The organism is Streptomyces sp. NPDC002788 (assembly GCF_053592115.1).
The window spans coordinates 111,272-154,680 of record NZ_JBSFVB010000019.1; the positions used below are offsets into that span (position 1 = coordinate 111,272).

At 70.9% G+C, this 43,409-nt stretch carries 45 protein-coding genes and 2 pseudogenes (1 of these 47 cut by a window edge); 16 read left to right on the top strand and 31 right to left on the bottom strand.

The window, feature by feature from the left end; all coding sequences use genetic code 11:
• From araD to ACWD1U_RS30355, 4 genes are all read right to left on the bottom strand, one after another.
• Positions 1 to 908 carry the 5' portion of an L-arabinonate dehydratase gene (gene araD, locus ACWD1U_RS30340; RefSeq protein ID WP_451112317.1) on the bottom strand. The gene continues 823 nt to the left of window position 1, outside the view, so the window shows 908 of its 1,731 coding nt (coding positions 1–908); it begins with the start codon at positions 906 to 908; the stop codon falls past the left edge of the window.
• Entirely contained in the window at positions 905 to 1,816 is a 912-nt protein-coding gene (locus ACWD1U_RS30345) for a dihydrodipicolinate synthase family protein (RefSeq protein ID WP_451112319.1), read from the bottom strand. Before ACWD1U_RS30345 ends, araD begins: the two co-directional genes overlap by 4 nt.
• Positions 1,813 to 2,472, bottom strand: a complete 660-nt coding sequence (locus ACWD1U_RS30350) for a GntR family transcriptional regulator (RefSeq protein WP_451112321.1) — start codon at positions 2,470 to 2,472, stop codon at positions 1,813 to 1,815. The genes ACWD1U_RS30345 and ACWD1U_RS30350 overlap by 4 nt, the downstream gene beginning before the upstream one ends.
• Positions 2,473 to 2,621: 149 nt before the next feature.
• Entirely contained in the window at positions 2,622 to 3,230 is a 609-nt protein-coding gene (locus ACWD1U_RS30355) for a TIGR03086 family metal-binding protein (protein WP_451112323.1), read from the bottom strand.
• Positions 3,231 to 3,393: 163 nt separating this feature from the next.
• On the opposite strand from ACWD1U_RS30355, the gene ACWD1U_RS30360 reads away from it, so the two are divergent.
• Together ACWD1U_RS30360 and ACWD1U_RS30365 are read left to right on the top strand one after the other, a co-directional pair.
• Positions 3,394 to 3,849: an SRPBCC family protein gene (locus ACWD1U_RS30360; protein ID WP_451112324.1), complete on the top strand. Its 456-nt coding sequence runs from the start codon at positions 3,394 to 3,396 to the stop codon at positions 3,847 to 3,849.
• Between the two features lie 76 nt (positions 3,850 to 3,925).
• Entirely contained in the window at positions 3,926 to 5,140 is a 1,215-nt protein-coding gene (locus tag ACWD1U_RS30365) for an MFS transporter (protein ID WP_451112325.1), read from the top strand.
• Between the two features lie 16 nt (positions 5,141 to 5,156).
• Here ACWD1U_RS30365 and ACWD1U_RS30370 read toward each other — a convergent pair whose 3' ends face one another.
• Positions 5,157 to 6,323 (bottom strand): hypothetical protein, encoded by a 1,167-nt coding sequence (locus ACWD1U_RS30370; protein ID WP_451112327.1) that lies wholly within the window; start codon positions 6,321 to 6,323, stop codon positions 5,157 to 5,159.
• Positions 6,320 to 7,261 carry a 5-dehydro-4-deoxyglucarate dehydratase gene (locus ACWD1U_RS30375; RefSeq protein ID WP_451112329.1) on the bottom strand — a complete coding sequence of 314 codons (942 nt, stop codon included), beginning with the start codon at positions 7,259 to 7,261 and terminating at the stop codon, positions 6,320 to 6,322. The genes ACWD1U_RS30370 and ACWD1U_RS30375 overlap by 4 nt, the downstream gene beginning before the upstream one ends.
• A gap of 223 nt (positions 7,262 to 7,484) precedes the next feature.
• Between ACWD1U_RS30375 and ACWD1U_RS30380 the strand changes: the two genes are divergently transcribed.
• Together ACWD1U_RS30380 and ACWD1U_RS30385 are read left to right on the top strand one after the other, a co-directional pair.
• Positions 7,485 to 8,294 (top strand): NAD-dependent epimerase/dehydratase family protein, encoded by an 810-nt coding sequence (locus ACWD1U_RS30380; protein WP_451112330.1) that lies wholly within the window; start codon positions 7,485 to 7,487, stop codon positions 8,292 to 8,294.
• Between the two features lie 302 nt (positions 8,295 to 8,596).
• Complete coding sequence (locus ACWD1U_RS30385; protein ID WP_451112332.1) at positions 8,597 to 9,799, top strand: TerD family protein; 1,203 nt, start codon at positions 8,597 to 8,599, stop codon at positions 9,797 to 9,799.
• A gap of 153 nt (positions 9,800 to 9,952) precedes the next feature.
• Here the strand turns inward: ACWD1U_RS30385 and ACWD1U_RS30390 are convergent, their stop codons facing one another.
• The 4 genes from ACWD1U_RS30390 to ACWD1U_RS30405 form a co-directional block, all read right to left on the bottom strand.
• On the bottom strand, positions 9,953 to 10,990 hold the full coding sequence (locus ACWD1U_RS30390) for a LacI family DNA-binding transcriptional regulator (RefSeq protein WP_451112334.1): 1,038 nt from the start codon (positions 10,988 to 10,990) through the stop codon (positions 9,953 to 9,955).
• Positions 10,991 to 11,046: 56 nt separating this feature from the next.
• Positions 11,047 to 11,451: a VOC family protein gene (locus tag ACWD1U_RS30395; RefSeq protein ID WP_451112335.1), complete on the bottom strand. Its 405-nt coding sequence runs from the start codon at positions 11,449 to 11,451 to the stop codon at positions 11,047 to 11,049.
• Between the two features lie 223 nt (positions 11,452 to 11,674).
• On the bottom strand, positions 11,675 to 13,117 hold the full coding sequence (locus ACWD1U_RS30400) for an alkaline phosphatase PhoX (RefSeq protein ID WP_451112337.1): 1,443 nt from the start codon (positions 13,115 to 13,117) through the stop codon (positions 11,675 to 11,677).
• A 176-nt stretch (positions 13,118 to 13,293) separates the two neighbouring features.
• Entirely contained in the window at positions 13,294 to 14,715 is a 1,422-nt protein-coding gene (locus tag ACWD1U_RS30405) for a hypothetical protein (RefSeq protein ID WP_451112339.1), read from the bottom strand.
• Positions 14,716 to 15,026: 311 nt separating this feature from the next.
• On the opposite strand from ACWD1U_RS30405, the gene ACWD1U_RS30410 reads away from it, so the two are divergent.
• Positions 15,027 to 16,856 carry an endonuclease/exonuclease/phosphatase family protein gene (locus ACWD1U_RS30410; protein WP_451112341.1) on the top strand — a complete coding sequence of 610 codons (1,830 nt, stop codon included), beginning with the start codon at positions 15,027 to 15,029 and terminating at the stop codon, positions 16,854 to 16,856.
• A 54-nt stretch (positions 16,857 to 16,910) separates the two neighbouring features.
• Here ACWD1U_RS30410 and ACWD1U_RS30415 read toward each other — a convergent pair whose 3' ends face one another.
• The 3 genes from ACWD1U_RS30415 to ACWD1U_RS30425 form a co-directional block, all read right to left on the bottom strand.
• Positions 16,911 to 17,201, bottom strand: coding sequence for an antibiotic biosynthesis monooxygenase (locus ACWD1U_RS30415; protein WP_451112343.1), 291 nt, complete (start codon positions 17,199 to 17,201; stop codon positions 16,911 to 16,913).
• 148 nt (positions 17,202 to 17,349) lie between these two features.
• Positions 17,350 to 17,715, bottom strand: coding sequence for a DUF3618 domain-containing protein (locus ACWD1U_RS30420; RefSeq protein WP_451112345.1), 366 nt, complete (start codon positions 17,713 to 17,715; stop codon positions 17,350 to 17,352).
• The gene (locus ACWD1U_RS30425; RefSeq protein ID WP_451112347.1) at positions 17,712 to 18,131 is read right to left on the bottom strand and encodes a phage holin family protein; all 420 of its coding nucleotides are present in this window, start codon (positions 18,129 to 18,131) and stop codon (positions 17,712 to 17,714) included. Before ACWD1U_RS30425 ends, ACWD1U_RS30420 begins: the two co-directional genes overlap by 4 nt.
• 430 nt (positions 18,132 to 18,561) lie before the next feature.
• On the opposite strand from ACWD1U_RS30425, the gene dapA reads away from it, so the two are divergent.
• On the top strand, positions 18,562 to 19,446 hold the full coding sequence (gene dapA / locus ACWD1U_RS30430) for a 4-hydroxy-tetrahydrodipicolinate synthase (protein ID WP_451112348.1): 885 nt from the start codon (positions 18,562 to 18,564) through the stop codon (positions 19,444 to 19,446).
• Here dapA and ACWD1U_RS30435 read toward each other — a convergent pair whose 3' ends face one another.
• The 6 genes and pseudogenes from ACWD1U_RS30435 to ACWD1U_RS30460 form a co-directional block, all read right to left on the bottom strand.
• Positions 19,447 to 19,779: a hypothetical protein gene (locus ACWD1U_RS30435; protein WP_451112389.1), complete on the bottom strand. Its 333-nt coding sequence runs from the start codon at positions 19,777 to 19,779 to the stop codon at positions 19,447 to 19,449. It lies immediately after the preceding gene.
• Positions 19,759 to 20,140 (bottom strand): annotated as a pseudogene (locus ACWD1U_RS30440) (SigE family RNA polymerase sigma factor); the annotation flags it as partial. The pseudogene ACWD1U_RS30440 and the gene ACWD1U_RS30435, both read right to left, overlap by 21 nt.
• A gap of 164 nt (positions 20,141 to 20,304) precedes the next feature.
• Positions 20,305 to 20,535: a hypothetical protein gene (locus tag ACWD1U_RS30445; protein WP_451112350.1), complete on the bottom strand. Its 231-nt coding sequence runs from the start codon at positions 20,533 to 20,535 to the stop codon at positions 20,305 to 20,307.
• A gap of 108 nt (positions 20,536 to 20,643) precedes the next feature.
• Positions 20,644 to 21,633: a 2,3,4,5-tetrahydropyridine-2,6-dicarboxylate N-succinyltransferase gene (gene dapD, locus ACWD1U_RS30450; RefSeq protein ID WP_451112352.1), complete on the bottom strand. Its 990-nt coding sequence runs from the start codon at positions 21,631 to 21,633 to the stop codon at positions 20,644 to 20,646.
• A gap of 120 nt (positions 21,634 to 21,753) precedes the next feature.
• The gene (locus ACWD1U_RS30455; RefSeq protein WP_451112354.1) at positions 21,754 to 22,302 is read right to left on the bottom strand and encodes a TetR/AcrR family transcriptional regulator; all 549 of its coding nucleotides are present in this window, start codon (positions 22,300 to 22,302) and stop codon (positions 21,754 to 21,756) included.
• Positions 22,302 to 22,622 (bottom strand): DMT family transporter, encoded by a 321-nt coding sequence (locus tag ACWD1U_RS30460; RefSeq protein ID WP_451112356.1) that lies wholly within the window; start codon positions 22,620 to 22,622, stop codon positions 22,302 to 22,304. Before ACWD1U_RS30460 ends, ACWD1U_RS30455 begins: the two co-directional genes overlap by 1 nt.
• A gap of 179 nt (positions 22,623 to 22,801) precedes the next feature.
• Between ACWD1U_RS30460 and ACWD1U_RS30465 the strand changes: the two genes are divergently transcribed.
• Positions 22,802 to 23,632, top strand: a complete 831-nt coding sequence (locus ACWD1U_RS30465) for an AbfB domain-containing protein (protein ID WP_451112358.1) — start codon at positions 22,802 to 22,804, stop codon at positions 23,630 to 23,632.
• 187 nt (positions 23,633 to 23,819) lie between these two features.
• On the opposite strand, the gene ACWD1U_RS30470 is transcribed toward ACWD1U_RS30465, so the two are convergent.
• Genes ACWD1U_RS30470 through ACWD1U_RS30505 form a run of 8 tightly spaced genes read right to left on the bottom strand, consistent with a single transcriptional unit; the run spans position 23,820 to position 30,390 of the window.
• On the bottom strand, positions 23,820 to 24,152 hold the full coding sequence (locus ACWD1U_RS30470) for a metal-sulfur cluster assembly factor (RefSeq protein WP_053670670.1): 333 nt from the start codon (positions 24,150 to 24,152) through the stop codon (positions 23,820 to 23,822).
• Positions 24,149 to 24,619, bottom strand: a complete 471-nt coding sequence (gene sufU / locus ACWD1U_RS30475; protein WP_451112360.1) for a Fe-S cluster assembly sulfur transfer protein SufU — start codon at positions 24,617 to 24,619, stop codon at positions 24,149 to 24,151. Before sufU ends, ACWD1U_RS30470 begins: the two co-directional genes overlap by 4 nt.
• 18 nt (positions 24,620 to 24,637) lie before the next feature.
• On the bottom strand, positions 24,638 to 25,894 hold the full coding sequence (locus ACWD1U_RS30480) for a cysteine desulfurase (protein ID WP_451112362.1): 1,257 nt from the start codon (positions 25,892 to 25,894) through the stop codon (positions 24,638 to 24,640).
• On the bottom strand, positions 25,891 to 26,655 hold the full coding sequence (gene sufC, locus ACWD1U_RS30485) for a Fe-S cluster assembly ATPase SufC (RefSeq protein WP_451112364.1): 765 nt from the start codon (positions 26,653 to 26,655) through the stop codon (positions 25,891 to 25,893). Before sufC ends, ACWD1U_RS30480 begins: the two co-directional genes overlap by 4 nt.
• Before the next feature lie 7 nt (positions 26,656 to 26,662).
• On the bottom strand, positions 26,663 to 26,980 hold the full coding sequence (locus ACWD1U_RS30490; protein WP_451112366.1) for a non-heme iron oxygenase ferredoxin subunit: 318 nt from the start codon (positions 26,978 to 26,980) through the stop codon (positions 26,663 to 26,665).
• A complete protein-coding gene (gene sufD, locus ACWD1U_RS30495) occupies positions 26,977 to 28,161 on the bottom strand; it encodes a Fe-S cluster assembly protein SufD (protein WP_451112368.1) in 1,185 nt (394 codons plus the stop codon). The genes ACWD1U_RS30490 and sufD overlap by 4 nt, the downstream gene beginning before the upstream one ends.
• A 58-nt stretch (positions 28,162 to 28,219) precedes the next feature.
• Entirely contained in the window at positions 28,220 to 29,641 is a 1,422-nt protein-coding gene (gene sufB / locus ACWD1U_RS30500) for a Fe-S cluster assembly protein SufB (protein WP_451112369.1), read from the bottom strand.
• Positions 29,638 to 30,390 carry a helix-turn-helix transcriptional regulator gene (locus tag ACWD1U_RS30505; protein ID WP_451112371.1) on the bottom strand — a complete coding sequence of 251 codons (753 nt, stop codon included), beginning with the start codon at positions 30,388 to 30,390 and terminating at the stop codon, positions 29,638 to 29,640. The genes sufB and ACWD1U_RS30505 overlap by 4 nt, the downstream gene beginning before the upstream one ends.
• Positions 30,391 to 30,643: 253 nt before the next feature.
• Here ACWD1U_RS30505 and ACWD1U_RS30510 point away from each other — a divergent pair, with 253 nt between their 5' ends.
• From ACWD1U_RS30510 to ACWD1U_RS30530, 5 genes are read left to right on the top strand one after another with little or no spacing between them, the layout of a single operon-like run.
• A complete protein-coding gene (locus ACWD1U_RS30510) occupies positions 30,644 to 30,997 on the top strand; it encodes a response regulator (protein ID WP_451112386.1) in 354 nt (117 codons plus the stop codon).
• Positions 30,997 to 31,371 (top strand): response regulator transcription factor, encoded by a 375-nt coding sequence (locus ACWD1U_RS30515; protein ID WP_451112372.1) that lies wholly within the window; start codon positions 30,997 to 30,999, stop codon positions 31,369 to 31,371. Before ACWD1U_RS30510 ends, ACWD1U_RS30515 begins: the two co-directional genes overlap by 1 nt.
• Positions 31,368 to 32,468 carry a HEAT repeat domain-containing protein gene (locus tag ACWD1U_RS30520; RefSeq protein WP_451112373.1) on the top strand — a complete coding sequence of 367 codons (1,101 nt, stop codon included), beginning with the start codon at positions 31,368 to 31,370 and terminating at the stop codon, positions 32,466 to 32,468. The genes ACWD1U_RS30515 and ACWD1U_RS30520 overlap by 4 nt, the downstream gene beginning before the upstream one ends.
• Positions 32,465 to 33,982: a glycosyltransferase family 2 protein gene (locus tag ACWD1U_RS30525; RefSeq protein WP_451112375.1), complete on the top strand. Its 1,518-nt coding sequence runs from the start codon at positions 32,465 to 32,467 to the stop codon at positions 33,980 to 33,982. Before ACWD1U_RS30520 ends, ACWD1U_RS30525 begins: the two co-directional genes overlap by 4 nt.
• Before the next feature lie 29 nt (positions 33,983 to 34,011).
• Positions 34,012 to 36,072 (top strand): ATP-binding protein, encoded by a 2,061-nt coding sequence (locus ACWD1U_RS30530; protein ID WP_451112376.1) that lies wholly within the window; start codon positions 34,012 to 34,014, stop codon positions 36,070 to 36,072.
• Positions 36,073 to 36,094: 22 nt separating this feature from the next.
• On the opposite strand, the gene ACWD1U_RS30535 is transcribed toward ACWD1U_RS30530, so the two are convergent.
• A complete protein-coding gene (locus ACWD1U_RS30535; protein ID WP_451112378.1) occupies positions 36,095 to 36,982 on the bottom strand; it encodes a glycoside hydrolase family 16 protein in 888 nt (295 codons plus the stop codon).
• Positions 36,983 to 37,367: 385 nt separating this feature from the next.
• On the opposite strand from ACWD1U_RS30535, the gene ACWD1U_RS30540 reads away from it, so the two are divergent.
• From ACWD1U_RS30540 to ACWD1U_RS30550, 3 genes are all read left to right on the top strand, one after another.
• On the top strand, positions 37,368 to 38,291 hold the full coding sequence (locus tag ACWD1U_RS30540; protein ID WP_451112379.1) for an ABC transporter ATP-binding protein: 924 nt from the start codon (positions 37,368 to 37,370) through the stop codon (positions 38,289 to 38,291).
• A gap of 14 nt (positions 38,292 to 38,305) precedes the next feature.
• Entirely contained in the window at positions 38,306 to 39,061 is a 756-nt protein-coding gene (locus ACWD1U_RS30545; protein WP_451112388.1) for an ABC transporter permease, read from the top strand.
• A gap of 68 nt (positions 39,062 to 39,129) precedes the next feature.
• Positions 39,130 to 40,137 (top strand): COX15/CtaA family protein, encoded by a 1,008-nt coding sequence (locus tag ACWD1U_RS30550; RefSeq protein ID WP_451112381.1) that lies wholly within the window; start codon positions 39,130 to 39,132, stop codon positions 40,135 to 40,137.
• On the opposite strand, the gene ACWD1U_RS30555 is transcribed toward ACWD1U_RS30550, so the two are convergent.
• The 3 genes from ACWD1U_RS30555 to ACWD1U_RS30565 all read right to left on the bottom strand — a co-directional run bounded on the left by ACWD1U_RS30555 (position 40,134) and on the right by ACWD1U_RS30565 (position 42,723).
• Entirely contained in the window at positions 40,134 to 41,240 is a 1,107-nt protein-coding gene (locus ACWD1U_RS30555; RefSeq protein WP_451112382.1) for an amidohydrolase family protein, read from the bottom strand. The genes ACWD1U_RS30550 and ACWD1U_RS30555 overlap by 4 nt on opposite strands.
• 174 nt (positions 41,241 to 41,414) lie before the next feature.
• Entirely contained in the window at positions 41,415 to 41,747 is a 333-nt protein-coding gene (locus ACWD1U_RS30560) for a hypothetical protein (protein WP_451112384.1), read from the bottom strand.
• Between the two features lie 58 nt (positions 41,748 to 41,805).
• Positions 41,806 to 42,723 carry a heme o synthase gene (locus ACWD1U_RS30565; RefSeq protein WP_451112385.1) on the bottom strand — a complete coding sequence of 306 codons (918 nt, stop codon included), beginning with the start codon at positions 42,721 to 42,723 and terminating at the stop codon, positions 41,806 to 41,808.
• 384 nt (positions 42,724 to 43,107) lie between these two features.
• Between ACWD1U_RS30565 and ACWD1U_RS30570 the strand changes: the two are divergent.
• Positions 43,108 to 43,409 (top strand): annotated as a pseudogene (locus ACWD1U_RS30570) (transketolase); the annotation flags it as partial.

A 43,409-nucleotide genomic window follows, 5' to 3' on the forward strand; every position in this document is an offset into this window, starting at 1 on the left:
CGGGCGGTGCGGTCGAAGTCGTCGAGGGTGAGCCGGACGCCCGCGCGGCCCGCCATGGCGATCAGGTGGATCACGGCGTTGGTGGAGCCCCCGAGGCCGAGCACGGTCGTCACGGCGTCGTGGAAGGCCTCGGCGGTGAGGATGTCGCTCAGCTTGCGGTCCTTGTGGACCAGTTCGACGATCGTCATGCCCGCCCTGGCGGCCATCCGGTCGTGCCCGGAGTCGACGGCCGGGATGCTGGAGGCGCCCGGGACGGTGACGCCGAGCGCCTCGGCGGCGGCGGTCAGGGTGGAGGCCGTGCCCATCGTCATGCAGTGGCCGGGCGAGCGGGCGAGGCCGCTCTCCAGCTCCTGCATCTCGCAGTCGCCGATGACCCCGGCGCGCTTGTCGTCCCAGTACTTCCACATGTCGGTGCCGGAACCGAGGACCTCGTTGCGCCAGTGGCCCGGCAGCATGGGCCCGGCCGGCACGAACACCGCCGGCAGGTCCACGGAGGCCGCCCCCATGAGCAGGGCGGGCGTCGACTTGTCGCAGCCGCCCATCAGCACGGCCCCGTCGACCGGGTACGACCGCAGCAGTTCCTCGGTCTCCATGGCGAGCATGTTGCGGTAGAGCATGGGGGTCGGCTTCTGGAAGGTCTCGCTCAGGGTCGACACCGGGAACTCCAGCGGGAAACCGCCTGCCTGCCAGACACCGCGTTTGACCGCCTGGGCGCGATCCCTGAGATGCACGTGACAGGGGTTGATGTCCGACCAGGTGTTGAGGATCGCGATGACGGGCTTGCCCAGGTGCTCCTCGGGCAGGTAACCGAGCTGGCGGGTGCGGGCGCGGTGGCTGAAGGTACGCAGTCCTTCGGTGCCGTACCACTGATGGCTCCGCAGCTGCTCGGGGCGCTTGGGGTCGGTCATATCGACCACCCGGCGGCGATGGCGGCGACTTCGGCGCGTTCGCTTTCCGGCAGCGGTCTGCTCGGCGGGCGGACCTCGCGGCGGCACAGCCCGAGGGAGGCCAGGGCCTCCTTGACGACGGTGACGTTGTTGGCGGAGCCGCTGTCGGCGCGCAGCTCCTCGAAGCGGCGGATCTGCTCCCAGACCTTCATGGCGGCCGGGTAGTCGCCGGAGCGCAGCGCCTCGATCATGTTCAGGGAGACGGCCGGGGCGACGTTCACCAGTCCGGAGGTGAAGCCGGTGGCGCCGGCGGAGAAGTAGGAGGGGGCGTACGGCTCGGCGAGCCCGGCCACCCACACGAACCGCTCCAGCCCCGCGTCCCGGGCGAACGCGGCGAACCTGGCCGCGTCCGGGACGGCGTACTTCACGCCGATGACGTTCGGGCAGGCGTCGGCGAGTTCGGCGAGCCGGGCACCGGTGAGCTGCGCGTTGCGGATGTACGGGACGACGCCCAGCTCGGGCACGGCCTCGGCGACGGCGCGGTGGTAGTCGACCCAGCCGGCCTGGGAGACGTACGGGTGGACGGGCTGGTGGACCATCACCATCTGGGCGCCGAGCTCACGGGCGTGCCGGGCGGAGGCGACGGCGGTGGGGATGTCGTGCCCGACCCCGACCAGGACGACGGCGCGCTCCCCGGCCTCGTCGATCGTCAACTCGGTGACCAGGCGGCGCTCGTCGGGGGTCAGGGCGTAGAACTCGCCGGTGTTGCCGTTCGGTGTGAGGGTCCTGATGCCGCCGTCGAGCAGACGGCGCAGCAGGGCCCGGTGGGTGTCCTGCGCGACGGTGCCGTCCTCGGCGAACGGGGTCACCGGGATCGCCACCACGTCGGCCAGGGCCGCCCGTTGGGTCTCGAACGCCACGCTGCTCATTTCTGACCTTCCTGTTCCAGTCCTGCCTGGGGGAAAGCGCGCTGCACGAAGGACGCGATGTGGGCGTGCAGGGCGAGCGCCGCGCCATCGGCGTCACCTTCGAGTGCGAGACGCAGGATCTCCCGGTGCTCGCCGGCCTCCCGCTCCCAGGAGGGGGAGGCGGCCCAGGCGACAGCGGAGACCAGGGCGGCCTGGTCGCGGACCTCGTCGAGCATCCGGCCGAGCAGCGGGTTGCCGCACGGCAGGTACAAGGAGCGGTGGAACTCGCGGTTGGCGAGGGAGCGTTCGGCGGTGTCGGTGGCGGCGTCGGCCCGGGTCAGCGCGTCGCGGGCGGCCTCCAGGGAGGCCCCGCGGCGCACGGCCCGCTTCAGCGCCTCGGGTTCCAGCAGCAGCCGGACGTCGTAGACCTCGCGCGCCATGTCCGCGTCCACCATGCGCACCGTGACGCCCTTGTACTGGCTCATCATGACCAGCCCGGTCCCGGCGAGCGTCTTGAGCGCCTCGCGCACCGGGGTCTTCGACACCCCGAACTGCGCGGCGAGCTCGGTCTCGACCAGCGCCTGTCCCGGCGTCAACTGCCCGGTGAGGATGCGGTGTTTGATCCCCTCCAGCACGTACTGCGTGCGGGAGGGGATCGGCGTGGGCACAGAGGTCATGCGCGCCTCTCGGATCTCGCGTCTCGGTGGATCGCGTATCGGATCTCACATATCGCGTCTCATATATGACGTACGAAGTACGACGCGATGACGGTAGGAGGGCGCGTTCGCTTCGTCAATGCTTCCGGCAAAGAAACTGCAATCGCTTTCTATGGCTGGGGCGCCCACTCCGGGTCCCGCCCGCTGAGCCCCACCGCCCGGGCCAGCAGGGATGCCTCCGGCCCGACCGTGACGACGGGCCCGAAGACGGCGCCGCGGTGGGGGTCGTCGACGGACGCCGCGAGGAAGTCGTGGCAGACCCGGAGCGCGGCCGGGTCGGGGTCGTACCGCTGACCGGTGGCCCGGGCCAGGTCCCAGCCGTGGACGACCAGTTCGTCGGTGGCGACGAGACCCGCGATCTCCCCGGGCAGGTCCACACCTCCGGCCCGTGTCATGCCGGTCCACGCGGCCGGGTCGCGCCAGGCCTCGGCCAGTTCGGCGAGAACCTTGGGCAGCTCCTCGCGCCAGCCGGGACCGATGTCCGGGAGCGCGGACTGCGGGTTGGTGTCGGTGGTGGCGCCCGGGTCCTTGCGGCCGGCGTCGCGGAAGGCGACGGCCAGTCCGATCAGGTGACCCAGCAGGTGACGCACCGCGTACTCCGGGCAGGGCGTCGGGTCCGCCAGTCGCTCGTCGGTGACGCCCTCGGCCAGGCGCGCCAGGACCGCGGTCTGGGGTCCGAGGTCCAGGGTCGCGGTCGGGATCGGTGTCGAGTCGGTCATCGGCTGCTCCTCGTGGTTCCGTACCTGGGATGCAGACCGGCTCCGCCGCCGGAACTCATCGCGGCGGGCGCCACCCGCCCCTCCCGAATCGTTGTGTACGGCCGGCCAACTTAAAATGCACATAGCGGTTGTTACAGACGCCTTCTGTGGCAGGTGGTGCGCGATGACACGCGACGGCGAGCTGAGACTGCATCTGCGGTGCGAGCTGGAAGATCTGTGCCCGGTCGTCTTCCGGAAGCTGACCGACCCCCGGGAGCTGGCCCGCTGGTGGGGCCCGGACGGGTTCAGCACCCCAAGCGTGGAGATCGACCTCCGCCCGGGTGGCGCCTACCGGATAGCGATGCAGCCCCCGGAAGGCGAGCTGTTCCATCTGGTGGGCGAATACATCGAGGTCGATCCTCCAGTGGGCCTGTCGTACACCTTCCGCTGGGAGGATCCGGACCCCGACGACCGGGAGACGGTGGTGACGCTGTCGCTGCACGACACCGACGTCAGACGGTCCGAGCTCACCCTCGACCAGGGCGACTTCGCCACCGAGCGGCGGCGGGCCCTCCACGAGGAGGGCTGGCTCCAGGGCCTGGGCAAACTCGGGGAGATGCTCGCCTCACAGCCGCATTGACCGCCACCCGCTCCGCTCGGAAACAGGGCACCCTCCCGATGCCTCGGCACGGCCCTTAGGCCCACAGTGGCCAGGCATGACGAACGAAACGACCTGGCCCCTCGTGCGCGTCCTGCGCGACCGTGACGCCGGGCTCTGTCTCGCGGGCGTGGTGGTCTCCGGCTTCGGCACCTCGGCCCTGTGGCTGGTGTCCGGCGTGTGGGTCAAGGACCTCACCGGCTCCGACGGCCTGGCCGCGCTGTGCATGCTCGCCATGTGGCTGCCGGCCCTGGCCGGGCCGCTACTGGGCACGCTCGCCGACCGGGGCCGCCGCAAGCCGCTGCTGATCGGCGTCAACCTGCTGCTGGGCGCTCTCCTGCTCACCCTCGTGGGCGTCGACGCGCCGTGCGACCTGTGGCTGCTCTACGCGGTGCTGTTCGTGTACGGCGCGGCGGGCGTCGTCGCCGACGCGGCCGAGTCGGCGCTCGTGGCGACCGCCGTAGACCGGTCCCTGCTCGGCGACTTCAACGGCCTGCGGATGACGGCCACCGAGGGCATGAAACTCCTGGCCCCGCCGGCGGGCGCGGGTCTCTACGCGGCGTACGGCGGCGCGAGTGTCGCCCTCCTGGACGCGGCGACGTTCGTACTGGCCACAGGCCTGTACGCGGCGCTGCGGGGGCGGGAGGTCAAGCCTGCCCCGGAACGGGACGGCCGCCGGCGGCGGACCGCCGAGGGCGTCCGCCACCTGTGGGCGCACCCGATGCTGCGCCCCCTGGTCCTGGCGGGCGGCGCCACGATGCTGTGCGCGGGCCTGAACGGGGCGATGGTGTACGCCGTCGTGGACGGGCTCGGGCGCCCCCCGGCGTATGCCGGTGTGCTGTACGCCGCGCAGGGCGCCGGTTCGGTCGCGGTCGGACTGGTCTCCGGCCCCGCCCTGCGCCACCTCGGGGCACGGCGTTTGGCGGCCTCAGGCATCGCGATGCTGGCGCTCGCGGTGGCCCTGCGGGCGGTGCCGTCCGACCCGCTGGCGCTGGTGTGCAGCGCGGCGATCGGCGCGGGGCTGCCCGCCGTGCTGATCGCCACCCTGACGTCCGTGCAGCGCGAGACGCCGGGGGTGCTGCTGGGCCGGGTCACGGCCACCGCCCACACCCTGGTGTACACACCGAACGTGGTCGGGCTGGCCGCCGGGGCGGCCCTGGTGGAACTGGTGGGTCACCGGCTGGTGCTGGTGGCCCTGGGCATTGCCCTGCTGGTGACGGCTGCGCCGCTGTTCCCTCCTCCGGCCGGGGCCGAAGCCGTCACCCACCGGTGACGGCCGCCCCGCCGTCTCAGAGCCCGGCGAGGGCGCAGCGGACCGCCTCCAGGTCGCCGTCGGACGCCAACCCGGCGTGATACAGCCGCAGTTCGGTCGCGCCGAGTCCTCGTGCCTCGGCGGCGTCGGCGGCGAGGGCGCCGGGGCTGCCGCCCATGCCGGAGACGACGGTGAAGTTGGCGGCGAGGACGGCGCCTTCCCGGCCCTGAGCCGCGAAGGGCGTCAGCGTGCCGGTGCCGCCCGCGCACGGCACGACCACTCCGTCGGCGACGGACAGGATGTGCGCCGGGTCGACGCCGGGGTTGGCGCCGACGTGGTACGACACCGGGTCCGCGTGCAGCAGCACCTGGAAGCCCTCGGGCGCCGCCGCCCGGACCGCCGCGACGGCATCCTCCTGGAGCGTGCGGGCGGTTTCGTCGCGGTACGCGCGCGTGGTGTTCGCGAGCTTCTCCCCGAGGAGCTTCTCGATGCCTGTCCAGCCTCCGCCGTCCGGGGGCGCCCCCCGCCACACCGGCTCCAGCGCGGCCCGTACGGCGGCCGCCAGCTCGTCGGCGTCCAGGCCGTGCCGTGCGTAGCCGTCCCGGCAGGACGGGCAGAAGCACAGGGCCATCAGGTACTGCCCGGCGTCCCCGAGGCCGACGCCGCCGGTCTTGTCGTGGGCGTGCAGATGCTGCAGGCCGTACCAGCCGAGGGACTCCAGCTCGGTGCCGCGTGCCCCGGGCCGGACGGCCGCCTCGGCCGCCAGGTCGGTCAGGTACGCGCGGGTGGCGGGCTGCGCGATGCAGGGCGCCCAGGGGTAGCGGTCGCCGTAGGCGTTGACGACCGAGGTGTCCGGGTGCTGGGCGCCGAGGCGCGAGTTGTGGGCGAGGACGACCCAGGTGTGCACCTCGAGGCCGGCGTCTGCGAGCGCGGCTGCGGCCTCCCCGAAGGCGTCTCCGGGGGCCCAGGCGCCGGCCGCGAAGGGGCGCAGTTCCCGTCCGTCCCAGCGGTCGTCCGCCGGGTACAGCACGGCGGCGTGCTCGGCGGTGACGATGCGGTGGCGCGGGTGGCGGGGCGTCAGGGCGCGGGTGGAGTGGTAGGCGGCGGCCAGCGTCACCTGCTGCACGCCGAGCGCGGCGATCCGAGCGGGCGCCTCCGGGTCCCCGTTGACGTCCCAGGGGTAGACGAATGCCGACGCCTTCACTTGGCCTCCTCCAGCAGCGCGTATCCGCGTTCGATCACTTCGGCGAGCTGCTTGACATGATCCTCGGTCGGCTCGTGCAGCGGAGGCCGTACCTCCCCCACGTCCAGTCCGCGCAGCCGTACGCCCGCCTTGACGAGCGCGACGGCGTAGCCGCGGCCCTGGGCGCGGAGTTCGACGAAGGGCCGGTAGAAGCCGTCCAGCAGCCTCTCGACCAGGCGGTCGTCGCCGTTCCGCAGCGCCTGGTGGAAGGCGAGGGCGATCTCGGGCGCGAAGCAGAACACGGCGGACGAGTAGAGCGTCACGCCGAGGGCGCGGTAGGCGAGCTGGGTCTGCTCGGCGGTCGGCAGGCCGTTGAAGTACAGGAAGTCGCCCGGGGTCTCGGAGCGGACCGCGCTGACGACGCGCTGCATGAGGTCGAGGTCCCCCAGCCCGTCCTTGAGACCGATGATCCCGTCGGTACGGGCCAGTTCGACGACGGTCTCCGGGGTGAACACGGCGTTGTCCCGCTGGTAGACGATGAGCGGCAGCCCGGTCGCGGCGGCCACCTCGCGGTAGTGCCGCAGCAGCCCCTCCTGCCCGGCGACGACGAGGTAAGGCGGCATGGCGAGCAGCCCGTCCGCCCCGGCGGCCTCGGCCAGCCGCGCGTAGCGCACGGCGAGCGCGGTGCCGTACCCGGCGCCCGCGACGACCGGCACGCGCCTCTCGGCCGCCTCGACGGCGCCCCGTACGCACGCCTCGAACTCCTCCGGCGTGAGCGCGTGGAACTCGCCGGTGCCGCAGCAGGCGAACACGGCGGCGGCTCCGGCCTCCACCCCGCGACGCACATGCGTGCGGTAGGTGTCGAGGTCCACGGAGCCGTCGGGGCGGTAGGCGGTGACCGGGAAGAACAGCGGCCCGCTGGGGCTGTTGAGCCGAGCGGCGAGAGGGGCTGACGTCACGAACTCTCCCGGTTCCATATCCATGATTGGCGTCTATATTTCTGAACAACTCCACGCTAAGGTGCCTCCTCGGCGCCGGTCAAGCGCGCGAACCCGCGTCGCACCAGTGGATTCACCTCCTCCGCGCCCTACTTGACGGGCTCCGCCCCGGCTCCCTAGCGTGTCCACGCATATGAATGCCGTGCGCTCATGTGCACGATCGGCGATTCAAGGAGACCCGAGGATGCCATCTCCCCGCACCGTCCTGCTCACCGGCGCCGCCGGTGGCCTCGGCACCCTGATGCGGGAGCTGCTCCCGGCCTACGGCTACGACCTGCGCCTGCTGGACATGCGCCCGATCGAGGGCGCACCCGACGCGATCACCGCGGACCTCGCCGACCAGGATGCCGTGCGCGAGGCGGTCCGGGGCGTCGACGCGATCATCCACCTCGCGGGCATCTCCCTGGAAGCCCCCTTCGAGAAGATCCTCAAGGCGAACATCGAGGGCACCTACCACCTGTACGAGGCCGCCCGCGAGGAAGGCGTCGGCAGGATCGTCTTCGCCTCCTCCAACCACGCGGTCGGCTACACCCCGCGCCCCCAGGGCGACGACCCGCTCATCCCGATCGACACCCCGCGCCGCCCGGACACCTTCTACGGCCTGTCCAAGTGCTTCGGCGAGGACCTGGCCCAGTTCTACTGGGACAAGCACGGCCTGGAGACGGTCTCGGTGCGCATCGGCTCCTGCTTCCCCGAGCCGACCAGCGTGCGGATGCTGTCGGTGTGGATGAGCCCCGCCGACGGAGCCCGTCTCCTCCACGCGGCCCTGACCGCCGAGCGCGTCGGCCACACCGTCGTCCACGGCTCCTCCGCCAACACCCGGCTGTGGTGGGACCTCGGCACCGCCCGGGCACTGGGCTACGAGCCGCAGGACGACTCCGAGCCGTGGGCCGAGAAGCTCATCGCCGAGCAGGGCGAACTGGAACCGGACAACGAGGCGCACGCCTACCTCGGCGGCCACTTCGTGACGGACCCGCCGATCTGGCCGTACTGAGCGGAACGAGTCGCCCTGGCGAAGACAAGTCGCCTCTGGCCGAAACGAGTCCTCGCGAACGGCGGGCGGCACCGAGAGCCACCGCGGCCGCCCCGCCACCACCCTGAACGGCCCCCCGGCCGGTTCCTCGCCGAGGCCGACACCTCGGCCCCGCAGTCGGTCATGGCCCGCTGGACCGGCAACCACGAGCGGGGCAACCGGACGCTCCGCCCGCGACCACCCCCGCTGTCGCCGCCGACACGATTGGGTGCAGGGTAAGGGAACGGCAAAACCGCCTCGCTCGTTCACGGGGCATGACCGCTATGACCCCTGGCTCGAACATCCCCCTGTCCGCCGCCCGCGTGACGGTGGACGTCGCCGCTCCGGTGCGGCTCGACGTATCGGGCCTGCTGCTCACCGCCGACGGCAAGGTGCGCTCCGACGACGACTTCATCTTCTACAACCAGCCGTCGGGCCCGGGCGTGACGTACCGCTCGGGCGGCGGCTCCGCGCCCGACGCGATCACGGTCGACACGGCCGCCCTCCCCCCGGGCATCGAGAAGATCGCCGTGACGGCGAGCCCTGACGCCGCGGGCCAGACCTTCCAGGGCGTCGAACCGACGGCCACGATCCGCAACGCCGACGACAACTCCGTCCTCGCCACGTTCACGCCCCCGCAGCTCGGCAGCGAGACGGCCCTGGTGATCGTGGAGATCTACCAGCGCAACGGCCAGTGGAAGGCCCGCGCCGTCGGGCAGGGCTACGCCAACGGCCTCGCGGGCATCGCCACGGACTTCGGGGTCACGGTGGAGGAACCGGCCGCCGCCGCCCCGGCCCAGCCGCTGACCCCGCCGCCGGCCCCGGCGCAGCCGCCGGCCCCGCCCGTTGCCACGCCCGCGGCACCCCCGGCCGCCCCGGCCACGCCGCCCCCGCCCGCGCCCGGCTCCGGGAAGATCAACCTCGACAAGGGCCGCGTCAGCCTCCAGAAGAACCAGACCGTCTCCCTGATCAAGGGCGGCCGCCCGCTGCTCTCCCAGGTCAAGATGGGCCTCGGCTGGGAGCCTGCGTACCGCGGCAAGGACATCGACCTGGACGCCTCGGTCATCGCCTACGGGCCGCAGCGCAACCACATCGACAGCTGCTACTTCGGCAAGCTGCAGATCGTGGGCGGCGCGATCCGGCACTCCGGTGACAACCTCACGGGCGAGGGCGGCGGCGACGACGAGGTCATCACGGTCGACCTCGGCCGCCTCCCCCAGGAGGTCACCGGCCTTGTCTTCACGGTCAACTCCTTCTCCGGCCAGAAGTTCACGGAGGTCGCCAAGGCCTACTGCCGCCTCCTGGACGGCGCGACCGGCGAGGAACTGGTCCGCTTCGACCTCACCGGCGCCGAAGCCCAGACCGGCGTGCTGATGGCCAAGCTGATCCGCCAGTTCTCCGGCGAGTGGGACATGACGGCCATGGGCGACTTCGTGAAGTCCCGCACGGTGCGGGGGATGGTGAAGCCGGCGGCCCAGGCGCTGTAACGCACCCACAGCCGACGTCCCGGGACGCCCCCGGCCAGGGGGCGTCCGGCGCCCGGCCCTCGTCTGCGCTCGTCGGCCCAGATGGGCCGGAGTCGAGTGGAGGCGCCCGAGAACCGGTGTCGGGGGAACGGCACGGCTGATCTTCGGAACAGGTCAGGCGGAGTCGCGGACCACCAGTTCCGGCGTCACCCACGCCTCCGCGCCCCGCAGCGGCTCCTCCCCCGCGCGCAGCCGGGCCACCTGCTCCACGGCAAGCCGCCCCAGCTGCCGCTTGTCGATGTGCAGGGTGGTCAGCGCGGGTTCCACCAGCTCGCCCAGGGAGAGGCCGTCGAAGCCGAGCACGGCCAGGTCGTCCGGGACGCTCCGGCCACGGCGGCGGGCGGTGCGCATGGCCCCGACCGCGATGAGGTCGTTGAAGCCGAAGACAGCGGTGATCTCGGGCCGCGTGTCCAGCAGCCGTGCCATGCCGGCCTCGCCGCCCGCCACGCTGTGCTCGGGGCAGATGACGACCCAGTCGTCGTCGACCGGCAGGCCGAGCCGCCGCACCTGCTCCAGGAAGGCCTGTCTGCGCGGACCGGGGCCGTGGGCCCCGTCCAGCATGCCGATCCTGCGGTGCCCGGCGCGGAACAAATGGTCCATGCCCCGCTCGACCCCGGTCGCGGCGTCGATGCCCACGGCCGCGAACCGGGTCTGCCGCGGGCCGCGTTCCAGCAGCACCAGCGGTACGCCCCCGATGTGCCGGGTGAGGAGGTCGTCCGGGTCCTTGAAGTAGCCGACGACGGCGTCCGCCTGATGGGACAGCACGTCGAGCGCCTGGCGTTCGCGGGCCTCGTCGATCCGGGAGTCCCACACCACGACCTGCCAGCCGCGCTGCTCGGCCGCCTCCAGCACCCCTGCGGCCACCTCCGGGAAGAAAGGGTTGCGCAGGTCGGGTATGACCAGGCCCGCCGTCACCGCGCCCTTCTGGACGAGTCCGCGCGCGAACCGGCTCGGCCGGTAGTCCAGGAGCCGCGCCGCCTCCAGGACCCGCTCCTTGGTGCCCGGGTCGATCTCACCCTTGTCGTTGACCGCCCGGGAGACCGTCTGGCGTGACACCCCGGCCAGGCGTGCGACGTCGTGGATCGTGGCCCGGCGCCGTGTACCGTCGGGTCGCTCGGCTCCCGGCTCCGCGCGCTGATCGTCCGTCCACACGCCCAGCACTGTATCCGGCGCCCTGCGCGGCCCGGCAGGGGCTGCGGGCGGGCCCGTCAGTCGCCGAGCTCGGTGAACAGTGTCAGCTGGAGCGCGCCAGGGGCTTCGAGCCGGGAGTTCAGGGAGTTCCAGGGGGTACGGGTCGGCTCGGCGACGACCTCGGCTCCGGCGGCGGCCAGCTTCGCCGTGGTGGCGGCGGAGTCGTCCACCTGGAAGGCGACCCGGACGTGCCCGGCCACCCGCCGCCCCACCTCGACCTCGTCGATGAAGGCGGCGTGGTTCGGGTCGGCCAGCTCCAGGGTGGCCTGCCCGGCCTCGAGGATCGTGACCCGTCCGTCCTCCGAGGCGAAGGCGCCCCGCTCGGGCAGACCGAGCACGTCCCGGTAGAAGTGCAGCGCGGCGTCGTAGTCGTCCGCCGTCACGACCAGGCGGAGTTCCCGGACGGCTGGTTGGTCGGACATGGCGACTCCTCGTGATCGGATCACCGCTCACAACGCGCCGACCGGCCTGCTGATTCCCGGAGCGGGCGGGATCGCACCCGGCGGAGAGGCCGTGGCCCGCGCTCGCCTCGCGGTGCGGGCCACGGTCTCTCAGGCCGCCCAGGGCCAGTCGGCGTCCCGGGCTGGTGCGTGACGTCGTGATCTCACGGTAGGAGGCGCAGCGCGGGAACCGCGAGCGAATCGACTACCGCTTCTGGCGCTTCCAGGGGCCGGTGATGGCGAGCAGAATTCCGGGCGTCTGGATGCTGGCGAAGAGGGTCCGGCCGTCGGGCGAGAAGGTGACACCGGCGAACTCGCTGTACTCCGGCTCCTCCTCGGTACCGATGTTCAGCTCGTTGCGCGCGATCGGGTACGTACGCCCGCTGTCGGTGGCCCCGAACAGGTGCTGCACGCCTTCCCCGTCCTCGGCGATGACGAGACCGCCGTACGGGGAGACGGTGATGTTGTCGGGTCCGTCGAACGCGCCGTCCGCGGACGGGTCGGGGTTCACCCCGAGCAGCACCTTCAAGGTCAGGGTGCGGCGCTTGGGGTCGTAGAACCAGACCTGGCCGTCGTGCTGTACGGGGCTCTCCTCACGGGCGTACGAGGAGACGATGTAGGCGCCGCCGTCGCCCCACCACATGCCCTCCAGCTTGCGGGCGCGGGTGACCTCGCTGTCGCTGAACTGCTTGCGCACGGGGGTGGTGCGGGCGTCGCGGTCGGGTACGTCCACCCAGTCGACACCGTAGACGGTGCCGATCCTGGTGGCACGGGACAGGTCGTCGACGAACCGGCCTCCGGAGTCGTAGCACTTGGGCGCCTGGAGGAGGCCGGCGTCGTCCGCCAGCGTGCGGAACCTGCCGGGGCCGTATTCGAAGCCCTTCGGCGGGGTCCAGCGGAAGAGGAGGCCGTTGGGGGCGGCGGCGTCCTCGGTGAGGTAGGCGTGGCCGCGCCTGGGGTCGATGACGACGGCCTCGTGGTCGTAGCGGCCGAAGAACTTCAGCGGCTTGGGGGCGCGGTTGGCGCGCCGGTCGCAGGGGTCGACCTCGAAGACGTAGCCGTGGTCCTTGGTCATGCCGTTGACACCGGCCTTGTCGGAGTTCTCCTCACAGGTGAGCCAGGTGCCCCACGGGGTGCGGCCGCCGGCGCAGTTGGTGGAGGTGCCGGCGATGCCCACCCATTCGGCGACGCGTCCGTCGGGACGCACCTCGACGACCGTGCAGCCGCCGGCGGCGGCCGGGTCGTAGACGAGGCCCTCGGTGAGCGGCACCGGGTACTTCCACTTGGTGCGCGGCCCCTTCAGCTCGTGGTTGTTGACGAGCAGGGTGGTGCCGCGGGGGCCGTCGAAGGTGGCGGTGCCGTCGTGGTTGGACGGCGTGAACTCCCCGGACTCCAGCTTGGTCTTCCCGCTGTAGGTGATGATCCGGTACGTGAAGCCGGCGGGCAGGGCGAGGATGCCCTTGGGGTCGGGGACGAGCGGTCCGTAGCCGACTCCGTGCCGGGCGTCCGCCGCGCCCTCCGCACTGTCGGTGTCGTAGGACGCGAGGGCGTTCGGCGCGGTGGCGAGGGCCCCGACGCTGCCCGCCAGCGCGACACCGGCACCGGTGATCGCGGAGTTTCTGGCGAAGTCCCTGCGGGTGAGCGACATGGTGTCTCCTGTGACGGTGAGAATGCCGTGGAGGGTGGCGGACCTCGTTCGGCGACACCGTGCCGCTCATCCATGAACGCCGGTTGAACAACACTCGAAGGGGCGCGGGTCTGATTCCCGCGGGCTCCGCCGCCAGGCGTGACCAGCCACAACGGGCCCGCACCCGCGAGACGAGCTCAGCCCCCCTGCTGCGACCGCGCTTTGAAGGCCGCCTTCCGAGCCTCCTTGGCGACCTTCTTGTCCGGATGCAACCGCCCCATCGCCTCCAGCACATCAGCCGTAGCGGGATGGTCGACCCGCCACACGGCCGCGAAGAACCCGCCGTGCTGCTGCGCGAGCCCCTCCACCAGCGCCCGCAGCTCCTCGGAGTTCCCCTCCGCGGCCAGTTGCGCGGCGACCGTGTCGATGGTCAGCCAATAGACCATCGTCTCCGAAGGGGCGGGCACGTCCGCCGCACCATGCTCGGTGAGCCAGACCCGGGCGAGACCGCCCAACTCGGCGTCGTCGAGCACCTCCCGCAGGGCCGGCCCGGCCGAAGCCCCCACCAGCGACAGGGCCTGCTGGCACCGCAGCCGCCGCAGCGGCGCCCCCGCGTCCGAACCCCGGGCCGCCGCCAGCAACTCCCGTGCCGCGGCGAGCGATTCCCGGCGCTCCAGCCACTGCTCGGTCTCGGCCTGCGCCGCCCCCGGCGGAAACGCGGCCGTGCCGTCGAGCAGCGCGTCGGCACCCTTGTCCGCGAGGTCCCCGACGGCCGGCGCATCGAATCCGGCCTCCAGCAGCCGGACGCGCATGCCGTACACCCCGAGCGGGGTGAGGCGGACCATGCCGTACCGGGAGACGTCGGTGTCGTCGACGGGCGCCGCCGGCTCCTCGTCGGCGTCGTTCATGAGCGCCTCGTCGACGGGCTGGTACTCGACGAACCCCACCGGCTCCAGCATCCGGAACTGGCCGTCCAGCCGCATCATCGCGTCGGACACCTGCTCCAGGACGTCGTTGGTGGGCTCGCCCATGTCGCTGGGCACGATCACCGAGGCGGCCAGCGCCGGAAGCGGCACCGGGGCGCCGCCCGGGGTGTCCTCGCCGGCGGTCAGCAGGTAGAGGTTGCCGAGCACGCCGTCGAGGAACTCGGCCTCGGCCTCCGGGTCCCAGTCGAGGGCGGAGAGGTCGACCTCGCCGTCCTCGTCGACGAGCCCGTCCAGATCGGGCACGCTCGCGTCGGCGAGCGCGGTGTCCAGGGCGGCGAGCCACACGGCGAGCACGTCCTGCGGGGATCCGCCGGTGAGCAGCGCGAGCTCCTCACCCACCGTGACGGTGCCCTCCTCCTCGTCGACGATCTCGACGAGACCGGCGTCCACGGCGACCCGCCAGGCCTCACTGGCGTCGGCGGCGGCGTCGTCCCCGCTCAGTCCGAGCGCCTCGACCGCGGCGGGCAGTTGCTCGTCGACGAGCCCGCCTCCCGCGTCGACGCGGGTGTCCGGCCCGGCCCAGCGGGCGAGCCGGGCGGCCCGGGACAGCAACGGCGTGGACAGCGCGTCCCGCGCCAGCTCCGCTTCGGTGTGCAGCCGCACGGGCGGCAGGGGGGAGGAGCTGTCTGACATCGGCTGATTCTCCTAGCGCGCCTCAGGTGACTCAGCCGCTCAGCCTAGACGGATTTCCACCCATGCCGCCCACTTCATCTCCCCGTCGACCGCCGTACACGGCCGAAACCTTGACAAGTGACATGGCCACGCTGGAGATTGACGCGCGTAGAAGTCGGCGGACACCTGTTCACCGGGCCTGCCCCACCACGCGCCCCGTCCATCGCCCTCTACGCACGTCACACCGCGCCGCCCCACAGGCCGCGGCAGCAAGCCGTCCACTCGTTCCGCCCTCGTCCCGGCGCCCTGTCACGTCCCCGGAGGGAATCCCGTTGCCGAGCAAGTCGTCCGCGCGCCTCGCCGCGCTCACCGTCGCCGCCGCGTGTTCCGCGGCATCCACGATCGTCCTCACGACCCCCGCGCACGCGGAATCGGTGCGTATTCACGACATCCAGGGCAGCACCCGGATCTCCCCGTACGCCGGCAAGCAGGTCACGGACGTGGCCGGAATCGTCACCGGCGTCCGCACCTACGGCTCGTCCCGCGGCTTCTGGATCCAGGACCCGAACCCGGACACCGACCCGGCGACCAGTGAGGGCGTCTTCGTCTTCACCGGTTCCACCCCGAAGGGCGTCGCCGTCGGTGACTCCGTCACGGTCAGCGGCACGGTCTCGGAGTACGTCCCCGGCGGCACGACCTCCGGCAACCAGTCCCTGACGGAGATCACCAAACCGACGACCACGGTCGTCTCCGGCGGCAACGAGCTCCCCGCCGCCACGGCCGTCACCGCGAGGTCCGTCCCCGCCGCCTACGCGCCGGCCGGCGACACCGCCGCCGGGGGCTCGATCAACCCCCTCCCCCTCAAGCCCGCCGAGTACGCCCTGGACTATTACGAGGCGCTGGAGGGCATGACCGTCCGGGTCGCCGACGCCCGCGTGGTCGGCGCCACCGACCCGTACACCGAGCTGTGGGTGACGGTGAAGCCGCACGAGAACCGCAACCGCCGCGGCGGCACGGTCTACGGCTCCTACGACGCCCAGAACACGGGCCGCCTCCAGATCCAGTCCCTCGGAGCCGCGGCCGACTTCCCGAAGGCGAACGTGGGCGACACCCTCCAGGGCGCCACCGCAGGCCCCCTGGACTACAACCAGTTCGGCGGCTACACCCTGGTCGCGAGTGAACTCGGCACGCTGAAGAGCGCGGGTGTGCAGCGCGAGACGACCCGCAAGCAGCGTTCCGGCGAGCTCGCGGTCGCCACGTACAACGTCGAGAACCTGGACCCGACCGACGACACCTTCGCCGCCCACGCCTCCGCGATCGTGAACAACCTGAAGTCGCCGGACATCGTGTCCCTGGAGGAGATCCAGGACAACAACGGCGCCAAGAACGACGGCACGGTCGCCGCCGACCGGACCATGACCCAGCTGATCGACGCGATCGTCGCGGCCGGCGGCCCGAAGTACGACTGGCGCTCGATCGACCCGGCCGACAACACCGACGGCGGTCAGCCCGGCGGCAACATCCGCCAGGTGTTCCTGTTCAACCCGGAGCGGGTCTCCTTCGCGGACCGCGCGGGCGGCGACGCCACGACGGCGACCGGCGTGACGAAGATCCGCGGCAAGGCGCACCTGACGCTCAGCCCCGGCCGCATCGCCCCGGCCGACGAGGCCTGGAGGAACAGCCGCAAGCCGCTGGCCGGCGAGTTCGTCTTCCGCGGCCGCACGGTCTTCGTGATCGCCAACCACTTCAACTCCAAGGGCGGCGACCAGGGCCTGACCTCCCAGTACCAGCCGCCGTCGCGTAGCTCCGAGACCCAGCGCCACCAGCAGGCCACCCTGGTGAACGCCTTCGTCAAGGACATCCTCGACACCCAGAAGAACGCGGACGTCATCACGCTCGGCGACATCAACGACTTCGAGTTCTCCCGGACCGCGCAGCTCCTCGAGGGCCGCGGCGAACTCTGGTCGGCGATCAAGTCGCTGCCCGGAAGCGAGCGTTACTCGTACGTCTACCAGGGCAACAGTCAGGTCCTCGACCAGATCCTGATCAGCCCGTCGATCCGCCGCGGCTGCGACTTCGAGTACGACAGCGTGCACATCAACGCGGAGTTCAACGACCAGATCAGCGACCACGACCCGCAGGTCCTGCGCTTCCGCCCGTAACCCCGGCCCGGGGCCGGCCGAACGACGCGTTCGGCCGGCCTCACGGTCCCTCTCTCACCCGGGCACCAGCCCCAGGGCGTGCACGTACCGGCTGCCGGTGGCCCTCGCGACTCCCGGACACGTCCGCACCCGCTCCCAGGCATCGGTCGACGGCGCGGCCAGCGCCCGGTCGTAGGCCTCGGCGCTCTCCCACTCGGCGTAGTTCAGCACGTGCCGGCCGTCCGTACTCACATGGAAGTGAGCGGACACCAGACCGGCATGCCCCTCCGGGTCGTCCTCCAGAGCCTTCAGCACGAGATCGACCCACTCCTCCCGGCGCTGCCCGCCCTCGAAGTCGATCCGCACGGTGACGATCAGCCCGGGCGCCCGTCAGGCGCCCATCCGCGGCGCCCCGGCGGCACGACCGGGCGCGGCCGAGGCAGCCCGGACGCCGGCCACGACGCGCCCGCGCCCCCGGCCCGCGGAAGGGGGCGGGGGCGCGGCACCCGGCCCTTCAGCGGTGCCCGTGGACATGCCTCCATCGCAGCACCCCGACGGCCACCACGCCCGCGGCCGCCCCGGCCACCAGCACCGGACCCGGATGCCGCACCCCGGCCTGCACCAGCGTCCGCACCGGCCCGGGCCCCGCGTGCGCGGCCCGATCCTGCACCGCGTGTCCGGCTTGCGCCGCGCTGCTCCGCAACTGCACCGTCATCGCCCCGGCCTTGTCCCGAAGATCAGCGGCCCGAGCGAGCGCACGCCCCTTCACATCGGCCTTCCCGGCCAACTCCTGCACCGTGTTGCCGAGTTCGCCACGCGTCTGCTCGATCTGCCGCCGCAGCTCGTCGGGCCCCTTGGCCCCACCCGTCGGCTTCGTCATCGATGCGCCCTTTCCCTGATCTCCTCCACGTCCGCCTTGACACTGCCGAGCGCCTCCTCGGGCGTGGGCGGCGCGGCCCGCCGCAGCTGTCCCCGGCCGACCACGGCCAGCACAGCCGCGATCACGAACAGCACCCCGGTGACGATCAGCGCCGCCGCCCACACCGGCAGCACCAGCGAGAGCGCGGCGGCTCCCGTACCGGCCAGCGCGAGGAACCCGGCATACGCGACGGCGCCCGCCGCACCGAGCAGCCCACCGCCACGCCCCGCCCGCCGCCCCTTCTCGGCCAGCTCTTCCTTCGCGAGCGCCACTTCCTGCCGCGCGAGCCGGGAGAGCTGCTCGGCGGCCTGTCCGACGAGCTCACCCACGGAGTGGCGCTCGTCGTGCACGGTCCGATGGTTCATGGTCCCGGTCACGGTGTTCCCCTCCTCTCGAAGTAGGAACCCCCGAGTACCCGGCCGGCCCGTCGGCTACCCCTACAGCCCGGCCCCGTCCCCCCGCTCACCGAGTCGGGCCGGCCACGCCCGGAACCAGTCGCACCGTGTCTGCAACGGCGGTGCCTCAGACACGAGTTCGGGCCCCAGGCCCCTCCGGCGACTCCGGCCCCGCCGACGCCTTACCACCCGTGGCCGCGACCCGCACCCCCTCCCCGCCAACTGAGCGAACGCGGCGAACGAAAACGACACCCGGCCCCGCGCGACGCCCCACAGGGCGCGAGCGCCCGCCACCCGACCCGCCCCATCGGACGGAAGACACCAGTTCCACCGCACCTCAAAGCAATGCTTAACGGCACCCGGTAGAAAAATTAAGTGGAGCTACGCGATCGGGCTGCCGAACACTACTCTCATGACGACTCCCTTCGGCCGCACCCTCTGCGCGATGATCACCCCCTTCACCGACTCCGGAGCCCTGGACCTCGACGGCGCCCAGCACCTCGCCGCCCACCTGGTCGACAACGGCTGCGACGGCCTCGTCCTCTCCGGCACCACAGGCGAGTCCCCCACCACCACGGACGCCGAGAAGTCGGCGCTGATCACCGCCGTCCGCGAGGCCGTGGCCGACAGGGCGTCGATCGTCGCGGGCATCGGCACCCCCGACACCCGCCACACCACCGAACTGGCGAGAGAGGCGGAAAAGGCGGGCGCGGACGGCCTGTTGGTGGTCTCTCCGTATTACAGCCGCCCCCCGCAGGACGCGATCGAAGCCCACTTCCGCGAGATCGCGGACACCACCGGACTCCCGCTCATGCTCTACGACATCCCGGCTCGCACCGGTGCCCGCATCGAGCCGGAAACGCTCCTGCGCCTCGCCGGACACCCCCGGATCGCCGCGGTCAAGGACTGCTCCTACGACTTCCTGGGCGCCCAGAAGGTACTGGCCCGCACGGACCTGGCCTACTACGCGGGCTGCGACGAACACAACCTCGCGCTGTACGCCGTAGGCGGCACGGGGTACGTCAGCACGGTCGCCAACGTGATCCCGCACCGCCTGCGAGCCGTTCTGGACGCGTTCGACGCGGGCGACACCACGCGGGCGGCCCGCCTCCAGCAGCGGGCCACCCCCCTCATCGAGGCGATCATGTCGGCGGGCCTGCCGGGCACCGTCACGACCAAGGCGCTCCTGAACGCCCTGGCCCTCCCCGCAGGCCCGGTCCGCGCCCCGCTCCGGGCCGCCGATCCCGCGACGACCGACACTCTTTCGTCGCTCCACGCGGAGCTCGCCGGGACGTGATCACCGCTCCGCGAACACCGGTTCCCACCGTCCCTTCGTGTTGTCCTTGGGCGAGCGGTAATCACTGAGCGGGGTCGTCTTCTTGCCGCCGATCGTCACGAGCACCAGCCGCTGGTGGTACTCGTTCCCGTCCGGCCCGATGTCCCACGCGACCAGCGAGTTCCCGTCCGCCCAGGCGAGCAGCTGCTGCCGCACCTCGCGCTTGTCTCCGGTGCGCGCGTCGAGGACCGAGGAGGACCTCTTCCACTTCCGGCCCGCGAACCCACCGGCGACGAGCTGCCCGTCAGGCGACACCCCCGCGTCGACGTACCACTCCCGGTACCTGCGCAGCACGAATACGGTGCGCTGCCGGGCGGTCAGCCGGGTCAGCGCGCCGCGCATCAGCAGGCGCAGTTCGGCTGCGGCCGGAGGCGTCCGGGGCGGTGACCGTCTCCGGCGGCTCGGCGACGCTCAGCTCGCGCCTCGGCCACTTCAGCCGCCAGCGGCTGACCTGCTGCCGGTAGAGAACCTGGCGGACGTACGCCTCGGGTTCCTCGATGCGGTGCCAGCGGCCCGCCGCCTTGATCAGCGCGTTCTGGAGCAGGTCCTCGCCCGCGTGCCGGTCGCCGCCGCTGAGCAGGATGGCGGTCCTCAGCAGCGCGGACGACCGGTTCGCCACGAACTCCCGGAGACTCTCCTGTGCTTCGGCATCCATCGTCACCTTCGCTCTCCCCGGAGCGGACCCTGTGCCCGGCCCCCGTACTCCCTGTGACGCGTACGGGAGCCTCCCGCCATGCCACCCGCCGGGAACGAAAACGGGACGGCCCGTGCCGCAGGCGTCTGCGACACGGGCCGTCCCGTCGATGTGCCGTCTCCGGTTCAGTTCCAGGCGTACCCGTCACCGAACAGCAGCGTGTGCTCCAGCACGTCCTCCGCCGGATCGTCGATCTGGCCGACGTTGACGTTGAGCAGACCGACCCGGTGGCCGTTGTGCGAGCCCGTGTTGGTCTCGTCGGCGTGCGCGGCCCCCGCCGGCAGCCAGCACACCGCCAGCGCCGTGACCGCCCCCGCCAGGCAGCGCGCCACGGCCCGCCCCTGCTCGTTCCTCATGCCTCGGTTCCTCGTTTCGTCGGTTCGGCGTCTGATCGGACACTGCGTCCACCCGTTCATCTGCCGAAACCACCGCGAGGTCACGCCGGGTCATCCGTACGGGGATCGTCAGTTGTGGCTGTGGAGGATCTCGTTCAGTCCGCCCCAGACCGCGTTGTTCGGCCGGGCCTCGACGGTGCCGGTGACCGAGTTGCGGCGGAAGAGGATGTTGGAGGCGCCCGAGAGCTCGCGGGCCTTGACGATCTGGCCGTCGGGCATGGTGACGCGGGTGCCGGCAGTGACGTAGAGGCCGGCCTCGACGACGCACTCGTCGCCGAGGGCGATGCCCACGCCCGCCTCGGCGCCGATCAGGCAGCGCTCGCCGATGGAGATGATGACGTTGCCGCCGCCGGACAGGGTGCCCATCGTGGAGGCGCCGCCGCCGATGTCCGAGCCGTCGCCGATGACGACACCGGCGGAGATGCGGCCCTCGACCATCGACGTGCCAAGCGTGCCGGCGTTGAAGTTGACGAAGCCCTCGTGCATGACGGTGGTGCCCTCGGCGAGGTGAGCGCCGAGGCGGACCCGGTCGGCGTCGGCGATCCGGACGCCCTTGGGGGCCACGTAGTCCGTCATGCGCGGGAACTTGTCGACGGAGGTCACCTGCAGGTGCAGGCCCTCGGCGCGGGCGTTGAGCCGGACCTTCTCCAGGTCGTCGACGGCGACCGGGCCGAGCGAGGTCCAGGCGACGTTGGCGAGGAAGCCGAAGATGCCGTCCAGGCTCTGGCCGTGCGGCTTGACCAGGCGGTGCGAGAGCAGGTGCAGGCGCAGGTAGGCGTCGTGGGCGTCGATCGGCTTCTCGTCTAGCGAGGCGATGACCGTGCGGACCGCGACCACCTCGACGCCCCGGCGGGCGTCCGGGCCGACCGCCGCGGTGGCGCCACCGCCGAGCAGCTCCGCGGCACGCTCGGCGGACAGCCGCTCGGTGCCGGACGGGCCGGGCTCGTCGAGGAGCTCGGGCGCGGGGAACCAGGTGTCGAGAACGGTGCCGTCGGCGGCGATCGTGGCGAGGCCGGCGGCCACGGCGCCGGTGGTGCGAGGAGCAGTCGTGTCGGTCATGAGGGCAACCTAACCGGCGGACGGCGGTCCAGGCGAACCGGTGCGGGGGCGTCTCACGTGACGGGCGGTATCCCTCCTCGAAGGCGCCCCTCGGCAGCGCGGACACCCCGCCCGTCGGCGTCACCCACCGGCCCCCGCGACGACTCGCCCCAGCACCTGCCGGGCATAGGCCTCGTCGTACGGCACCCCGGTCAGCAGCACCTGGAGGCAGATGCCGTCGACGACCGCCACCAGCGCCCGGGCGGTCACGGGGTCCGTCCGTCGGGACAGCTGCTCGGCGACGCCCTCGGCCCACTCGGCGGCGACGGGCCGCAGCGCGGGCCGGCGCAGGGCGGCAAGGTACAGCTCGTACTCGAGCTCCACCCCCGTACGGTCACCGGCGAGCCACTGGCCGATCCACCCGGCGAGTTCGGCGGCCAGATCGGTCCCGGGACCATCCGGACCGCCACAGGAGGCGATCACCTTGGCGAAGCCCTCGTTGGTCTGCCGCAGTGCGGCGACCAGCAGCTCGTCGAGGGTCTTGAAGTGGTACGTCGTGGAGCCGAGCGGGACGTCGGCCTCGGCGGCGGCAGTGCGGTGGCTCAGTCCGGCGATGCCCCTCGAGCCGACGACCCGGATCGCCGCGTCGATGATCCGCTGCCGCCGCTCGGGGTCGTGGCGCCGGGGCATCAGTGCGCACCTCCCAGGTTCAGCACCACGACTCCGACGATGATCAGCGCGATCCCGACGGCCTTGGCGACGGTCATCCCCTCCCCGAGGAAGACGATGCCGATCGTGGCGATGGCCGCCGTGCCGGCTCCGGCCCAGATGGCGTAGGCCGTGCCGACGGAGACGGTTTTCAGCGTCTGCGCGAGCAACCCGAAGGAGAGGAGATAGCCGGCGAGCGTGAGCAGCGAGGGCGTGAGCCTGCTGAACCCGTCGCTGTACTTCATGGCGGTGGTCGCGCCCACTTCGGCGGCTATGGCGCCGGCCAGCAGCAGATATCCCATGCGTACGACCGTACACAACATCTGTACGACCGTACACAAAGAGGCCTCGGATATCGGTGAGAAACCGCTCTCGCAAAACGAGTCCCAGGGGTCCCACGCGTCCACTACGGTGTCCACCGATCACACACCGGGCCACCACAACTGCGCCGCCGTCAAGGGTGCCCGCGGAGGAAAAGCGCATGGCAGAAGACAAGTCCCGGCCCCCGCAGGACCGCCCGTGGGAGAGCGGCTGGGCCCCGGACACCACCCGGGCACCGGGAACGCGACGGCTCTGGCTGGCGGGCGCCCTCGCCCTGGCCACGGTCACCGCGTGCGTCACGGCCATCACCGTGAGGGAGAACGAACCGCGCGAGACGACGCCCGAGGCGGCGGAGCCGACCACACTCGGCAGCTCGGCCCCGGGTGGCCTGATCTCGTTCGCGACCCCCTCCAAGAGCGGCTCGAAATCGCCGGGCGCGGACCGCGGCCACCCGTCCCCCACGCCGACCACGAGCGCACCCACCAGCGCCGCCCCCACGCCGGAGCCGCAGAAGAAGGCACCGAAGTCACCGGCGCCCGACACCTCTTCGAAGACCCCGAAGCCCCCGTACGCCGGCGGCACCTCCATACGCTCGGTCAACTACCCCGACCGCCACTGGCACGTGCGCGACGGCTACGTCCGCCTGGACCGGATCGGCTCCGGATCCGAACAACGGGAGGACGCCACCTTCAAGCGCGTCGCGGGTCTCGCCGACCCCTCCTGCTACTCATTCGCCACCGCGGACGGCCGCTACCTCCGCCACCGCAGCTTCGTCCTGGTCAAGGACGGCGATGACGGCTCCGCCCTCTTCCGCAAGGACGCCACCTTCTGCCCCCGCCCGTCCCACGCGGGCTCGATCATGCTGGAGTCGGTCAACTACCCCGGCCGCTTCCTGCGCCACCGCGACTTCCGGCTCCGCCTCGACCCGTACCAGCGCAGCGACCTGTACCACGCGGACTCGGCGTTCTGGCTGGAGCCGGGTCTGAGCTGACGCCTCGGGGCACGCATGGCGAAGGACTCCGGTGTTTCCCCTGGCGCAAGAAGCGGCCAGCGACCCCTTTCGGACGCTCGTCCGTGCACTGCGCCACTGAACGACCGAGGCCCCCGGTGCCCTGTTCCTGCGGATCTCGAAATCCACTCAAGGGTCTCCGGGGGCCTCGACGGGGCCGGTCGGCTGCTCAGACGTTGAAGCCCAGCGCCCGAAGCTGCTCCCGCCCGTCGTCCGTGATCTTGTCCGGGCCCCACGGCGGCATCCAGACCCAGTTGATGCGCAGTTCGCTCACGAGGCCGTCCGTGGCCGACTTGGCCTGGTCCTCGATGACGTCCGTCAGCGGGCAGGCCGCCGAGGTCAGGGTCATGTCGAGCGTCGCGATGTTCGCTTCGTCGATGTGGATGCCGTAGATCAGGCCGAGGTTGACGACGTCGATGCCCAGTTCGGGGTCGACGACGTCGTACAGCGCCTCACGGACCTCTTCCTCCGAGGCCGGCTTCATCTCAACGGTCTCGCTCATGCCGTCGTCTCCTTCTCGGCGTCGGCTCCGCCCAGCACCTGGGCCGTCGCGTCCTTCCAGGCCATCCAGCTCAACAGGGCGCACTTGACCCGGGCCGGGTACTTGGACACCCCGGCGAACGCGACCGCGTCCTCCAGGATGTCCTCCATCGCGTCGTCGGGTTCGATCCTGCCCTTGGACTGCATCAGCTCCAGGAAGGTCTCCTGGATCTTCTGCGCGTCGGACAGGTCCTTGCCGACCAGCAGTTCGTTCAGCACGGACGCCGAGGCCTGGCTGATGGAACAGCCCTGGCCCTCGTACGAGACGTCCTCGATCGTCGTGCCGTCGTACTTCACGCGCAGCGTGATCTCGTCACCGCACGTCGGGTTGACGTGGTGCACCTCGGCGTCGCCATCCCGCAAGCCCCGCCCGTGCGGGTTCTTGTAGTGGTCCAGGATGACTTCCTGGTACATGGAGTCCAGCTTCACGGTCTCAGCTCACGCCCTTCAGCCGAAGAAGTTCCGAACGTGCTCCAGGCCGTCGACCAGCGCGTCGATCTCGGCCGGCGTGGAGTACAGATAGAACGACGCTCGCGTGGTCGCAGGAATTCCGTAGCGCAGGCAGACCGGACGGGCGCAGTGGTGGCCGACCCGGACCGCGATGCCCTGCTCGTCGAGGACCTGGCCCACGTCGTGCGGGTGGATGTCGCCCAGGGTGAAGGAGATCGCCGCGCCCCGCTCCTCGGCCGTGGTCGGGCCGATGATGCGCAGGTCGGGGACCTCCAGCAGCCGCTTCACGGCGTACTCGGTGAGCGCGTGCTCGTGGGCGAGGATCTTGTCCATGCCGATCGAGCTGAGGTAGTCGATCGCCGCGCCGAGACCGACCGCCTGGGCGATCGGGGGTGTGCCCGCCTCGAACTTGTGGGGCGCCGGGGCGTACGTCGACGAGTGCATCGACACGGTCTCGATCATCTCGCCGCCGCCGAGGAACGGAGGCAGGTCCTCCAGCAGCTCCTGGCGTCCCCAGAGGATGCCGATGCCGGTCGGGCCGCACATCTTGTGGCCGGTGAAGGCCACGAAGTCGGCCTGCAGGGCCTGCACGTCCAGCGGCATGTGCGGCGCGGCCTGGGAGGCGTCGACGCACACCAGGGCGCCGACTTCCTGGGCGCGGCGCACGATCGCCTCGACCGGGTTCTGGGTGCCGAGGATGTTGGAGACCAGCACGAAGGAGACGATCTTCGTCTTCTCGGTGATGACCTCGTCGATGTTCGACAGGTCCAGGCGGCCGTCGTCGGTGAGGCCGAACCACTTCAGCTTCGCGCCCGTGCGCTGCGCGAGCAGCTGCCACGGCACGATGTTGGAGTGGTGCTCCATCTCCGTGATGACGATCTCGGTCTCGGAGTCCACGCGGTAGGGCTCGTCGGCCCAGCCCAGCATGTTCGCCACGAGGTTGAGCGACTCCGAGGCGTTCTTGGTGAAGATCACCTCGTCACGCGAGGGCGCGTTGATGAACTCCGCGACCTTGTCGCGCGCGCCCTCGTACAGCGCCGTGGCCTCCTCGGCGAGCACATGCACACCGCGGTGGACGTTGGCGTTGTAGCGCTCGTAGTACTCACTGAGTGCGTCCAGCACCTGGCGCGGCTTCTGGCTGGTCGCCGCGTTGTCCAGGTACACGAGCTTCCGACCGTCGTGGACCTGCCGGTCCAGGATCGGGAAGTCCTTGCGGATCGCCTCGGTGTCGAGGAGGCCCGGCAGTTGTGTCACGCGGATACGCCACCCTTCGTGTAAGCCTCGTAGCCCTCGTTCTCCAGCTTGTCGGCGAGCTCGGCGCCGCCGGACTCGACGATGCGGCCGGCGGAGAACACGTGGACGAAGTCGGGCTTGATGTAGCGCAGGATGCGCGTGTAGTGCGTGATCAGCAGGGTGCCGACCTCGCCGGTCTCGCGGACGCGGTTGACGCCCTCGGAGACGACGCGCAGGGCGTCGACGTCCAGGCCGGAGTCGGTCTCGTCGAGAACCGCGATCTTCGGCTTGAGCAGCTCCAGCTGGAGGATCTCGTGGCGCTTCTTCTCACCGCCGGAGAAGCCCTCGTTGACGTTGCGCTCGGCGAAGGCGGGGTCCATGTTGAGGCGCTGCATGGCCTCCTTGACCTCCTTCACCCAGGTGCGCAGTTTGGGGGCCTCGCCGCGGATGGCGGTCGCGGAGGTGCGCAGGAAGTTCGACACGGAGACACCCGGGACCTCGACCGGGTACTGCATCGCCAGGAACAGGCCGGCGCGGGCGCGCTCGTCGACGGACATCTCCAGGACGTCCTCGCCGTCGAGGGTGACGGTGCCGCCGGTGATCGTGTACTTCGGGTGTCCCGCGAGGGAGTAGGCGAGGGTCGACTTGCCCGAGCCGTTGGGGCCCATGATGGCGTGCGTCTCGCCCTGCTTCACGGTGAGGTCGACACCCTTGAGGATTTCCTTCGTGCCGTTCTCGACCTCGACGGTGACGTGCAGGTCTCGGATTTCAAGCGTTGCCATGGGTGCCTCAGGACTCCTGGGTGAGGGAGACGAGCACGTCGTCCCCTTCGATCTTTACGGGGTATACGGGGACGGGGCGCGTCGCGGGAAGGGCGTCGGGCTTGCCGGAGCGGAGGTCGAAGCGCGAGCCGTGCAGCCAGCACTCGATGTGACAGTCGTCGACCTCGCCCTCCGACAGGGAGACGTTCGCGTGCGAGCAGATGTCGTGGATCGCGAACACCTCGTCCTCGGTCTGCACGATGGACACGGGCGTGCCGTCGAGTTCCACCCGCTTCGGGGTGTCCTCCTCCAGCTCGCCGAGACCACAGGCGCGTACGAAGGTCATCCGACCGCCGCCTCCAGCTCCTCCTCGATCTTGGCGATCAGGCGCTCCTCGATGTCCGGGAGGCCGATCTGCTGGACCAGCTCGGCGAAGAAGCCGCGGACCACCAGACGGCGGGCCTCGTGCTCCGGGATGCCGCGGGCCATGAGGTAGAAGAGCTGCTCGTCGTCGAAACGGCCGGTCGCCGAGGCGTGGCCGGCGCCGACGATCTCGCCGGTCTCGATCTCGAGGTTCGGTACGGAGTCCACGCGTGCCCCGTCCGTGAGAACCAGGTTGCGGTTCATCTCGTACGTGTCCGTGCCCTCGGCGGCGGCCTCGATGAGCACGTCGCCGATCCACACCGCGTGCGCGCCATCCCCCTGGAGCGCGCCCTTGTAGACGGCGTTCGACTTGCAGTGCGGGACGTTGTGGTCGACCAGGAGGCGGTGCTCCTGGTGCTGGCCCTGGTCGGTGAAGTACAGGCCGAACAGCTCGGCCTCGCCGCCGGGGCCGGCGTAGCTGACGCGCGGGTGCAGCCGGACGAGGTCGCCGCCGAAGGTGACGACGACCGACTTGAAGGAGGCGTCGCGACCGACGAGCGCGTTGTGCTGGGCGACGTGGACGGCCTCGTCGTCCCAGTCCTGGACACAGACGACGGTCAGCTTGGCGCCGTCGCCCAGGAGGTAGTCCACGTTGGCGGCGAGCACCGCGTCACCGGTGTGGTCGATGACCACGACGGCCTCGGCGAAGGCGCCCAGCTCGATCACCTGGTGGCCGAAGGCGGTGCCGCCCTCGCCGTGCACCGCGATGCGGATCGGCTCGGTGAGGACGGTCTCCTTCGGCACGGTCACAACGGAGGCCTTCTCGAACGCCGAGTAGGCCTGGGCGGCGACGCGGTCCACCGGGGTGCCCGCCCTGCCGAGCCGCGCGTCGTCGCGGCCGACGGTCTCGACGGTGACGCCCTCGGGGGCCTGGACGTCGACCTTCAGTCCGTTGCCGGTGGCGACGGCGGTGCCGTCGTGCAGGCCGCGCAGGCGCTCCAGCGGGGTGAACCGCCACTCCTCCTCGCGGCCGTGCGGAACGGGGAAGTCCGCGACGTCGAAGGAGGGGGGCGCGCTCATGCGGGTGGCGACGGTCGACTCGGCCGCCACCGCGATCGAGCCGGTGGTGGTAGAACCCACCGGGATGTTCTGAGCCTCAGCCATGGCTGTCGTAGTGCTCGCTTTCCGTTGCGTAAGGGGCTTGATGGGACGGCGGCGGGGACTAGCCGACCGCGCCTTCCATCTGCAGCTCGATCAGCCGGTTGAGCTCCAGCGCGTACTCCATGGGGAGTTCCTTGGCGATGGGCTCGACGAAGCCGCGCACGATCATCGCCATCGCCTCGAACTCGCTCAGACCGCGGCTCATCAGGTAGAAGAGCTGGTCCTCGGAGACCTTGGAGACGGTGGCCTCGTGCCCCATGGACACGTCGTCCTCGCGGACGTCCACGTAGGGGTAGGTGTCCGAGCGGGAGATCGTGTCGACCAGCAGCGCGTCGCAGAGCACGTTCGACTTGGAGCCCGCGGCGCCCTCGCCGATCTCGATCAGACCGCGGTAGGACGTACGGCCGCCACCGCGCGCGACGGACTTCGACACGATGTTGGACGAGGTGTTCGGCGCCATGTGGACCATCTTGGCGCCCGCGTCCTGGTGCTGGCCCTCGCCGGCGAAGGCGATGGACAGCGTCTCGCCCTTGGCGTGCTCGCCCATCAGGTAGACGGCCGGGTACTTCATCGTCACCTTGGAGCCGATGTTGCCGTCGACCCACTCCATGGTCGCGCCCTCGTAGGCCACGGCGCGCTTGGTGACCAGGTTGTAGACGTTGTTCGACCAGTTCTGGATGGTCGTGTAGCGGCAGCGGGCGTTCTTCTTGACGATGATCTCGACGACCGCGGAGTGCAGCGAGTCCGACTTGTAAATCGGGGCGGTGCAGCCCTCGACGTAGTGCACGTAGGCACCCTCGTCGACGATGATCAGCGTCCGCTCGAACTGGCCCATGTTCTCCGTGTTGATACGGAAGTAGGCCTGGAGCGGGATCTCGACGTGAACGCCCGGCGGCACGTAGATGAAGGAGCCGCCCGACCACACGGCGGAGTTCAGCGACGCGAACTTGTTGTCGCCGACGGGGATGACGGTCCCGAAGTACTCCTTGAAGAGCTCCGGGTGCTCCTTCAGGGCCGTGTCGGTGTCGAGGAAGATGACGCCCTGCTCCTCCAGGTCCTCGCGGATCTGGTGGTAGACGACCTCCGACTCGTACTGCGCCGCGACACCGGCGACGAGGCGGTTCTTCTCGGCCTCGGGGATGCCCAGCTTGTCGTACGTGTTCTTGATGTCCTCGGGCAGGTCCTCCCAGGACTCCGCCTGCTTCTCCGTGGAGCGCACGAAGTACTTGATGTTGTCGAAGTCGATGCCGGAGAGGTCCGAGCCCCAGTTCGGCATGGGCTTCTTCTCGAACAGGCGCAGGCCCTTGAGACGGAGCTTGGTCATCCACTCCGGCTCGTTCTTCTTGGCGGAGATGTCGCGGACGACGTCCTCGTTGATGCCGCGCTTGGCAGAGGCGCCGGCCGTGTCGGAGTCGGCCCAGCCGTATTCGTACTTGCCCAGGCCCTCGAGCTCAGGGTGGGCAGTCTCCGTGGGGAGAGTCATGCGGGGTTCCTCCCGGCCGTGCTTGCAGATGCGTTGTGGGAAATCTTGGGGATGAACGTCGTGCAGACGCCGTCGCCGTGCGCGATGGTGGCGAGTCGCTGTACGTGCGTACCGAGCAGCTCCGCGAAGAATTCCGTCTCCGCCTCGCACAGCTGCGGGAACTGCTCGGCGACGTGGGCGACCGGGCAGTGGTGCTGGCAGAGCTGTTCACCCTGCTGCGGGTGGGGCGCGCTGCGCGCCGCAGCAGCGTACCCGTCGGCGCTCAGGGCCTTGGCCAGGGCTTCGGTCCGCTGCTCGGGCGCGGCGGCCTCGACCGCCTGGCGGTACGCGCTCGCCTGCGCCGCGATCCTGGCGCGGGCGAAGGCAGCGATCGCCTCGTTGCCGCCCTCGCGGTCGGAGATCCAGCGCAGCGCGTCCGCGGCGAGCTTGTCGTAGGACTGGTCGAAGGCGTCCCGGCCGCAGTCCGTCAAGGCGAACGCCTTGGCCGGCCGGCCGCGGGTACGCGCGCCGTAGACCCGCTGCTCGCGCGCCTCCACGACTCCGTCGCCCGTGAGGGCGTCGAGGTGCCGGCGCACGGCCGCCTGGGTCAGGCCCAGCCGCTCGGCGAGCTCGGCGACGGTCGAGGGGCCGTGGTCCAGGATGGACCGCGCGACCCGGTTGCGGGTGGACCGGTCCGCGCGCAACCCAGCCGCGAGCTCCTCCTGCGGGACCCCCATGGGGGTCTCCTGAGCCTCGCCGACGTTTTTCACAACGCCATTGTTGCGTAATTCTTCAGGGCCGGGCAAGCCGCGCCGGGCCACCCGACGGTGCCGTGTGTCACTTAGGCAAACCTAACTGACCTGCGGAAACGATCTTTTCCGATCGACACTGAGGTCTGATGGACCCCATGGGACCGGCGTGACTCCTGTGGCAGAAATGACCCTTTCGTTCTATTTTCTAAGTAAACGCACCTCTTTCGGCGGGATGCCGATGAACTCACAGCACGGACTTGTACACGTCTTGGTGATCGAGGACGACCACGATGTCAGTGCCCTGCTGAAGCGGCATCTGGTGGGACTCGACTGCCGCGTGACCGTCGCGGACTCGGGCGAGAAAGGGCTGGACCTGGCGTTCGCCGATCCCCCGGACATGGCGATCGTCGACATGTTGCTCCCCGGGATCGACGGGCGGGAAGTCATCCGCAGACTGCGAGCGAACGAGCGGACGAAGCGCTGCCACCTGGTCGTCTCGTCCGTGCTCGACAGGGAGTACCTGGTCGAGCTCGCGACGGACGCACTGCTGGCCAAGCCGTTCCGGCAGGCGACGGTGGCACGGCTGCTCGCCTCCTACCGCAGCTCCGTATCGCAGGAGGAGTAATGGCTCGTGTCCTGATAGCCGACGACGACGCCGACATCCGAGACCTCGTGGCGTTCAAGTTGACGCAATGCGGTCACCAGGTCACGGCCGTGGAGGACGGGGTGGCCGCGCTGCGAGCGGCGGGTGCGCAGCCTTTCGATCTCGTGCTCCTCGACATCCGGATGCCGGGGATGTCGGGACTGGACGTCTGCCGCGCGGTGCGCGCGGCCCCTGGAACCGCCTCGCTCCCCGTCATCCTGATCACTGCCCGCTCCCAGGAGGGAGACGTCGAACTCGGCTTCGCGGCGGGCGCCGACGACTACATCGTGAAACCGTTCAGTCCGCGGGAGCTGTCCAGCCGCGTCGCCGCGATGCTCAGCCGGGTAGAGCGGTGATCCCCCTCGGCTTCATCACCCAGGCGCTGCTGTTCCTGCTGTCCTTCGGACTGGCCCTGAGTCTGCTGATCACGGGCATCCGCGGTGTACGTGCCTACCGGCAGGGCAGACGCCGACGCATCGCGGCGCCGGTGCGTGCTCTGCTCCTGGAACTGCTGTGCGCACCGGAGCACGAGGAGAGCGAACTGCTGGACCGCATCACGCGCGTCGACAAGCGGACCTGGACGGCACTGGAGCCGACCGTCGCGGCGATGCTGGACAAGGTCTCCGGACGAGCGCGCACCACGCTGGTCCAGCTGTACGAGCGGCGCGGTTCCCTGGCGGACGCCGTCGCCCGTCTGCGCAGCAGCAGTACGATCCGGCGCGGGCGTGCCGCACAGGTGCTCGGCCAGCTGCACCACCGCCCGGCGGCCGTGTCGCTGTGCCGCCTTCTCGACGACCGGGATCGGGAGGTGCGGCTGACCGCGGCACGGGCGCTGGGCCACATCGGTGACCCCGTGGCCGTACCACACCTGCTGGCCAGCCTGCACGGGGCGCGCACCGTGTCGCCCGCGATGGTCACGGCCGCGCTTGCCTCCCTCGGCCCTGACGCGGTACCCCGCGTCGCGGCGGGGCTCGGGGACCCGGCGCACGTCGTCAGGGCCGTGGCCATCGAAGTGCTGGGGGTGACCGGCGCGATCACCCGCACCCCCGACATCGTCCATGCGCTGCGGGAGGACCCCGACACCGAAGTCCGGATCCGGGCAGCCCGCGCCCTGGGCAGGCTGGGTATGCCCGACGGCCTGGAACCGCTCCTGGCTGCCATCCGGCCCGGTCAGCCGGTCGTCCTGCGGATGGTGGCCGCCGGGGCGCTCGGCGATCTGGGGGCTGTGGCGGCGACAGGCCCGCTGAGGGAGGTGCTCGGTGACACAGACCCGCACGTAGCAGGCACCGCGGCGCGGGCGCTGCTGCGGCTCGGCCCGGCGGGTGAGGCGGCGTTGCGCGAGGCCGCCGACGGCCGCTCGGACACGCGGGCCGTTGCCCAGGCCAGGGCCGCCCTCGCAGAGGCGGCCGTCGGCGGCACGCGCCACGACGTCCTGGTGGGGATGGCTCTGTGAGCCCGAACGGGGGCGGCCCTGTGCACACGGCGCAGGTCGAGTTGTGGGACGGAGCGCTGGGCACGCTGCACGGTCTGATCATGGTGTGCGACACCGCGATCATCCTGTACTTCATAGCCATCAATAGCGGTTACCTGGTGCTGATCCTCCTCGCCCTCGCTGAGCTCGTCAGGAGGCAGCGCCGGGCGTCCTTCGCCGGCTACGAGGATGCCGCCGCCAGCCCGTTCACCCCTCCCATCTCGGTGATCATGCCGGCGTACAACGAGGCGGCCGGCATCACGGACGCCGTGCGGGCCATGCTCCTGCTGCGCTACCCGGTGTTCGAGGTCATCGTCGTCGACGACGGCTCCACCGACGGCACGCTCGACGCTCTCACCGACGCCTTCGACCTCGCCGAGGTGGATCATGTCGTACCCGAGGACGTCCCCATGCGGGGCAGGGTCCTGTCCCTGCACCTACCGAGGGGAGGTCCCGTGCCCGTGGTGGTGGCCCGCAAGGAGAACGGCGGCAAGGCCGACGCGCTCAACGTCGGGATCAACTTGGCTCGCTACCCGCTGGTGTGCATGGTGGACGCCGACTCCATCTTGGACTCCCAGGCCCTGCTCGCCGTCGCCAAACCGTTCAGCGACGACCCTCTGCGGGTGGTGGCGTCGGGAGGTGTGGTCGGCATCGCCAACGGCTGCACCGTCGATGCCGGACGTGTGGTCGAGGTGCGCGCCCCCACAGACCTGCTGGGATGCGCACAGGTCGTCGAGTATCTGCGCGGCTTCTTCCTCGGCCGTGCGGGTTGGTCGAAGGTCGGCGGACTGCTGATCATCGCCGGCGCCTTCGGCCTGTTCCGGCGGGATGCGGTGGTGGCGGTGGGAGGTATGGACCCGGACTGCATCGGTGAGGACGCGGAACTCGTCGTCCGCCTCCACCGGCACCTGCGCGAGCAGGGCCGCCGTCATCGCGACTACCGCATCGTCTTCGTCACCGAGCCGATCTCATGGAGTGAGGCACCCGCCACGTTGCGAGTCCTCGCGCGCCAGCGGCGCCGGTGGCAGCGTGGCCTGACGGAGATCCTGCTCAAGCACCGCCGCATGATCGGCAACCCTCGCCACGGCCGCGTCGGGCTGGTGGCCCTGCCGTTCTACGTGCTCTTCGAGCTGGTGGCCCCGTTGGTGGAACTCGCCGGTTTGGTGCTGGTGCCGCTGAGCGTGCTGATCGGCGCGGTGGACGTGGACTTCCTGTGGCGCTTCCTGCTCGCCGCCTACGTCTACGCGGTGATCATCGGACTGGTGTCGGTCGCCGTCGAGGAGTACGCCTACCACCGCTTCTCACGGTGGCGGGACATGTGGGGCGTCCTCGTCGGCACGGTCATCGAGAACATCGGCTACCGGCAGATCACGGCGTGGTGGCGGTTGTGCGGTATGTGGGACGCACTGCATCGGGCGCCGCAGGTGTGGGGCTCGATGCAGCGCAGCGGATTCGGCCCGTCCGAGCGGGTCCGGAAGGGCGGCGGTCCACTGTGAGGATCACCAGCGGACGACGCGGCGTATGCGTGGCACGACGGCTCACCATGGCCTTCGGTCTGCTGATCGCTCTGCTCCTGCTCGTGGGGGGAGGGGCACTGACAGTGTCCCGGGTGGCGGACGACATGCACGATCGGGCTTACCGGCTGCAGCCGGTGCTGCGCGAGAACGTGCGCGTGCGCGACCAGGTGACCCGCATGAGCCGTGCCGTGCGCACCTACCTCCTCACCGGTGACACGGCCGCACGCAGCAGCTACCGCCATATGCGTGACGAACTCTTCGCCACCCTTGCCGAGGCCCGGCGGGTCGCCCCCGCCTCGGCCCGCTCCGACCTCGCGGCGCAGGACCGGCAACTGCGTGCCTACGTGCGACTCGCCAACGAGCAGGCGAAGGCCAGTCCCGGCAGCGCCGACGCTCGTCGGCTGACCGCCCAGGCCGGCCGGCGGCTCGCGGCGTTCGACACCATCAACCAGCGCCTCGAGGCGCGGCTCACCAGCGATATGCAGCGTCTGGAGGACGGAACCGACACGTTCCTCGACGGCAGCGTCGTTGCCATCGGCGTCCTGCTGGCGGGGGGCGTGGCCCTGGCCGTGTTCACGGCGGTGCGCACCACCCGCGCCCTCACCAGACCGCTGCAGAGCACCGCCGCGACACTGGACCGGCTGGCCTCGCGCGAGCACTCGGCGCGAGCGCAGGAGGTGGGACCGCTGGAAATCCGGGCGGTAGCCCGGTCCGTCAACGCACTCGCGGACGAGAGCGACCGGCTGCGCACGGTCGAGGAGGAGCGCCGCAGGCTGTCACAGGCCGCCAGGGAGACCGGCCTCCGGATCAGGGACCAACTCGACGTCGACTACGTCCTCGACGCGGCGTGCGTGGGGATGGGCGACGTCCTGGCCGCCGATTACGTCTTCATCCTGCTCGCCGACAACGACGGTTCGGCATTCCCCGTAGCCCGGGTATGGTCCGCGGAGCGGGGCCTGCTGCCGGAGGAGGAGGGGAGGGACATACCGACGCTCCCGGCGGACGTGGTCCGCGACCACTACCAGCGGGGAACCGTCTGGCTGATCACCGACATGCCCCGGTACGTGTCCGACACCACGCCGCTGCCGGGCGCCCCCGGCTCCTTCGGGAGGACCGGTATGCCCGCCGAGAACCGCGCCGCCGCGGCGGCCCTGGGTCTGGACTCGGTGGTGATCACACCCATCGGAGTGGGAGAGCAACCGATCGGCGCCGTTGCGGTGGCCCGTCTCAGCGCCGACCGCCCCTGGCGTGAGATGGACATCGAAATCGCCGAGTCCATGGCCAGCGGCGTCGGCCGGGCCTTGAACACCGCCCTGCTCTACGAGCAGGAGTCGAGTCTGGTGGAGAAGCTGCGTGCCCTGGACAAGGCCAAGAGCGACTTCCTGTCCACCGTCTCGCACGAGCTGCGCACCCCGCTGACCAGCATCGTGGGGTACATCGAGCTGCTGAAGGACGAGGAGACGGGTCCGCTCACCCCGCCCCAGTCGCACATGCTGGACGTCGTCGACCGCAACGCCAACCGCCTGCGGACGCTCATCGAGGATCTGCTGACCCTTTCGCGCATTGAGTCCGGAGCATTCGGCTCGAAGAAGGAACGGGTCGACTTGTGCCGGCTGGTGGCGGGTGCGGCCGATGCCATCCGGCCGGTCGCAGAGGCCGCCTCCATCGGCGTGGAGACTCAATGTCCCTCCCGGCCCCTGCTGCTGGAGGCGGACAACGACCAGCTCGACCGGGTCCTGATGAACCTGCTGTCCAACGCGGTGAAGTTCACCCCGGAGGGCGGGACGGTCACCGTACGTGCCGAGGCGCGGGACAGCGAGGCGGTCCTGAGCGTCAGCGACACCGGCATCCCCCTCGCCGAGCAGGAGCAACTCTTCCAGCGGTTCTTCCGTGCCTCGAACGCCACGGAGTCGGCCATCCCCGGCACCGGCCTGGGACTCACCATCGTAAGGACGATCGTGGAGAACCACGGCGGCGAGGTGGAGGTCGACTCCGAGGAGGGCCGCGGCACCACCTTCACCGCCCGGCTGCCGATCGGCGTCCCGAACGGGGCGGCCGCCTCGTCCTGAGCCCCCCGCCGGATCGGGCGGATCAGACGGTGTCCTCGAAGGTCACGCCCCGCGCCCGATAGTCGGCGACGGAGGCCTGCACCGCGGACGGGCTGAGCACCTGGTCCTGGGCGAAGAACACGTAGTCGACGCTCTGCTCGTACGCGCGTGCCTTCCGGCTGCTGATCCCCAGCAGATTGATCAGCCAGTGGTTGAAGCGGATGCTCATCATCGATTCGGGCAGGTACGGCTGGCTGTGCGTGGCGAACAATCGGCCGTCGATGTAGTAGGTGACGGCGGTGCTGTCGACCGTGATGACCAAGTCGTGCCACCCGTTGAAGCTCGCGCGCTCCTGGGTGGTGACGTGCTCCTCCTGGGGTGGGTCCTCCGAGTACGTCTCCCAGGAAGAGGCGAGCAGCGCGCTGCCGGTGATGCCCCATCCGCCGTTGGGCAGGTACTCGAAGTCGAGTTCGCTGTAGTCCGGGTCCATGGGGTAGTTCAGCGGCGAGATGGTGAAGAACGTCTGCACCATGCGGTCGCCGTCCGGGCCGTAGATCGGCGCGTCGCTGAAGCGGACCCGCGCGGCGTAGGTGCCGTACAGGAACTTGCGCTGCTGATAGATCTCGGTGTGCTCGGTGCCGCTCGCCGTGCCGTTGGTACCGGAGCGCATCGTCATGACCGAGTTGCCGGACACCGTGGCGAAGGTGATGTTCTGCGGCTTCCACGTGGCACCGGGCACGCCCGGCCCGCCCTGGCCGGACCGCAGTGTCCAGCCGTGATGGGCGAGCTGCGGATCCAAGTGGCCGGTGTAGTTGAAGTCGTCGAACAGTGCCGGGCCGACGAGGGACTGGGCGGCCGCGCGCGGGGCCGGGACGGCGACGAGGGTTACGCACAGCAGCCCGAAGGCCACGAGCCAGGCGGCGGTCCTCATCCGTGAGAGCAAGGCGTTTCTGAGCATGGGTCAACTGCCTTTCCTGCGAAGCGAAAGGACGTCCGCTGCCCGACCTGCGCGGACCAGGCAAGTGAAACATCGTCAGAAGAGGAGGCATACGCCGGATGTGACCGGTTCACCCGAACGGCCCTCTGTGCGCTCCGTCCGGAACGTGCACGTCTGCAACTCGGACGCGCGGCGCCCTTGACGGCCAGGTAGACGCGGTGCTGCGCGCCGGTCCGGATGCGGAGCGTAAGGCGAGCTGGAGCAGGAGAACGCCGAAGACGATGCCGACCACCGGCGAAACCCTGAACGGCGGCGGCCACGGACAGGGATCACCAACCCGCCCGTTCCGGGCGGCGGGCGCGTACCTAGACTCGGTACCATGCGAAGTGAGCCCGTGGTCCAGGTCCAGGCCCTGGTGAAGCGGTACGGCACGAAGACCGCGGTGGACGGGCTCGACCTGGTGGCCCGGGAGGGTGTGACCGCCGTGCTCGGCCCCAACGGGGCGGGCAAGACGACCACGGTCGAGACCTGCGAGGGGTACCGGAAGCCGGACTCCGGCACGGTGCGCGTCCTGGGCCTCGACCCGGTCGGGCAGTCGCGCGATCTGCGGCCGCGCATCGGCGTGATGCTCCAGTCCGGCGGCGTGTACTCGGGCTCCCGGGCCGACGAGATGCTCCGCCACGTGGCCAAACTGCACGCGCACCCCCTGGACGTGGACGCGCTCGTCGAACGCCTCGGGCTCGGTTCCTGCGGCCGGACGACGTACCGGCGGCTGTCCGGCGGGCAGCAGCAGCGCCTCGCGCTGGCGATGGCCGTGGTCGGGCGCCCGGAGCTGGTGTTCCTGGACGAGCCGACCGCCGGGCTCGACCCGCAGGCCCGCCGCGCCACCTGGGACCTGGTCCGGGACCTGCGCGCCGACGGCGTCTCGGTGATCCTCACCACGCACTACATGGACGAGGCCGAGCAGCTCGCCGACGACGTGGCGATCATCGACGCGGGCCGGGTCATCGCCCAGGGCTCCCCGGAGGAGCTGTGCCGGGGCGGCGCCGAGAACACGCTGCGCTTCACCGGCCGTCCCGGCCTGGACGTCGGCTCGCTGCTGAAGGCCCTGCCCGCCGACTCCTCCGCCGCCGAGCTGACACCGGGTTCGTACCGGGTCGCCGGCAAGGTCGACCCGCAGCTGCTCGCGACGGTCACCTCCTGGTGCGCCCAGCACGGGGTGATGCCGGAGAAGATCTCGGTGGAGCGGCACACCCTCGAAGACGTGTTCTTGGAGCTGACCGGCAAGGAGCTGCGTTCGTGACCACCGGCACCGGGATGTACACGCCGAGGCCCGGCGCGGCGCCCCTCCCCCGCATGATCGCGGCCCAGGCCGCGCTCGAGACGAAGATGCTGCTGCGCAACGGCGAGCAGCTGCTGCTCACCGTCGTCATCCCCACCCTGCTCCTGGTGCTCTTCAGCACCGTGGACATCGTCGACACGGGCGCCGGCGAGGCGGTCGACTTCCTCACACCCGGCATCCTCGCGCTCGCGGTGATGTCGACCGCGTTCACCGGCCAGGCCATCGCGACCGGCTTCGAGCGGCGCTACGGCGTCCTGAAGCGACTCGCCTCCTCGCCCCTGCCGCGCTGGGGCCTCATGGCGGCGAAGACGCTGTCCGTGCTGGTCACCGAAGTGCTCCAAGTGGTGCTGCTGACGGTGATCGCCTTCGCGCTCGGCTGGTCGCCGCAGGGCAACCCGTTCGCCGTCCTGCTGCTCCTGGTCCTCGGCACGGCGGCCTTCTCGGGCCTGGGCCTGCTGATGGCCGGGACGCTGAAGGCCGAGGCGACGCTCGCCGCCGCCAACCTGGTGTTCCTGCTGCTGCTCGTCGGCGGCGGAGTCGTGGTCCCGCTCGACAAGTTCCCCTCCGGCGCGCAGGACGTGCTCGGTCTGCTGCCCATCGCGGCCCTGTCCGACGGGCTGCGGGACGTGCTCCAGCACGGGGCCGGGATGCCCTGGGGTGATCTGGGGATCCTGGCGGTCTGGGCCGTGGCCGCGCTGGCGGCGGCCGGACGGTTCTTCCGCTGGGAGTGACACCCGCGACGGCTGCGAGAAAGCCCACCCCGGACCCTCGTGAAAGCGTGCACAAGCGGCGTCCTACGATGGGGGGCGTGCCAAACGTGACCCGCGCCGACGCCAGGGCGGCCCTGCGCAACCCGCTCGCCTTCATCGCCGAGCGCTGGACCCCGGAACCCCGGACGGTCCAGCGGGCGGCCCTCACCGCGCTCCTGATGTCGGTGGTCATCGTCGTCACCGGCGGTGCCGTACGCCTGACCGGCTCCGGCCTGGGCTGCCCGACCTGGCCGAACTGCACCGACGGCTCACTCACCCCCACCAGCGCGATGGGCGTGCACGGCGCCATCGAGTTCGGCAACCGCATGCTGACGTACGTGCTGTGCGCCGCCGTCGGCTGGGCGATCATCGCCGCGCGCTCGCAGAAGCCGTACCGGCGTGGCCTGACGCGGCTGGGCTGGGCGCAGTTCTGGATCGTGATGAGCAACGCGGTGCTCGGCGGCATCGTGGTGCTGGTCGGTCTCAACCCGTACACGGTCGCGGCCCACTTCGTGGCGACGTCGGCGCTCATCGCGGTGGCCGCGGTGATGTGGCAGCGCACCCGCGAGGGCGACGCGGAACCGCGCCCGCTGGTCGGCAGGGCCGTGCAGCAGTTGGTGTGGTTCCTGGTCGCGGCGGCCGTCCTGCTCATCCTGGTCGGCACGGTCGTCACCGGCGCGGGCCCGCACGCGGGCGACTCCAGCGAGGTCGAGCGGATGCCGGTCGACTGGGAGACGGTCAGCAAGCTGCACGCCGTGCTGGCGTGGATCGTGGTGACGCTGACGTTCGCCCTGTGGTTCGTCCTCAAGGCGGTCGACGCGCCCAAGGACCCGCTGAACCGCACCCGCGAACTGTTCCTGATCCTTCTCGCGCAGGGCGTCATCGGCTACGTCCAGTACTTCACTGACCTGCCCGAGATCCTGGTCGGTCTGCACATGCTCGGCTCGGCCGTGATGTGGATCTGGGTGCTGCGGGTGCTGCTGTCGCTGCGCGTACGGCCGGAACTCGTGGCCGACGTGCCCGGTCCCGCGGCCGAGGCCACCCTGACGAAGGCCTAGCCGAGCCCGTACACCCTGCGCGCGTTCCCCGACGCCAGCATGCCCGCCACCCGCTGCGCGTCGGCCAGGGACCACGCGCCCTCGGCGACCCAGGTGCCCAGGACCCTCCCGAGCCCCTCGCGGAACAGGCGGGCGCCCACCACGTGCAGCTCGGGCAGCCCCTGCGCGCCGGTGGAGAAGAGGATCTTGCCGAAGGGGGCCAGTTCCAGGATCTCCGCGAGGACGGTCGCGGCCCGGGCGCCGGTGCGGACCAGGGCGGCGCCGGAGTCGACGTAGACGTGCGGGAAGACGCCGGCCAGGTGGGCGGCGTGCCGGTGGTACGGGTAGCAGTGCAGCAGGACCAGGTCCGTACCCAGCCCGGCCGTGGCCCGGACGAAGTCCGTCAGCAGCACCGGGTCCGTACGGTCGACGCGCAGGGCCGGGGCGCCCAGCCCCGCGTGCAGCTGGAGCGGCAGGCCCGAGGCGGCCGCGCTCCACAGCAGGTGCCGCAGCAGCACGGGATCGTTCAGCTCCCCGCCCACACCGCGCCCGGCGAGCCAGCGGCCGACGGCTCCCCGCACCTCCCCCGGCCCGGGCGGCTCCGGCGCGAGCGCGAGGCCGTGCCGTACGCCCGCGACCGAGGTGAAGGCGACGGCGTGCGCGGCGGCGGCGTGCACGGACTCGGCGAGGTTGGCGAGGAAGGACTCGACGGTCCCGGAGGTGTCGGCGACCTGCTCGGCGAGCAGTTCCAGGCGCACGATCTCGCGGGCCTCGGCGGCTCCGGCGGAGGCCAGCTCGCCGGGTTCGGTCAGATCACCGGGCAGGCCGGTGTCGACCAGGTACGTCGTGATGCCGCTGCCGCGCAGGAGCCGGCGGGCGGACTCCAGGACGCCCAGTTCGCGGCGGCGGGCCAGGTAGCGGGCCGGTGCGCAGTGGGATTCCAGGCCGAGCAGGGGTGGGCACCAGCGTCTGACGGCGAAGCCGGTCTGGGTGTCGAAGAGGGTGGTGCCGGGCGCCGGTGGGCCCTCCGTACGGAGGAGGTGGGCCTCGAAGGTGCCGAGGCCCAGCTCCGTGCGGAGCACTCCGTGGCAGTACTGGTCCACTAGGGACGGCGTTTCGATCATCCGGGCTCCCCGGGGTGGACCCTGTTGTTCCTATGGGTCCTAACGGGTTAACCGGTTTCAGGTCGCGGTCCCTACGGGGAGCGCGGGTGTTCCGGCGGCCGCGGGTGGTGGTGGGGCTGATCGCGCCCACGCGGCGGAGCCGCACATCGATCCAGCCCAGCGCCCCCGAGAAGGTCAGTCGTTCTTCGGGCCGCCCACCTGGATCCCTGCCATGCGCGTCCACTCGTAGGGGCCGGTCTTCACCTTGGCCGCGAACTCGCCGTCGAAGGACTCGTGCGCCGTGATGCCGGACTTCTCCACGGCCTTCTCGGCGATCTCGTAGGACGGGGCCACCAGGTCGCCCCAGTTGCCGTCCTCGCCGACCAGGACGATGCGGGCGCCGCGTTCGCCGAGGTGGGCGACCTGACCCTCGGCGCCGCCGTGGGCCTTGGAGAAGGAGCTGATCTGCTTGGCCAGCCGGGCCACCTTGCGCTCGGCCTTCGGGTCAACCTGCTGCGTCTCTGCCATGACCAGGATGCTACTCAGCAGTAGATCGACTGGCGAGAGCAGGGCCCTGTGACGTACGTCAGCGCAGGAACGGGTCGACAGCCACGGCCACGAACAGCAGCGACACGTAGGTGATCGACCAATGGAACAGGCGCATCTCCTTCAGCTTCGCGCCCGTCACCTCCGCCTTCGCGCGGTTCTGCAGGCCGTGCGCCTCCCAGAGCCAGAAGCCGCCCGCCAGCAGGGCGACCGCCGTGTAGAACCAGCCGGTGTAGCCGAGCGGGGTCAGGAGGAGCGAGACGGCGACCATGACCCAGCTGTAGATCACGATCTGCTTGGCCACGACCTTGTTGGAGGCGACCACCGGCAGCATCGGGACGCCCACGCGCGCGTAGTCCTCCTTCACCTTCATGGACAGCGGCCAGTAGTGCGGCGGCGTCCAGAAGAACATGACGAGGAAGAGGATGATCGGCGCCCACGACATCGAGTTCGTGACCGAGGACCAGCCGATCAGCACGGGCAGACAGCCGGCGATGCCGCCCCACACGATGTTCTGCGAGGTACGGCGCTTGAGGATCATCGTGTAGACCACGACGTAGAACAGCAGCGCACCCAGGGAGAGCCAGGCGCTCAGCCAGTTCACGGTGAGGCCGAACAGCAGCGTCGAGGCGACGGCCAGTGTGATGCCGAAGACCAGGCACTCGCGCGGGCTGACCATGCCGGTCACCAGCGGGCGCTGCGACGTGCGGTCCATCAGGGCGTCGATGTCGCGGTCGATGTACATGTTGAGCGCGTTGGCGCCGCCCGCGGACATGTAGCCGCCGACGCAGGTCAACAGCACCAGCGTCAGGTCGGGCACGCCCTGCTGCGCCAGGAACATCACCGGAACCGTGGTGATGAGCAGCAGCTCGATGATCCGCGGCTTGGTGAGAGCCACGAATCCCTTGACACGGGCCCCGAACGGCCGGTGGGCCGGGCTCTGGTCCGTCCCGATCATCCCCGCTGGACGGGATTCAACGGCCGTCACGCACACCCCTACAGAGACATCCCAGCGAGCCTCACCCGTGTGAAGTCCCGGTAAAGGCTCGCGCGTACCACGCCACTTTAGACGTTGCCCAGACTCGGGCATTCGCGGGGGTCGGCTCGTGTTGGCAGGCGGGTTCCGAAGGGCGCGTCGAAGCTCGATTGAGCACCCGGATGAGCGGCTCCGTATTCACCTGTCGAATGCGGTACGTCCCAGTCGGGAGGCGGAATCGGGATGACGCCCGGCACTCTGGAGTGACTCGGAAATTCGCACGTCCCGCGGGGGTAGGCTCGGCTGCGGCCGGTGGGCGCCCCGATACACCGGCATCCGACATGTGGAGAGGAGCCCTGACCCAGGGTGAGCACCAAGCCGACCACCACAGACCTCGAGTGGACCGAGTTGGACCAGCGGGCCGTCGACACCGCGCGTGTCCTGGCCGCCGATGCCGTACAGAAGGTCGGTAACGGCCATCCGGGTACGGCGATGAGCCTGGCGCCTGCCGCCTACACCCTCTTCCAGAAGGTGATGCGGCACGACCCGGCGGACGCCGACTGGGTCGGGCGCGACCGCTTCGTGCTGTCCGCCGGCCACTCGTCCCTGACGCTCTACACCCAGCTGTACCTGGCGGGCTTCGGCCTGGAGCTGGACGACCTGAAGTC

What these genes read in the sequence shown, in the direction of transcription:
- ACWD1U_RS30385 (WP_451112332.1), top strand. Translation starts at nt 8,597, where the DNA reads ATGACCCCTGGCTCGAACATCCCCCTGTCCGCCGCCCGCGTGACGGTG.
- ACWD1U_RS30460 (WP_451112356.1), bottom strand. Translation starts at nt 22,622, where the DNA reads ATGGGATATCTGCTGCTGGCCGGCGCCATAGCCGCCGAAGTGGGCGCG.
- ACWD1U_RS30565 (WP_451112385.1), bottom strand. Translation starts at nt 42,723, where the DNA reads ATGATCGGGACGGACCAGAGCCCGGCCCACCGGCCGTTCGGGGCCCGT.
- dapA (WP_451112348.1), top strand. Translation starts at nt 18,562, where the DNA reads ATGACGACTCCCTTCGGCCGCACCCTCTGCGCGATGATCACCCCCTTC.
- ACWD1U_RS30490 (WP_451112366.1), bottom strand. Translation starts at nt 26,980, where the DNA reads ATGACCTTCGTACGCGCCTGTGGTCTCGGCGAGCTGGAGGAGGACACC.
- ACWD1U_RS30445 (WP_451112350.1), bottom strand. Translation starts at nt 20,535, where the DNA reads ATGAGGAACGAGCAGGGGCGGGCCGTGGCGCGCTGCCTGGCGGGGGCG.
- sufD (WP_451112368.1), bottom strand. Translation starts at nt 28,161, where the DNA reads ATGGCTGAGGCTCAGAACATCCCGGTGGGTTCTACCACCACCGGCTCG.
- ACWD1U_RS30400 (WP_451112337.1), bottom strand. Translation starts at nt 13,117, where the DNA reads ATGTCGCTCACCCGCAGGGACTTCGCCAGAAACTCCGCGATCACCGGT.
- ACWD1U_RS30355 (WP_451112323.1), bottom strand. Translation starts at nt 3,230, where the DNA reads ATGACCGACTCGACACCGATCCCGACCGCGACCCTGGACCTCGGACCC.
- ACWD1U_RS30350 (WP_451112321.1), bottom strand. Translation starts at nt 2,472, where the DNA reads ATGACCTCTGTGCCCACGCCGATCCCCTCCCGCACGCAGTACGTGCTG.
- ACWD1U_RS30405 (WP_451112339.1), bottom strand. Translation starts at nt 14,715, where the DNA reads ATGTCAGACAGCTCCTCCCCCCTGCCGCCCGTGCGGCTGCACACCGAA.
- ACWD1U_RS30545 (WP_451112388.1), top strand. Translation starts at nt 38,306, where the DNA reads ATGTACACGCCGAGGCCCGGCGCGGCGCCCCTCCCCCGCATGATCGCG.
- ACWD1U_RS30420 (WP_451112345.1), bottom strand. Translation starts at nt 17,715, where the DNA reads ATGACGAAGCCGACGGGTGGGGCCAAGGGGCCCGACGAGCTGCGGCGG.
- ACWD1U_RS30560 (WP_451112384.1), bottom strand. Translation starts at nt 41,747, where the DNA reads ATGGCAGAGACGCAGCAGGTTGACCCGAAGGCCGAGCGCAAGGTGGCC.
- ACWD1U_RS30395 (WP_451112335.1), bottom strand. Translation starts at nt 11,451, where the DNA reads ATGTCCGACCAACCAGCCGTCCGGGAACTCCGCCTGGTCGTGACGGCG.
- ACWD1U_RS30360 (WP_451112324.1), top strand. Translation starts at nt 3,394, where the DNA reads ATGACACGCGACGGCGAGCTGAGACTGCATCTGCGGTGCGAGCTGGAA.
- ACWD1U_RS30470 (WP_053670670.1), bottom strand. Translation starts at nt 24,152, where the DNA reads ATGAGCGAGACCGTTGAGATGAAGCCGGCCTCGGAGGAAGAGGTCCGT.
- ACWD1U_RS30540 (WP_451112379.1), top strand. Translation starts at nt 37,368, where the DNA reads ATGCGAAGTGAGCCCGTGGTCCAGGTCCAGGCCCTGGTGAAGCGGTAC.
- ACWD1U_RS30555 (WP_451112382.1), bottom strand. Translation starts at nt 41,240, where the DNA reads ATGATCGAAACGCCGTCCCTAGTGGACCAGTACTGCCACGGAGTGCTC.
- sufB (WP_451112369.1), bottom strand. Translation starts at nt 29,641, where the DNA reads ATGACTCTCCCCACGGAGACTGCCCACCCTGAGCTCGAGGGCCTGGGC.
- sufC (WP_451112364.1), bottom strand. Translation starts at nt 26,655, where the DNA reads ATGGCAACGCTTGAAATCCGAGACCTGCACGTCACCGTCGAGGTCGAG.
- ACWD1U_RS30550 (WP_451112381.1), top strand. Translation starts at nt 39,130, where the DNA reads ATGGGGGGCGTGCCAAACGTGACCCGCGCCGACGCCAGGGCGGCCCTG.
- dapD (WP_451112352.1), bottom strand. Translation starts at nt 21,633, where the DNA reads ATGACCGACACGACTGCTCCTCGCACCACCGGCGCCGTGGCCGCCGGC.
- ACWD1U_RS30365 (WP_451112325.1), top strand. Translation starts at nt 3,926, where the DNA reads ATGACGAACGAAACGACCTGGCCCCTCGTGCGCGTCCTGCGCGACCGT.
- ACWD1U_RS30380 (WP_451112330.1), top strand. Translation starts at nt 7,485, where the DNA reads ATGCCATCTCCCCGCACCGTCCTGCTCACCGGCGCCGCCGGTGGCCTC.
- ACWD1U_RS30465 (WP_451112358.1), top strand. Translation starts at nt 22,802, where the DNA reads ATGGCAGAAGACAAGTCCCGGCCCCCGCAGGACCGCCCGTGGGAGAGC.
- ACWD1U_RS30345 (WP_451112319.1), bottom strand. Translation starts at nt 1,816, where the DNA reads ATGAGCAGCGTGGCGTTCGAGACCCAACGGGCGGCCCTGGCCGACGTG.
- ACWD1U_RS30455 (WP_451112354.1), bottom strand. Translation starts at nt 22,302, where the DNA reads ATGCCCCGGCGCCACGACCCCGAGCGGCGGCAGCGGATCATCGACGCG.
- ACWD1U_RS30515 (WP_451112372.1), top strand. Translation starts at nt 30,997, where the DNA reads ATGGCTCGTGTCCTGATAGCCGACGACGACGCCGACATCCGAGACCTC.
- ACWD1U_RS30535 (WP_451112378.1), bottom strand. Translation starts at nt 36,982, where the DNA reads ATGAGGACCGCCGCCTGGCTCGTGGCCTTCGGGCTGCTGTGCGTAACC.